The following is a 47,367-nucleotide window of genomic DNA, read 5'->3' on the forward strand; positions in this document are numbered from 1 at the left end:
TGGAAATAATTGGATTGTGAGATCCCCCACTCAAAATCATAAATTAGAAAGAATTGAAGCATTTCTTTCCAATTATGCTTATAAACCTCACCGACATGATACTTATGCTATTGGCAGGACTCTTTCCGGAGTTCAAAACTTTCATTACAAAGGTACATTGCAACATAGCTTGCCAGGCATGACTATGGTTCTACACCCGGATGAAAAGCATGATGGTGAATCAGGAACATTAGATGGCTATCGCTATAGAATGATTTACATCGAACCAGCGATGATCCAAACCATTTTAAAGGGTAAACCTTTGCCTTTTATCAGACATGGCTTAAGTAATGATATTCGCCTGTTTAGGGCAATGGATAGCTTTCTAAATAATATAAATAATTATATGGATACCCTAGAAGAGGAAGATGCTCTATTTGATTTGGCAACTACACTGTGTGAAATTTCAGATACTTCATCTAACCAAAACAAAAAATTTGACTACAAGGCAGCAGAGAGAGCGCGTGAGTGTATTTTGGCGTATCCACATGAAAACTTAAGTTTGTCAGATTTAGAGAAACATGCTGATCGTGACCGCTGGAGCCTTTCTCGTGATTTCCGATTATTATTTGGAACTAGCCCACACCGTTATATGATCATGCGTCGCTTAGAAACAGTTAAGTTCTACCTTGCTCAAGGGGAGTCTATTGTTAATGCTGCTTTAAATGCAGGCTTTTTTGATCAGAGTCATATGACCAGACATTTTATAAAAACATTTGGTTTAACTCCCACTCAATGGAAAATGATAAATATTAAAAGATAGCCGTTCGATTTGAACGGCTAATTTGTCCTACAGCAGATTTATTCCATTAAGAAAATCTTTGAACATAAAAAGCCCTGATAAAATCAAGAGTATACCCATCAGCTTATTTAGCCGATTAAACCAGATAGGATTAGCAATTTTGTTGCCTAATACTTTTCCAACCAGAGCATAGGTGAATGGTGCGCCAACAGCACCAAGTGAAATCAGTAAAGAAACTATCAAGATCATGATTCCTGTGATTTTGGCTGCAGGGTACATAATTGTCGTAACAGGTAGAATGACGAGAATGGCTTTTGGATTTAATAACTGAATAAATAAGCCATTTAAGAATGTTAGATGGCTTTCTTGCTGTTGAGTTGTTTCTACATTCGCCCTAATCATTTTTATAGCCAAGTAGAATGTATAAATTGCACCCGCTAAAGCAATATAATGAATCAATCCATGTGGAATAACAGCTTCACCTATATAGCCAAACAATACGAATAAGATCAACATGGCGAAACCAATGCCTAGGTAAAATCCTATAGTCTTTTTTAATTGACCTGTAAGGCCAGAATTTAGCCCCATAAAATTTACAGGGCCTGGGCTATACATAACGCTTAATGTATAAAGAAATATTTCCACAGAGTTCACTCAATTAGATAGCAATAAACATCAAAGAGAGAACGGTATCGAGTTATAGGCCTTAAAGATTGTACGTTTGTGCTGAACTAATTAAAAATTTCTATTTAACTTATGTTCACCTAAAGTTCACTTCATAAGTGTATAAAGAAACTATGTATTGTATTTTCAATTGCTTATATAAATATTAGTCTTGGTTTAGAATTTTAAAGTTCATGAACTATGAGAAAAAACTAAGATACGATCAAAATTGTAGAACAACAAAATTATTTATACTAATTTACAAGCCACGCTGTTTAAGCGTGTCATTAAAAAATAAATCTTTTAATCTCTCCACACAATCTCCACACAATCTCCACACAACATCAGCAATTCATAAACACTGCTATTTCAAAATAGTAGTATCTAAAACCCCCCCTCTGAAAAAGCATGTCAACACATTATCATTTAATAGGTTCAATACTTATTACAACTGTACTTTTAATCGGCTGTACACAAGCCAAAGATGCTGAACAGTCCCCAACAGAAATGCCACCAGCGGTTGTCAGTACCATCACGGTATTACCGCATTCCATGAATTTAATTGAAAATCTTCCAGGCCGTGTTGTCGCTTACCGTATTGCTGAAATTCGCCCGCAAGTAGGTGGAATTGTTGATAAAGTACTTTTTAAGCAAGGCTCTTATGTGCAAGCAGGTCAACCGCTTTTTAAATTGAATTCTGAAATATTTCAGGCAGATGTAAAAAGCAATCAAGCCACTTTAAACCGTGCACAAGCTGAGGTGACACGTTTGCAGGTGCTGTTAAAACGCTACACTGAATTAGTAAAAGTAAATGCGGTTAGTCAGCAGGAATACAACAATACCGAAGCAGATTATCAAAAAGCAAAAGCCGATGTGGCGCAAATGCAAGCCATGTTAAGCAGACAACAACTTAATCTTAAATATGCGACTGTTACAGCCCCTATCTCGGGAACGATTGGTGAAATCTTAGTGACTGAGGGTGCATTAGTTGGTCAAGGTGATACTAATGCAATGGCCGTAATACAACAGATTAATAAAGTCTATGTTGATGTAAAGCAATCAATTAGTGATTATGAAAAACTACAGGAAGCTTTACAGCAAGGTGACGTGTCAAATACCAAACATACGGTTGAAATCCTAAATAGTCAGGGTAAACCTTATAACGTTACAGGTGAAATCCTATTTTCGGATACTAAAGTTGATCCTGATACGGGTGATGTCACAATCCGTATTTTAGCCAATAATGAAAATCAAAAACTTTTGCCAGGCATGTATGTTCGAGTCAATATGAGCCGAGCTCAAGTTGAAAATGCGCTCCTAGTTCCAGAACAAGCGATTCAACATGATATTAGTGGTAAAGCCAATGTTACGATTGTTAATCAAAAAGGTTTAGCGCAAAGCAAGCCTGTTCAGCTTGGTCAACGTTATCAAAATAACTATGTGATCAAACAAGGGTTACAAGCAGGTGAGAAAGTCATTGTTGAAGGGGCTGATCGTATACAGCCTGAGCAAAAATTAAAAATTAAGCAGTGGCAACCTACAAATATTAAGGAAAATGGAGGACAGCAATAATGTCCCAATTTTTCATTAGGCGTCCTATTTTTGCATGGGTGATTGCTTTATTTATTATTCTGTTGGGTGTACTAAGCATCCCCAAGTTACCTATTGCACGATTCCCAAGTGTTGCGCCACCACAGATTAGTATTACGGCAATCTATCCAGGTGCTACGCCAAAAACATTGAATGATAGTGTTGTGACCTTGATTGAGCGGGAAATGTCAGGTGTCAAAAACTTACTTTATTACAGTTCAAGTTCAGATAGTTCTGGAACAGCAACAATCACCGCAACATTTAAACCAGGTACAGATGTAGAACTTGCACAAATTGATGTGCAAAACAAAATTAAAGCCATTGAGTCACGCTTACCTCAAACAGTGCGACAACAAGGGCTGATGGTCGATGCTGCGTCGTCTGGTTTTTTAATGATGGTGGGCTTAAGTTCACCGAATGGCAAATATAGTGAAATTGATGTCAGTGACTATATGACTCGCTATGTGATTGAAGAATTAAAGCGGGTTGACGGTGTTGGTAAAGTCCAAAATTTTGGTGCTGAAAAAGCCATGCGGATTTGGGTCGATCCAGATCGTTTGGTTTCTTATGGATTGAGTATTCAAGATGTGAATACAGCCATCCAAAACCAAAACTTGCCGATATCACCAGGTCGTATTGGTGATGTTCCTGCTTTGACGGGGCAACAAATTACTATTCCTTTAACTGCTCAAGGTCAATTAGAAACTGTAGAGCAATTCAAGAAAATTAGTTTACGTGCTCAACAAAATGGCGCCAATGTTCGACTGTCGGATGTCGCTCGTGTCGAAATCGGGGCACAGATGTATAACTTTGCGATTTTAGAAAATGGCAAAGCCTCTACAGCTGTGGCGATACAAATGAGTCCTGGTGCCAACGCTGTCAAGACTGCAGAAGGTGTTAAAGCGAAAATTGAACAGTTAGGTTCAGCACTGCCTGATGGTATGAAATTCTCTATACCTTACGACACTGCACCTTTTGTAAAAATCTCGATTGAAAAAGTAATCATGACATTGCTTGAAGCTATGGCATTAGTTTTTATTGTCATGTTTATCTTTTTACACAATGTTCGATACACCTTAATTCCGGCGATTGTTGCACCGATTGCATTGCTTGGCACATTCTCAGTCATGCTGCTTGCTGGTTTTTCGATTAATGTGCTGACCATGTTCGGTATGGTGCTTGCGATCGGGATTATTGTCGATGATGCGATTGTGGTCATTGAGAATGTTGAACGCATTATGGCGACAGAAGGCTTATCTCCAGTTGAAGCCACATCTAAAGCCATGAAGGAAATTACCAATCCGATTATTGGCATCACCTTAGTGTTAGCCGCTGTATTCTTGCCGATGGCATTGGCGTCAGGCTCAGTGGGGATTATCTATCGTCAGTTCACCATTACCATGTCGGTTTCAATTTTATTCTCAGCTTTCCTTGCACTGACATTAACCCCTGCGTTATGTGCAACGATGTTAAAACCGATTGATCAAGACCATCAGAAAAAGGGTGTTTTTGCATCGTTTGATCGCAGTTTTGAGAAGCTGAACAATCGCTATGAACGCAGTTTATTTAAAGTAATTAAACATAAAACCCTCGCAATGTTATGTTTCTTAGGCATTGTCATTGTGCTGATTTTTAGTTTTAAACACGTTCCGACTGCGTTTATGCCAGAAGAAGATCAGGGGTGGTTTATGACTTCGATTCAACTTCCTGCGGATGCAACTCAAGAACGTACCCGTAAAGTCGTTGCTGAGTTTCAAAATTATTTAGACCAAGAAACGGGGATTAAAGACAATATGGCGGTCTTAGGTTTTGGTTTTAGTGGATCTGGTCAGAATACAGCGATGTATTTTACCAATCTATTGCCATTCGAAGAGCGTACTATTACGGCACAAGAAGTCGTGAATAATGCCAATATAGCGATGGCTGAAAGTTCAGAAGGTCAAACCATGTCTGTGTTACCACCAGCAATTGATGAATTGGGTAACTCATCTGGTTTTTCACTGAGATTATTAGATCGTGGCAATATTGGCATGCCTGCTTTAAGAGAAGCACAAGATCAGCTTTTAGCATTAGCAGCACAAAGTAAAATCGTGGCGGAGGTCTATCCTGAAGGTTTGCCAGATGGCAGTTCTGTACAGCTTAAAATTGATAGAGATAAATTGCAGGCATTAGGTGTTAATTTCAGTGATGTGACCGATATTATTTCAACCTCAATGGGTTCGATGTATATCAATGATTTTCCAAATCATGACCGTATGCAGCAAGTCATTGTGCAACTTGATGCCAAATCACGCATGAGTATTGAAGATATTCTTCAGATTAAGGTGAACAGTCAAAGCGGTAAATTGGTTTCAATGTCTGAAATAATTACTCCAATTTGGCAACATTCCCCACAACAATACAATCGTTACAACGGTCGTCCATCATTGAGTATTTCTGGCAGTCCAGCAGCAGGTATATCTTCAGGACAAGCCATGACTGAGATGGAAAATTTGATTGAACAACTTCCGAAAGGTGTGGGTTATGAGTGGACTGGGATTTCTCTAGAAGAAAAACAGTCGGAATCACAAACCTTGTTTTTATTACTGTTGTCGATGTTAGTCGTTTTCCTTGTCTTGGCAGCGCTTTATGAAAGCTGGTCAATTCCATTCTCTGTGATGCTAGTTGTCCCTCTAGGGTTGATTGGCGCCTTTTTAGCAGTAATGTTACGTGGTATGCCAAATGATATTTTCTTTAAGGTCGGCATGATCACGATTATTGGTCTATCTGCAAAGAATGCTATTTTGATTGTTGAGTTTGCAAAAGCACTAAGAGAAGAAGGAATGGGTTTAGTGGAGGCAACCGTTGCAGCCGCTAAATTGCGCTTACGTCCAATCCTAATGACATCTTTGGCATTTACCTGTGGCGTTATTCCTTTAGTCATTGCCAGTGGCGCTAGTTCTGAAACTCAAAAAGCGATTGGTACAGGCGTCTTTGGCGGCATGATCAGCGCAACAATTCTAGCTGTTATTTTTGTACCGATTTTCTTTATTGTCGTCATGAGCATGGTTGAGAAATTCTCGAAACGTAAAGCGGCACATTAAGCATCAAAACTGAGAATAAAAGCTGTGGGTTAACGAGTTTAGCCCACAACAAATCTTTCATTTACATCTTTATTTCAGAATTGATTTAATAAACCATCAATATAGGTTTAATCATGAAAGCTACCAATCTTGATCCGAAACGCTGGTGGATATTGCTCGCTGTCGTGCTTGCATTTCTGCCGATTGTGATTGATATGACTGTACTGCATGTTGCGGTTCCCTCATTAACCCAATCGCTGAGTGCCACAAGTAACCAAGTCTTATGGATTATTGATATTTATCCATTACTTATGGCTGGACTTTTAGTTCCGATGGGAACTTTGGCTGATCGTGTCGGCAATCGTAAGATTCTGCTGATTGGCTTGGTTATATTTGGAATTGCCTCAGTCCTTGCGGCATTTTCCCAAACGGCTTCTATGCTGATTGCCGCACGTGCTTTATTAGCATTAGGCGGTGCCATGATTATGCCCTGTGTATTGGGTATTATTCGCAGAACCTTCGAAGACAGTCGCGAACGTGCCATTGCGCTGGGTATTTGGGGCACAATCGGATCAGCCGGTGCCGCCATTGGACCGCTCATTGGTGGGGGATTGTTAGAATATTTCTGGTGGGGTTCAGTTTTCCTGATTAACGTCCCAATCATGCTGGTTGTCGCACCAATGTGCTATTTCTTATTGTCCCGAAAAGAAGCTATAACCCCTGGACATTGGGCATTTGGTCAAGCGCTATTGCTGATTGTCGGTTTGATTTCGTTTGTATATGCACTAAAAGCAGGCTTAGGCGGTAAACAGTCGTTGTTGATTGTCTTGCCTTTGGTCGTTTTATCTATCGGCTTATTAACCATATTTGTACGCAAACAGCTGAATTCTCCTCAGCCGATGCTAGATCTTTCGCTATTTTCACGTCCTGCTATTTTAGCCGGCATTATTATGGCAATGGTTGCTGCAGGCGCTTTGGCAGGGGTTGAGTTAACTTTGGCAATGGAGCTGCAATATGTCATTCGTTTAACACCGCTGCAAGCCGGTCTTTTTATGGTTCCGATTATGGTTGCGGCCGCTATTGGCGGGCCTATTGCTGGTTTTTTATCCAATAAATTTGGACTCCGTCTGGTTGCGACCATGTCATTAATATTGGCAGCAATTGCGTTGGTCAGTTTGAGTTATTCAGATTTTCATCATCCGGGAATCATCGTTCCCTTTATTTTAGCTTCGATTGGATTAACACTGAGTATTGGTTTAACAGCTTCATCCATTGCGATCATGGGCTCAGTACCTGCAGAAAAGGGCGGTGCGGCAGGTTCACTTGAAAGTACAGGTTATGAACTGGGTACAGGACTAGGTATTACTTTATTTGGTGTTTTCATGGCCTATATATTTGGCAGTCATCTTCAAGTGCCGTCAGATTTAACTGCTGTTTTAGCAGAAAAAGCCAGACTTTCGATTGGTGATACCTATTTAGTGGCGAGCCAGTTACCCGTTGAACAAGGTACAGCATTGATTAACGCAGGTAAAATTGCCTTCAGTTCAGCTCATGTTAATTTATTATTAACAGCAGGGATTATCATCGGGATACTCTCCATTGTGGTATTTTTTATGCTAGCTAAATATCGAGATGAGAATTCATTGTGATGAAATTTATTTGAGGATCATCAAACAGAATGGTTAAGTTCAGACATCAATTTATCTTAAATTTATGGTTTAAATTAAGCCGTATTAATCTGAACTTAACACATTATAAATGAGTTGATGTCTTACGATTTAGTTGAATAGTAAAACAGCTGCCACCTAAGTTTTTGGATTTAGAATAATAAATATGACCTTGGTGTGCTTCAATAATTGCATCAATCACTGCCAAGCCTAATCCAGTACCGCCATCTAGACATGATCTAGAGTCTTCCAGTCGATAGAAGGGTTTGAACAGGTGTTTAAGATGCGATTCATCAATACCAGGACCTTCATCTTCAAACGTCAATACCCAATGTTCTGCTGTGGTTACAGATGTAATATTTATTTTTCCAGCATTCGAATATCTTAGAAAGTTAGAGAACAATGCAATAAAGACCTGTTCCATCCTTCTTATATCAACGCAAACCAATTTATCCGTCAAATTTAAAACAATAGTTAAACCTTTAACATGAAACCGTTCATTAAACATCTGCAGACATTTTTCAATACTATTTTTTAAATTGGTCTTTTCTAGTTCTAATCGTAATTGTTTATTTTCAATAAGTGTCAGTGTCCGTAAATCTTCCACAAGGTAAGATAAGCCTTCGACTTGGTTCAATAAGCTTAGGTGTAAAGCTTTATCGGCAATAAATATACCATCGACAATACCTTGCAAGCGACCTTGTAATATTGTCACAGGTGTTCGTAATTCATGTGCAATTGCAGCATTCCAAACAGTTGAATTCTTAACTGATACTTCAAGTTGGTTTGCCATTTCATTGAAGTTCTCAATAAGAGACTTGATTTCATGTGGAATATCATGATGTGGCTGTTTAATTCTGAGTGCTAAATTGCCTTGTTGAATTTGTTGAATAACATCTGCTAAATCACTAATTGGCTGTGTATAGCGTTTTCCATATTTAAAGGCGAGGATAGTAGAAAGAAAAAAGCCTGTTAATAGCACTAAAAACAGCCAGATAAAGTCAACGGAGGTAACTGAAAATTCATTTGAATTAATAACTTGTGTATTTAGAAAACCTATTTTTATCGCCCAGCTATAAACAAAATAGCCAATCATGAAAGATAACAGCGTAATGCCTAAATTGAATAGGCTCATCATGATAATAAACTGGAAGTTAATTCCAACAGAATTTTTAAAAAAGTTAAATTTCATGATTTTGATCTAAGCGATACCCCACGCCACGGACATTGATTAATAAGCCATTTACATCATTTTCTTCAAGTTTTTTGCGTAATTTGCTGATATGGCTATCTACAGTGCGATCTAAAGCATCACTTTCAGGCATACAGTTTTGGATCAATTCATTACGTGTAAAGACTTTATTCGGTGTTTTTGCCATCAAAAACAGTATCTTATACTCAGTTAACGTAAGGTTGAGCAACTGATTTCTTTGACCATTTGAAATGTAAACTTGATGATGATCTGGATTAATTTCAATATTTCTATAACGAATAATATTAGTTATTTCCATATTTTGGCTTGTACTTCGTCTAAGTACGGCTTGTATTCGTGCAATCACTTCGTTTGGGTTAAATGGCTTAATAATAAAGTCATCAGCACCCATTTTTAGCCCCATGATCTTATTCACTTGATCATCTAAGGCAGTCAGCATAATGACAGGTAAATGACTTGTTTGACGGATGATTTGTAGAATTTCCCAGCCATTTAGTTTGGGTAATTTAATATCAAGGAGAATCAGGTCGATAGAGTTGGCTTTTAGGCACTCTAAAGCTTGTTGTCCATCCAATGCACGGATGACCTGCATGTTTTCATTTTTTATGTATTTTTCAAGAATGTCACCAATATCATAATCATCTTCTACAACGAGAATGACGCTGTTTTCGAAGCTGTGCTGTAGATTTGGATACATATATTTTATCTTAGATGAAGTAGCTATGCATTTTAACATTTAATTGTGTAATGGAGATGATTAGACGAGCAGTCATTTATATTTGTAATTGAGGGGTGACATATAATAAAATTCGTTGCATATCAGTATTAATGAACAAAATGTCAATTATCATTCATTTAACATAATGGTGGTTATACGCAATACACTTGTATATTAATCTAAATATCAACCACTTAATAAAAATAGAAAAATCCAAAAATGACCAAAAAGCCGATTTTGAAACAAGTCGGCTTTTTTTATGAGCGGTTTTGATACTTCTTGCCAATAAATTTGACTAAAAAATAGTCAGTTTTGAGGTTTTTCAAATTTTATCAATACCTCAATGTCCAAAATTATCCACATTTTTTGTGGATAAAATTTAGGCTATTTTGTAAGCCCTGGCTCATACCAATCTCGGCCCTTTGCTGCTATCCGCAATACTGGAAATTTCCTATCATGAAGACATAGAGAGCAGGATGCTCCAGATAAAAAGAATAAGATGAACAACAAGGAACGTGAGATCAGACAGGAGTCAGATCTAAGCGCCAAATATGGAAAAGCCCGACAGGATGTCGGGCTTTTTTATTGCCTATCCTTTCTCATTTGCAAAACAAACATAATGCCCCTAAAATATAGACTATAATCTATATTTTGGTTGTGGTATGTGGACAGTCATTACGACAGATCTATTTAATCAGTGGCTTGAACAGCAAGATGAACCTACACAAGAGAAGGTCCTAGCTGCCCTGGTTGTTCTACAGCAGCAGGGACCGAGTTTAGGCCGTCCTTTAGTAGATACTGTGTATGAGTCTAAATTTACCAATATGAAAGAACTGCGTGTTCAACATCGCGGTAGATCCTTAAGAGCTTTCTTCGCATTTGATCCCTTACGACAGGCTATTGTTCTATGTATTGCTGATAAAGGCGGTAAAAAGCGTTTTTATAAAGACATGCTGGATATTGCAGATGAACAATACCAACTTCATCTCACTACCCTAGGAGATAAATCTAATGGCTAAGACTCTGCAAGAATTGTTAGCTAGCCGCTCTCCAGAGAGCCAAGCCCGTATTCAAAAAATGGCTGATGAATTACTGCTAGAAAATCAGCTTCATCTTATTCGTGAAGAACTCGAAATTTCTCAAAAAGAGCTTGCTGAAACTTTGGGAATAAAACAGCCATCGCTTTCAGCAATAGAAAATCGTGGCAATGATCTTAAGATTTCAACCTTGAAAAAGTATGTTGAGGCAATGGGTGGGAAGCTCCGTATTGATGTAGAGCTTCCAACAGGAAAACATATAGGATTCAACGTTTAACAATAAAAATGGGAGCTATAGGCTCCCATTTTTAGATTCGTATAACGTTGAACCCAACGGTAAATAGTCGTGTGATCAACATTCACACCCCGTTCGGCCAGCATTTCCTGCAGTTCACGATAGCTAATGCCATATTTACAATACCAGCGCACAGCCCAAAGAATGATTTCGCCCTGAAAATGCCGACCATGGAAAGGATTCATATGCTGCACCTTTAGCTAAAACAGTCTTCAGCTTACCATTCGTGGTTATTTGCAACAGTGCCGATTTTTTGAAAAAAGCATAGGTCTAGATAATCAAGCTAGATTTTTTAAAACTCCACATTGGTCAATTGTACATAAACCATCACAAGTACCTCTTAAATCAGATAGTTGTTCAATAAGCTTTTGTTGCTTGATTATATTTTCTCTGATAGCACTGACATGTAAGTCAATTAATTCATTCACATCTGAACAATTTTTCTCAGGTTTGTCTTTATAGGTAAGTAATTGACGAATTTCATTCAAACTCATATTTAAAGTTCGGCAATTCAAAATAAATTTAATTCGCTCAACATAGCCTACATCGTAAAGGCGGTAATTTCCTTCCGTTCTTTCCGGTTCCGGAATTAAACCTTCCTTTTCATAAAACCTAATTGTTAATACTGAACATGAGGTTTTTTTAGAGAGTTCACCAATTTTTAAATGCATTGAGTTAGTATTTCCAAAGATTCTTGACTCTATAGTAACTATAGGGGTTCTAATATTCAAAGTTTATAATTTTTTTAATGGGTATAATTATGAGTGGTTGTGGATGTAGTAAAGAAACACCATGCGAAGATAAGAAATCTCAACAAGAAAATCATCCATCAATTGCAGAAGCAAACAATTCAAAGAATTGTGATAATACGCTTAGCTGTTGTGGTGAAGAGGAAGAAAAAAAATCTTCATCTCCTTGCTGTAACACTTCAAACAGTTGTGAAGATACCGCTCAATCCTGTTATGGTTCTGATCCCAAAGAAAATTTAAGCACTGAAGATATTTTAAAAGATTCGCACTACATGAGTGAATACTTAGTTCCCAAAATGGATTGTTCTGCGGAAGAACAGATGGTTCGTATGGCGCTATCTTCAATTGATGGTGTTCAAAAACTCATCTTTGATTTACCTAACCGTTCTTTAAAGGTTCTACATAATCAAAAAGATGAAAATATAACCACCAAACTTGAAGCTTTGGGTTTTGGTGCAAAGCTTGTGAAGACTGAAACTTATATAAGCAATCAACAGGCTAAGCAAACAAGTACCTACACCATTCCTAAAATGGATTGCTCTGCTGAAGAGCAAATGGTCCGTATGGCTCTTGCAGATATTGAAGCAGTTAAAGGTCTTACTTTTGATCTTCCCAATCGAAAACTGAAAGTCTTCCATAATGAAGGGATTCAGCAAATTACGGCTAAACTCGAAGGACTGGGTTTTGGGGCGAAACTTGATGAAACACAGCTTTCTTCAGGCGATATACCTAATGAACCTGATCCTGTGAGACAAGCTAAAGTACTTAAACTGTTATTAGGTATTAATGCTCTACTTTTCTTTATAGAATTCATCAGCGGTATTATTGCTGCGTCTACGGGATTGATTGCTGATTCTCTAGATATGTTTGCCGATGCAGCCGTTTATGGTATTGCGCTATATGCCGTCGGAAAAGCTGCGAAATATCAAATAAAAGCAGCCCATTTCGCAGGTTGGATTCAGTTATTACTTGCTGTTATCGTGATTGTTGATGTCATTAGACGATTCATGTTTGGAAGCGAGCCAGAATCAACGCTCATGATTGTTATTGGCCTGCTCGCACTTATAGCTAACGTGACATGCTTATATCTTATTTCTGGTCATCGAGAAGATGGCGCACATATGAAAGCCAGTTGGATTTTCTCGGCGAATGACGTTGTCGTAAATATGGGCGTTATATTTGCCGGTGTACTCGTGGCGTGGACGGGATCAGCTTATCCAGACTTAATCATTGGCATACTGGTTTCTTTATTCGTACTTAATGGTGCCCGAAAAATTTTGGCTTTGAAGTAAGGGCACTGTTGCAAATAACCACGAATGGTAAGCTGAAGACTGTTTTAGCTAAAGGTGCAGCATATGAATCCTTTCCATGGTCGGCATTTTCAGGGCGAAATCATTCTTTGGGCTGTGCGCTGGTATTGTAAATATGGCATTAGCTATCGTGAACTGCAGGAAATGCTGGCCGAACGGGGTGTGAATGTTGATCACACGACTATTTACCGTTGGGTTCAACGTTATGCTCCTGAAATAGAAAAACGTTTACGCTGGTATTGGCGTAATCCTACAGATCTGAGCTCGTGGCATATTGATGAAACCTATGTAAAAGTGAATGGACGATGGTCTTATCTGTATCGTGCAGTCGATCAACGTGGCGATACCATTGATTTTTATCTTTCTTCTAGACGTAATACCAAATCAGCATATTGTTTTCTTGGAAAAATTTTAAATAATGTGAAGAAGTGGCAAATTCCACAAATGATCAACACGGATAAAGCACCCACATATGGACGTGCTTTATCACGGTTAAAATGGGAAAGAAAATGTCCACCAGATCTTGAGCACAGGCAGGTTAAGTATAAAAATAACGTGATCGAATGTAATCATGGCAAGCTAAAGCGGATCATCAGGGCCACATTAGGATTCAAATCTATGAAGACTGCTTATGCCACAATTAAAGGTATTGAAGTCATGCGTGCACTACGTAAAGGACAAGCATCGTCATTTTATTATGGTCAGCCTCAGGGTGAAGTGTGTCTAATCAACAGGGTTTTCGGTCTCTAAGCACTTTTTAAAGGGAACATCATCGACTCAAATCTCTATTTGCAACAGTGCCCTATTTTCTTCAGTAACAACCGCATGGCTATGATCATGATGTTCTGACATAAAATATTTTCCTTATTCTATTTATGATGAGCAGAGATATTGGATAACAGCCAATATCTCTGCTGTAAATCGACTAATCTATTGGATTAAGAAACTTTCTTTTCATTTATCCAACGATAAAGCACGGGTAACAGCACCAAAGTTAGTAATGTTGAAGAGATAATCCCGCCAATCACTACGGTTGCCAGTGGCCGTTGAACCTCAGCCCCTGTTCCGGTTGCCAGCGCCATTGGTACAAAACCCAGTGAAGCCACACAAGCTGTCATCAACACTGGTCTTAAGCGCAAAATAGCCCCTTGCCACACGGCTTTATGCACTGGATATTTGTCCCTTAATTCCTTAATAAAGGTCAGCATTACCAGTCCATTGAGGACTGCAACACCAGATAAGGCAATAAAGCCAATTCCAGCTGACATCGATAATGGAATATCCCTTAGCCAAAGGAACAGCACACCACCGGTCAAGGCAAAGGGTACCCCGGTAAAGACCAATAGACTTTCTTTGACATTGTGAAAGACCGCCATCAGTAAAATAAAGATAGTGATTAAAGCCAGTGGAATCACGATTTGCATCCGTGCTTTGGCTGAAGCCAAATTTTCAAACTGACCGCCATATTCTATCCAATAACCACTTGGCAAAGTGTATGCTTTGAGCTGTGTCTGTACATCAGAAACAAAAGACCCTAAATCACGCCCTTCAACATTCGTTGTAACCACAACTCGGCGTTTACCATTTTCTCGACTGACTTGGTTGATTCCTTCAATGGTCGAGACTTGCGCGACATCCGACAATAAAATACTGCCACCATTTGGAAGCTGAATAGGTAACTGGGAAACAGATGCGACACTACGGTCTTGCTCTCCAAGACGGATAACAAAATCAAAACGACGATCGCCTTCTAAAATCTCTCCCACGCTTTGTCCACCAATACTGGTTGCCACAAGGTCTTGAATTGAACGCACACTCAAACCATATTGTGCAGCCAAAGTTTTATTTACCTCGACATTCAGTAATGGCAAACCTGAGGTCTGCTCAACTTTCACGGCACTGCTACCCGATATTTGCTGAATGATTTTGGAGATTTTAGTCGCCTCAGTATTGAGGACATTCATATCATCACCGAAGATTTTCACACCAACATCACTACGCACACCTGAGATCAATTCATTAAATCGGAGTTCAATCGGTTGTGAAAATTCACTATTATTGCCTGGAATCGTGGCTAAATACGTCACCATACGGCCACGTAATTCATCTAAACTTTCTTTAGGATTTGGCCATTCTGAACGAGGCTTTAACATGATATAGCCATCTGAAATATTGGGTGGCATGACATCTGTTGCAACCTCGGCTGTACCCGTTCTGGCAAATACTGCCTTAATTTCAGGGAAACTCTTTAAAAGAAGTTTTTCAGTATTCTCCTGAATACGTAAAGACTCTTCTAAGCCTGTACTTGGTGAACGTAACTGTTGTACCGCAAAGTCTCCTTCACTGAGCTGTGGTGCAAATTCACTGCCGAGTTTGGTACTGATAAATCCCGTAATCACTAATACACACAGTGCAAAAGTCAGCACAACTGCTTTGTATTGATACGAAATATCAAGAGTTTGCTGATATTTAGCTTTTAGCCATAACATCCAACGACTTTCTTTTTCTTGAATATCGCCTTTGACCCACAATGCCACAGCAGCAGGCACAAAGGTGATCGATAAAATAATGGCTGCAACAAGGGCTAGTACCACTGTCAATGCCATCGGATGGAACATTTTTGCTTCCACACCACTTAAAGCAAAAATCGGCAAATACACCACCAAAATAATAAGCTGACCAAAAATAAGAGGACGACGTGCTTGGCGGGCAGCCAGAAAAACTTCCTTAAAGCGTTCACTTTGTGTGAGAGGTCGTTTTAACAGTTGCTGTGTATGGGCTAAACGCCGGATACAGTTTTCGACAATCACCACAGCACCATCGACAATGATGCCGAAATCGAGTGCACCTAAACTCATCAGATTGGCACTGATATTTTTCTGTGCCATCCCGGTTAAGGTAAACAGCATAGAGAGTGGAATGACACAGGCAGTAATCAAGGCAGCACGGATATTCCCTAAAAACAGGAACAGAATGATGATGACCAGGATTGCTCCCTCTACCAAGTTTTTCTGAACGGTTTTAATCGCCTTCTCAACCAAGGTAGTACGGTCGTACACTGTTTCAATCACTACCCCTTTAGGCAAACTATTCTGAATATCTTGAAGCTTGGCATCCACAGCTTTAGAAACAGTCCGGCTATTTCCACCCATCGCCATCATGGCAACCCCTAAAACGGTTTCTTTGCCGTTATAGGTTGCCCCACCGGTTCTTAAATCATGCCCAATAGAGACTTGCGCAATATCACCAACCCGAATTGGGCTGCCATTTGGGCTACCCAGCATGGTGTTCTCAATATCAGAAAGCCCATTGAATGCACCCGGTACACGTACCGTCAGTTGCTGACCATTGTCTTCAATATAACCTGCACCTCGGTTCTCATTATTTTGCGCTAAAGCCTGTTGCAGTTGTTCTAATGAGATATTCAGTTGCTGCATCCGGTTTAAATCGGGAGAGACCACATAGGTTTTTTCAAAACCACCAATACTGTTGACCTCTGCAACTCCCTTAACACGTTGCAGTTGAGGACGCACAATCCAGTCCTGAATCTCACGCAAATCCATCGGCGTGTATGCAGTTCCATCCGGCTTTTTCGCATTCGGATCTGCCTTCAGTACCCATTGATAAATCTCACCGAGACCCGTAGAAACGGGGGACATCGTCGGTGCGATTTGTGCAGGCAACTCAGATTGCGCCTCCTGTATCCGTTGGTTAATCTGCTGACGGGCCCAATAAATATCAGTCCCATCTTTAAAGACAATGGTGACTTGAGAGAGTCCATAACGGGATATGGAACGGGTAAGCTCCAGATCCGGAATGCCAGCCATGGCATTTTCAATGGGATAGGTAATCCGCTGTTCGACTTCAAGCGCAGTAAAACCCTTGGCTTGAGTATTAATCTGGACTTGGGTATTGGTAATATCGGGTACAGCATCAATCGGGAGTTTCTGATAGCTATACACCCCGACCGCAATCCAGGTACAGACAAAGAGCAACACCCAAATCGCATTTTGTATGGAAAACTGAATGATTCGTTCGAATAAACCTTCTGGTTTTGGCAGATCAGAATTAATGTTCATGGCCTGCCTCGTCTTTTTCTAATTCAGATTTCAACAAGAAACTGCCTTGAGCGATATACTTCTGCCCTTCAGTCAGCCCAGAAATCACTTCAAGCCATTGTCCATCACTTGAAGCCTGCCCCAATTGCACTTTCTGTGCTTTTAAGTGGACTTGACCTTTTTGTTCTGAATCTACGATGAAAATACTGTCTTCACCTTCAATACTTTGCAGCGCAGACTTTTGAATCCGAAGGGCTGATTTTGCTGTAGCTTCCGGAATCAACACTCTCACTAGCACATTAGAACGCAACTCAGTAGCTTGCGCATCGAGTTTTGCGCGCACCACCAGACGCCCTGTTTGTACATCTGCCTGAGAGGTTAAGCTTTGTACAGTAGCTTTATAGATTTGATCTGAATCATTCACTTTAAAGTCAATTTTTTGCCCGGCTTGCAGTTGACCTGAGAATTGATTCGGCAAATTAAACTCAAGCCATAAATCTTTCAGCTGTTCAATGACAAAGAGCTGATTAGCCAGTTGCACATTTTCACCGACCACAATATCTTTTTGACTGATCACCCCAGAGATCGGTGCTTTAATCAGAAAACGCCCATTGTTATTGCCACTTGCACCTAATGCATTTAAACGTGCTTGTGAGGACTGGACAGTAATCTGCGCTTGACGGTAGGCATTTTCGGCACGCTGGTAATCCTGTTTGGCAGAAATCCCCTGTGACCAGAGTTGCTGTTCGCGCTGGTAATCTTTACGGGCCAAATCCAGATTCACCTGTGCCATACGCAGATTTGCCTGTTGGTCGATCAGTTCAGGCACGATTAGTACAGCCAGCGTTTGTCCTTTTTGCACGCTCTGTCCTAAAGCCACATTGACCTGCTCGACATGACCACTAAAATTAGGCGATATATGCGCTTGTTGATCGGTATTCACCACCAATTTACCTGGCAGGGTTGTCAGCTTTTCAACCAATCCTGTGGATGCAACAGCAACTTTTAAACCTTGTTCAACCATTTGTTGGCTGGTCAGTTGTATTTCGCCTTCTTCAGCATGTCCTTCTTCAGAACTATCTTCATCAGAATGTTCGGCATTTCCCTCATCATGACCATGCCCCTCAGATTCAGTTTTTTTTGAACTTAACCAAATAACCAGACTGACCAAGACCGTAATCAGAATCAAAATTGCAATCATGAGAGACTGGGATATTTTTCCGTTTTGCTTGGCGTTCATTTTATCGTGCTCCCCCATTGATTAAATTTTGCGATGCTTCGACTGCCTTTTTATTCAGTTGTGTATAGGCATCCGAACGGCTAATTTCTTCATAACTTGTGCCAATACTGAGTGCCTCAGCTGCGAGGGCAGTTTGCCAAGCTTGACGTAGAATTTGTAATTGACCCAATCGAAGATTCTGCAGTTGGGTGGTTGCTTGCTGAACGTCGGTAATGGACAGTTTCCCTGCCTGAAACCCTTGTAAAGTACGGCTCTGAACTTTGGTCGCCAAAGTAACTTGTGCTGTTGTGGCATCGAACTGGCTACGTAAACCTTTGAGCTGATGCATGCTGTTGGCAATATTGAGTATTTGTTGCTTCAGCTCACGCTGCTGCTGTTGGTTCAGCAATATTTGCTGTTGCTGGACCATCGGGATCGCATATTGCTGGCGGTTGAAAATATTCAGTGGAATAGCCACGCCGATTGCCAAAGTCGTATCGTTGCTTTCATTAGGGGTTTTGCTACGTTTCATGCCTACATTTAAAGTCGGATTGGGACGTGCCTGAATTCTTAAATTTTCAATTTGATGATCCGATTGCTGAATGTTCAAGGCATAGAATTTTTCTAGCCACCCTTCAGCAATATACCGTTGCACAGTTTGGAGACTTTGCTCTGGCCAAGGGATAGCGGTTTTATTCAATTGAAGATGTGAAGATGTTTCTCCCCCCCACAAATTAGACAGCTGACGACCGGCAGCTTGTTTATTCAGCATCGCTTGCTGATAAAGTCGTTGGATTTCTAGCGCTTCAATTTGGGTACGCTCAAAATCAACCAGGGCAATACTGCCTGCCTGATAGCGTTTCTGGGCACTGTCCAGATTGGCTTTACTTGTTTTTAACTGTACTGAATAAGCAGACTGCTCAACCTCAGCAAGTGCAAATTGCGACCATGCAAATTTAACAATCAGTTGGCTTTGTGCCTTCCATAATTGCTGTTGCAATTGGATTTGTTGATTCGAGGTATTGGCAATCACCCGGTTCAGCTTACGCTGACCAAATAGATCTAGAGGTTGACTAACGCCAACATTGAATTCCTGTTCTTGACCTGAGCCAAAGCCAGACTGTTCTAAACTTATACTTGGATTCTGCCATAACCGACTTTGCTGAATATTCAATTCAGATATTTGCTGAACTTGTTGCCACAGCTTGTCTTGAGTCTGGTAACTTTGTACTTTTGCTAAAGCGGATTCAAAGCTGGTAACGTTTTCAGCATAGCTATATTGCATAGCCGCTGCACATATACAAGCAACCAAGCTATGACGCAAGAGTATAATTGATTGTGAAGACATGATTTTTCCCACTTATTTAAATAATAAAAGTGGTGGGAATGTTTTAGGCTACCCCACCATGAGCGGGGAAAATTTGGGAGGTGGGCTTTGTTGAAACAGGTCAGGAGCCTGATAGCTGTTTTTCCAATGAAATTGTGGATTCACTTTAACTTCAGAGCTTGGATGAAACACATCTACTTTTTCATTTTGTACAATCAAATGCGTCATCGATGGTAGATGATCTTGATGATCTTCACCGATTTCTAAATCGCTACTGAATGTTTTTATGTTTTCTGACTGTCCATTATGATCGTGTTGACGACTATCGCTGGCACACAAGGTATTTTGGTGATGACCAAAATGATAACTCTGCTGTGATTGAGGCTGTTGTTCATGGACACAAAAGGCCGCCGCCACATTCCAAAAGCTTTGGAACATGAACAATCCAACCAAGACTGTAATCCATGTAGTAGAACGCATCATCATAACAATCGAAAAATTTGTACCAAGTATAAGGCTTAGAGCCACTCCAAGGTCAAGCTTAATAAATTAAATTAAACATTCAATGAACACTGAATAGCCGGCACTTTTGCAAATTTACCTTGTCTCTATAAGCTCACATCAATTTCAGGTAAGAATAACAATAGATAGTGAACCGTACCGGGTTTGTCGGAGACTTTTTATTTAAGTTAGGCCACCTGACCTAACGGGTTAATCTTATCATTGTACATTGCTTCAAACTCAAAAGGCGATACATTGTCAACGGCATTCTAAAATTGACCCCTTTTACCTTACAAATGGCAAAGTAAAATTGCCCCCTGAAATCAGAGAAAGAGCGGTTCAATTACTAATTGAATCTGAAAAAGATTATCCTTCTACTTGGGCAGCAATCACAGCTATTGATCCTAAAATCGGTTGTACTCCTGAAACATTGCGTGTTTGGTATCAAAAATATTTAGATCAACAAAATCCTGTCAAAGTACAACAGATATCTGATCAAGAAAAAATGAAGGGTAATCCCCCCTAAAATACTAGCTCTTTAAAAGAGGCAGTATTATGCTTTTACAACATGGTGTTTAACTTGAGAAACTGAATTTAAAACAATCTACTGTAACTCTTCCAGACAGATATGAAATTAATCCACCCCTAGCCCCTTAAACACAGCATCTACCGGATCTGCATAAAAGCTGGTCTGGAACTTGGTAAACAGTTCCACAGGAATCGTTGGGATATCTGCCGCACTACTCATTGGCAAAGCAACCTTCTTGGCACCCGCATCAAAAGCAACTTGCAGACATTCGGCAATACTTTCCACCGGTGTCACTGAACCACCCAAGCTCATATCACCCAGTACCACCATCTGACTTTGAACCGATCGTCCTAAGAGGCCAGAAGCGAAAGCCACTAAACTTGGCAGAGCAAGATGGCTGAGCGGGCCGGTATTCTGTAATTCCACCACATGTAAATGGAAATCATGTTCCAGCACCTTACTCCCCCCCGAGATCCGGGATGCATTGGCCTTGAAGTAATCAAAAGCAATCTTGACCTGTTCTTTGGCACTACTTGAATTCCATAAGCCAGATGTCGCCAATTTTCCTGAACCTTTAGTGACTTGAAGTTCTAAGCGGTATAAGCCTGGCATGCCCTTATTACTGAGGCCAATGGTATACAGAAAACCTGGTTTAGCAGGACCTTCGGGAATAAGTCCGCCACCCCCCTGCTCTTTGACTGAAACAAAATGCTCTTCTAAGGTGTCATTGTCGATATAGCTGAAATGCACATCATAGAATTCCATCCCTCCAATTTTCTTCAGCTGTTCTTTGACCCGACGGCGCACCTGCAGTGCATATTCCAGGCATTGCCGTACATCTTCTTTGTTAAACTGACCATGTGGGTAGAGCAGCTTCATCAATCCAGAAACCGTCTTGCGAACGGCGATCACATCACGCTGATTCAGGTTATTCCCTAGCTTGAAGTACTTCTCAATGGCATCCGCAAAACTACGCTTACGCATTTCCCGGAAGAATTCAGCAAGATAATCAACGATTAGACCATAACGGTTGGTAAAGAATTCCGGACGCATTTTTGGAATTTCCCAACCCGGGATATAGGCATGAAAGCGATCAAAGAATGCTGAATCGATCATTGCTTCAGGGAACGGCGCCAAGAGATGGCTGGTTTTAACCAGAGATTCCACACTTTGGTTGATATTACCCACAAAAACCATCGAAGCTGAGGCTTCCATCTGTTCACGACCACGGGCAAAAGATCCTGAGGCCATATAGTCTTTCATGATCTGAACGCCATCTTTGTCCTTAAAGGAAATACCGGCAACTTCATCAAAGGCCACCACATCCCACAACCCCACCAGACCAATACGGCGGCTACTCATGTTATAGAACAGATTGGCGACAGTGGTTTGCCCACCTGAAACTAGAATACTATTCGGTGAACACTCTTTGTAAATATGGCTTTTCCCGGTACCGCGTGGTCCAAGTTCACAGACGTTATAGTTATTTTCAACGAACGGAACCATACGCGCTAATAGGTGCCATTGCACGTCCTCTTTTAACGAAGCCGGTTCCATGCCGATCGAACGGATTAAACTCTCGCGCCACTGATCAGTGCTTAATGCTGCTCTGCCACTGAAAAGTTCATCCATATTCATATTCGGCATTTGAATCGGCTTGAGTAAACTCACCCCAAATGGAGAATTGGTTTGTCCTTCTTCAAAATAGTAACTGAGCGTAGCAATGACCCAGATACCACCAACAAGTAATTTTTCATACTCTTTGACGATGCCTGCCGAGATTTCGGCATCTTTAATGCCCAGATTACTAAATGATGCTTCGTATTTGTCTTTACGCTCATTCAGCTTTACGGTCACCCGATCAATGACCTTATAACTGCCACGTTCACGGATCAGGGATTTCACCTTCTCGGCTTCATCAGGTCGTACATAGTTCTCTGCCAGCACGGTCTTTACGTTACGCAGTCCCTGCTCAATGATCTCTGGATCATCCGAGGCACAGTACATCCCCAGTAGGTATTCGAGTACATAGACTGGGACATTGGCCCCTTCTTTGATCAGTTTAGTTAGATCCTTACGTACCACCCGCCCAGCAAAGTGTTCATTCAGCAGCTGATCCAGTTCTTTATCGTTAGCAGATTCCATGTAGGCTACGCTCTATCGTTAATTCGTTATCAGAAGAAGTCATCGGTAAATGCCAAATCAATGGTGACCTTATAGCGTTGCATCTCGATATTCAGGTCTTTGTCCTTCAGTACCAAGAAGTAATCTTTCTTACGGTCAAAATCAGTGCCAGACAATGACAGCCTGACCTGCTTGACCCGATCGGCAACAGAGTCGGTACTGCTATCAAAAGTCAAAGTTTCTTCACTGGAAACTTTGAGATCCCCATCATAAATGGCAATCGATAGGGTTACTGGCATAACCAGCTCACTGACAGCTTCGGTTTGCATCAAATCAAACTTCTGGATGTTACTGACCATCTTCAAGGTAGATTTGGTAGAAATAACACCGACTTTACGCTTGGTTCGTTGTCCAGCCTTTTCACCACGTAGCTGTTTTACCATCAGTACCGGCACCACAATTTCCTGAGGCATGATGCCGCCATGCACGAAACGTGAGCCTCCTACAAAATGGAAACGGTTCGCCCCTTTTGGAATCCAGAAATCAGTCGCAGATAATGTGCCTGCCGTAGCTTGGGTTGAGCCTTTCCAGGCTTCCTTGCTCTCTGGTAAACCATGCCCAATCACATAGCGTTTTTTGCTCTTCAATGTATTGGCAGGTTTTTCAGTCAAGCTTGAACGATCCGCAGATTCCAGTTTACTTTGCTGGAACAGGAAGCCATGGTCGGCTGTAATCAACAGGGTAGAAATATTGAAGTGCATTAAGATTTTGCGGCTGAGTTCGGTCAGCTCTTCAATGGCATGTTCTACCGCCATAAAGGTTTCTGATTCTGTCGAGGCGCTGTCACCGCGTGCATCAATCACGTTGTGATAAACGTAAATCAGCTCATGGTCTTTCAGCGCTTCACGGCCTTCATCACGCGACCAGCCTTTTACCATTTCAGCGGTGACTGCCAGACCATTATAGGCCGCCAGAATTTTGGATCGTGCTGCAGTCCCTTTGCTGGACTGCCCATCTACTAAAACATCATCCCCTGCGGCCTCTTTGTACTCCAAAGTCTGATGCGGCAATAACGAGGCCATGCCAAGTGTGGTGTAACTTGGGACAACGCCCAGCTGTGAAGACAAGGTCGCTTCGGAATAACGCTTTTCATTAATACGATCACGCAGCTCTACCGCAGCTTCATAGCGAAAAGCATCACTGATAATTACCACAATACGGCGTTTCGTTGCAGAACTGAGTAAGGGTCTGACGTGAATATCGTAGAAGTTCTGCTGGTTTGGGATATCTGCCATTTTCCAGACATTCAAGCGTTGCTCAGCTTCAATCCGCTCTCCCCAGTTTCGTGCCAAGTGGTCAATAAACCAGTAGGAATAGCAATTTTCGACTTCTTCATCGAGTTTTTTCAGGATATCGACATGAGCGCGTTGAGAAGCAGCACTGTAGTGGCGGTAGGCCAGATCAAAGCGATACAGCTCCTGCTTGTAGGCTTTATACAAAGCTTCGCTGGAGTCGAAATAAAACCCGGAATCAAACTGCTGTCGCAGGCTGAACAGCTCAATCGCTGCCTGCAACGCTGTATAGACGGTACGGTATTTACGGCGGGTTGCATCGTCCTTATGCTTGGACGCCCAATAGCCATCCAGACGGGTAGAAATAATCGTTCTGAAATGTTCCAGTTCAGCTTTGGCTGCTGCGGGGATATGACTGGCCAAATCAACAATGATCTTTTGTTCAATCACTTCAAAGGTCATGACATCGAGCAGCTGCTCCAGATCAAAAGCCCCGACCTTTTCTTGGATCCGCAGTGCATTGGCCACGCTCTGGGAGAGTGTATCGAAGGTTGGGTAGTATTTAGAACTGTCTCTCCAGCGCGACAAAAAGGCTCTAGCCGTCGCACGGGAGCTGACGGATGACATCACCAGTTCCTGAGCCCATACCGGTACATCGCCCAAGCTTTCACAGAAACCTGTAGTCATCAAACGGATAAAGAACGTACCGAGCTTGAATGGCACTTCCCCATTCAATTCTTCAACCGATGCTGGATAACCAATTTCCGCCTGTAATGCGGTGACTAAAGCTGGCACCAGTTGGAACTTTTCCAGTTCAGCAAAGGAGTCTGGATTGACTTCCAGACTCAGATTCTGCTGTACCATTTCATCTGCCAGTGCCAGAACGATATGCATAAGTTCGGCACTGTCAGCCTTGACCACAGCCGCAATCATGGCCATATCCAGATCCTGTTCATCTGCATCAGACTGGATATAGCGTTTCAATGTACTCAGACGGGCTTTGGCTTTGAGGAACTCTTCACGTTTGGCCAGATGTTCTCTTAAACTTTGTTGTTGTAAACCGAGCTCATTGAAAATAATCGAGAAACGATCGGCATAGAAGCTGCGTGAATACAGCTTGATGTCCAGTAACCAGTCTTTTTCGGTTTCAGGCTCAGGGCTTGGGAAATACAGCAAGTATTTACCCTGCTGATCCTCAAGTTCCAGTTTAAGCTTAATCGCAAGGCTGGATTCTTCTGCCATATTCAGAATCTGGACATCATTTAGCTCTAGGGCTTTGATTTCTTCAGTAAATGACTGTTCTGCATCGTACCAAAAGACAATTCGATGCTGTTCAGTATAAAAGGCTTGTTCCAGGCCTTGTTGAAGTTGACTTAAGTTCATGCAACCACCTCTGCATGATCTAGTGTGGAAGAAAAGCTATTCATTATTTCTCCCCCGTCACAGCTTTCACTTCAGCCAACAAGTCCCCAAACTTGCCATAGTTCACTTTCACCCCATCATCTAGATCCAGTGAAATACGCTGATCGGCATAGTGACGCAGCTTTTCCTCAAAGGTACTGAGTTCAGCTTGTTGCTTATGCAAATCTTGCAGTTTTTTCTCGATACGTTTGATTTCAGCCGCAGAGTCACTACTTTCTTTTGCTGTTTCTAGAGAATTAGCATAAGCAGCCATTTTGGAAATCAGTGGCATGACGTATTCAGTACGCATACGCGCCAAGGTGCTTTCGTTATAGCGGTGCAAATACACCAACGCCTGGAAAGCGCCTTGTTTACCACTGCTAAATAACCAGTAGATCGGACGCTTTTTATAGGTTTGCATGTGGTCTTTATAGAATTTACTAGCAAGATAACGGCGAATGGTGTCTTCAGCGGTTTCACTAGCTTTTTTATCCAAGCTTTCTGCCAACCACAGCATATTAGCGTCTAGTGTGTCTTTACCCCACACTGCAGTTAAGAACTCTTGGATACGGTGTGTAGCATCATCTTCAAACCAGTGCATTTCGGTGAGTGGAATAATACCGTCAGCATCGGCTGGGAATGTCTGATAACGACTAGGATCAAAGTCTTGATTGCCTGCATGGGCATAGATCAAGCCAGGTTCATCTAGGCTATAGCGTCCCATCATGCAACCAAGTGCATAAGAAACTAAACGCTGGCTGTCTTTTTCACGGTCGGCACGGGTTAGGGTGATTTGTTCATCGGGTACATCAGGCGTCAGTTCGTCCTGTAAACCATAAGCATCAATAAATAGCTTATTGTTTTCTTCTTCTAAGCGTTTCATCTCAGCCACGGCGTCAGCATTTTGCTGTTGCCAGGTGTTAAAAGCTTGTTCGAGGTTTAGCTGCCCCGTACGGATAATTGGGTTTTGAGTAAAGTCCCATGAAGTTTCATAGGAGTCCCAATCCGATCTAGATATATCAACCAGAGACTGGATAACTTTATTTATAGGAATTGAATCAAATTTCACTACTGGCAATTTACCAATATGCCCTGCTTCATAATTTAACGTTGGACTTATGATGTTTAAAAGGCTTATAGCTATTTTAGAATTCATAAAACCTAAAAATACATCTAAATGTTCATTCGAAAATAAAGCTTTCCCTCCGCTTCCAAAAATAGAATTCGTCATTTTTCTCATTGAAGGAAGGCTACTTGATATTCCAGACCAAGTAACACCTGTTTTAAAATAAAATTCTGGACTTACTATTCGACCTCCAGCTGCCCCTTTTGTTTTTTCTCTTATATCACGACCATTATTTTTCCAATTTACCACATACACCTCATTACCAGCCCATTTTCTAAAATCTCCCCCTTTAACAAATGGAAACCACATATAGTCACTATCTTGAGTATTAATAATGCTGGTAATACCAAATCCAATTTTTAAATATGAAACCTCAAACCAGAATCTTAAAAATTGATTATTGTCTGTAGTTGATAGGCCACTTTTAGGTTCTGCAACATCATCCACATATTTTCCTAATATAAAAATTTCTCTTACCTTTTCACTCACCCAATAAGCCACAGGACTACCTGGAATTTTCTTAAAGTCATCTTGAATCGTTGAATCAAAGCGATTTAGTCCTGCTTTTAATTCATTTTCTTTTTGATCCTGCTCTGTATCCACTAACCTAAAAAATACGGGCTTGAACCCATTTAGATGTTTACCTTGCATCACAAATGCAGTCGCTTGTACCACCTCTCCTGAGATTTCAGGGAATGCTCTTGCACCTAAATGTGCCATAGTTTGAATCGTGCGATCTTGTAACAGCTTTTCACGCATCGCCTCATAAGAGGATAAGAACATCCAGCTTTGCATAGCGACCATGCTGTTAAAGCCATTGTCCTTACACCATACAAATCCACGCTCAATAAACATGGCAAACAGGTCTGACTTGCTGTCAGGGAATTTTTTCTTCGCAAAATCTTTAAGTGCTGTATTCATGCCCTTACCGCCCATATACGGCGGGTTTGCAATTACTGCATCATATTGTTTAGCCAGTAATATAGCTTGTTGTACTAAAGGCAATAACTCTTGTGCTGACTGCTGTGCAAAAATATCTCCTGATTCTAATGCTGTATTCAGCTTGGTTTCTAAGTCAGGTAGTTTCTTCGCAAATGCTGCAGGAATTTGAATTAAAGAACCAAAGGTCGAAGAGTGTTCAAATAAACCCAGTAACTCTTTTAAATCTGCCTGTGCAATACCGGTATTTGCCAAGTCCTGACTGAATGCGTCTAAACGTTCAGGTTGGCTGTCTTGCAACGCAATAATATTCAGCTTCGGTGGATTGCTAAATAAACGGCGGTCGTCCTCACGCGCTTTCATTAACAATGCAAAACTAGCTAATTGTGCTGCACGGGTATCAATATCAATGCCGTACAGGTTGTTTTCCAGAATCAAACGTGGAATATCTCGGCTGCGGTAGCCACGTTCTAAATAAATCGCTTTTAAGCAATCATAGGCTTCCACCAGAATATGCCCCGAACCACAGGCCGGATCCAACACCGTAATACTTTCTGGGTTTAAGCTATCGCCATCTTCACTGATCCGCACATCAATCAGCTGTTTCAGCTGTGCATTGACTTCATCGGTCTGTTCCGCCGGCTGAATATAGTATTCCCATGCGCTGGCCAGGGTACTTTCCGGCTGTGCCATCATCCATAAACGACCGACACTATTCTGCACCAGATACTTCACAATCCAGTTTGGGGTGAAGAGTTGCGTCGCGGCAGGAATGTCCTCACTCTTGACAACTTTACCAATCACTTGATCTTTCTTTTCAGAAATATAGAACTGATACAACCAGCCAATAATCTGCACATCATTCCAATCTTCTTCTGGAATACTGCTCACCAAATCACGGATCAAAGAATCGGTTTTGGTTAAATTGTCAGGTAATAACAGTTCTGACTCATCAGAAACCTGTTCAAATAGGAGTGGCATCACCTGATTCAACGCATGACATTGAGCCAGTAATAGCTCCCGATACAGCTCTTCGTCTTTATTGCCATCTAGCTTGAGATCAGCCACACGGCTGGCATCTAAATTCGGTAGCTCAATGTCCAGACATTCTTCCAGAATTTGTGGCAAGCCTGCACTGCCATCGGCACTACTGAGTACACGGCGACCATGATCCAGTAAGCCTTTGCATTCCATATAACGAATCGCGCAGAGACGGTTAAACCAGCTGTAAGCGATATAATCAATCGTCTGCTCAAAACTGCTGGTTTGAATGCGTTTGATCAGCTTGTCACGTGGTTTCATGACTGATAGCGGAAAAACCTGATCGCCAATCAGCAGCAAGTCGCCTTTCTGTTCAGCCGGTAAAATGCGGTCTGCGGTGATGCCATATTTGGCGGCCTGCTTGCGCATCGCTGCGATAAAATCATTTCGTGCTTGCGGTGCGTATTTTTTAATATTACTGGTATTCATCTTTAAACCTTTAATCAATGACTGATGCCGATATCCCTAAGCCCTGTTAGCGGATACGCACACGCTTTTTGTCACTCACGATTTTTTTCAATTCAGCTTTGAGTGCGTCTACAAACTGATCCACTGATTCTTCTGTTTCCAGATAGACACTACTGGAGCTTTTGCTGTAAATGCTGGCGACATCGACTTCCACCACCGGTTTCGGTGGCACTACGGCTATCGCAGGCTGTACCGGACTCGCAGCAGGTGCTGATGTAGCTGGGCTGGAGGTGGTTGCAGTGTTGGTTACACTCTCGGCTTTGCGCTGAGCCAGTTGTGCCGCTTTGGCCTGTCGCTGGATTTCCGCCTGAACTTCGCTTTCCAACTCATACAAGGCTTCATCAAAACGCTCGACGGCGGTTTGGGTTTGCAGCATATAAATGGTGGACAGGCTAGTTTCCACTTCAATATCCGCTTTGAGCAATTGCAGCGGACGCAGTAGCTTGTTACTCAGCTCAGCTGTAGCAATGCCGCTGTTCTTGATTTCAGCTTCCAGCTGTTTGATCTTGTCATCCAGCTGCTCTAGCGCCTGACTGCGTTTTTCAGTTAGTAAGCGTTGATTGACACTTTCCACGGTGCGAACCAAATCAGCAACTTTATTTAACAGGCCATAGGGAGATTCAAGGGTGGAAATACGATGTAATTCAGACAGGGCTTTTTTTGCCACATCATCACTGCCCAACGCCTGTTTGTTTTTCTCAAAATGACGTAAGGCCTGTTGCAGTTGCTGCCAGCTCGGCATCTGGTTAGTGAAGAACTCATGAATATCACGATAATCTTCTTCCAGATCCAGATAGTCGTCCTTGTTCTCGACCACGGCCTTAAAGAAATCAAAGCTGTCGCTATTCGCCAGCAGACGTTCCAAAGTCAGAATCGACTTTTCAATCACTTTCTTGCCTGGGAACTGCCCGACATCAGTTTTACTCTTATACGACTTAAAGTTGGCTAACCAGTTTTTAAAATGTTGGGTATAGAATTCAAATAGCTCTTTTTCTGTCGCTGGTCCCATGGCCGAGAATAGGTCTTGGGTGAGTTGGCGTGCCTGTTTCAACACCTGATCATCAGTCTGGCGTTTTTTAATGATCGACACATCACGGCGACGACGGCTGTTTTGTAAAGGCTCAAAGGCCTCTTTCAACTGTAAGCTGCCGCCATTTAACTGCAGAGAAATCCGCCCCATTGCCGCCAGCTGACCTACCAGCAGTAAAATCTCGGCATCTGGCCAGCCATAAGGGCGTTTGGCAAAACGATCTATCACATCCGAGACCAGAATACGCTCTGTACCAGTGGCCCGTAGTGCAATGTACTGCTCTACTTCCTGTAGGGCTTTCGGATTGCTTTGACCGCCATCCAGAGACAATCCGAGTTGCGCCATATCATCAACAGTCAAGACGGCGTTCAGTTCACGCCAGGCATCCTGCTGATAGACCTGCAAATAGCTCAGTTTGGTATAAGTGTTTTCCAGCAGATAACGACAAGCCTCATCCAGCTTGGTGGTTGGACTTGAAGATGAAAGTTGTAGATGTTGACCCAAGGCATAACTTTCCGCGTCCAGCAACATTTCTTCGACCCGGGCACGCAGACGTTTTTTACGCTCCTGATTCTCACGGCCACGGTCTGCCAGAATACGGGTGATATCGGATTGGGTACCATCATCATTTAAGCGGATGAATTTATTGGTTTTCAGCCAGGTGCGCAGTTCATTAAAGAACTGTTTATCGTCTGCCAGTTTAAACAGTACCTGCCCTTCGGCCTCGGCGCTCTTACCAATACAGAAAGCTTCTGTGTAGAGGTTATATTCCGTATCCAGTGGAGAAATGATTTCAACTTTCAAATCGCTCTCATACTTGCCATCCAGGCTATGACCATCCAGAAAACGACCAATCTGATAGTCCATCTTGTTGGCTTGATGGCGGTATTTGTTCTGATCCCTCAGTAAATCTTTAAAGATTAGATTAGCTAACTCTTTATTTTCTTCTGAAGCCGCTAAGTCTGTGGCTTTAATTTTACGGGTAATATCGCGTTCTTCATTGGTCAGGAACAGGAACTCATCACCATTCCTAGTAATCAGGCTCTCTTTTTCCAGACGCAGTAGGCTCTCTTCAATCCGCTTGCGCAATGCCAGCTTATCTTCATCAATTTTCTCAATCGACAAAGTCACCAGGTTATCCAGCGTACCTTTGATGATATCGACATAGCGGATCATGAACAGGGTACGCAGCATCTGCACATCAAAACTATCCAGGGTTTTATTCTGCCCTGCCTGGTCGATGGTACGCTTCACTGCTGTATCCAGAAATCCTTCCACTGAAGTATAGAAGCGGTGGAAAGGAACCAGGGCCCCGACTTCATCTGTAGCAATCGCATTCGCGGCCATCTGGAACGCATCCAACATGGACCGTTCACCATAGGCCAGGTGTGCACCGGTCGCACCGACCTTACGGATTTCTTCAAAAACTTTCTGCACCAGCTGGAAATGGTACGGCGCAAAAGGATAGTTATTGATAAAGCTGTCTGGACCCTCATAGTTCTTGAGTGTTGGGCCTGAACGGTCAAAGGTGATCTGGTTTTTTAAGATATCGCCCTTTTGCTCAAACACTGATCTGAGCAGTGCTTCAGCTTCCGGGGTTTTACGTAATAAACGTTTCTGGATGACTTCATCGGTATTGGAACTGGACAGTGATAACCGGGTTTTAAAACGTCCAGCAATCTTGGAGAAGTCATTGGCTTTGGAAGAAGACATCTCACCTAAAACAGCATCGATGTCTGCCTGCGAGGTGACGATAATCCAAGCGCGGCCTTTACAGATCGTACCCAAGTTTTCAGTAATGGTTTGCAGTGTCAGCATCAAGCGGGTATCGCTGCCAATAAACTGCCCCACTTCATCGACCAAGAACAACATGCGTTGCTGGGGTCCTTTGCTGTCCAGGTATTCTTTCACCCACTGACAGAAGTTTTCCACCGAAACACTAAAGGTCTGCTCAGAATCCTCAAACCATTTATGCGCAGCTTCAGCAGATAAGTTGAGGGCTTGGGAAATTGCGGTTTCGACATCATCCTGATAGAACTGATAGCCGTCACGCTCCTCTAGCCAGGACATGCCGCTAGATTCTTCAAAAGCCTGTTTAAAGCGCTCATACACCCCTTTCTGGCTCAGGTGACGTTCCATATGTGCAATATGTGGATGATCGGCACTAAAACCCTGATATTCGTTAAACACGCGTAAAAACACATTCAGAATCGGATTACCATCATCATTGGAGCTGGCTTTACTGTCGATATTAAATAGGATGACATCGGCATGATGACTAACCGCTTTACCAATATCCGCACGGATAAACGCATCCCGGATTTTGCTTTCATCAAAGAATTCTGCAGCACTGCGTTCGTTACCTTCCGCGTCACGTGCCACTTTATTGGCCAGAATATACGACAAGGTTTTCAGGAAATGTGATTTACCTGAACCAAAGAAGCCCGAAATCCATACGCCGACACGGTTGGCAATCGAAGGATCGCTTAGGTCTGTGCCATAAGACTGGAAAAAGTCCCGAAAATGCTTTTCCAGTTCATTGGTGACCACATACTCATCGAGTTCCTGATAAACCGTAGTATTGTCATTCTGGTCTGCTTTTACGACCCCGTTAATCGCACGATCTAATGGCTTATAAAAAAGTTCTTTAATGTTCATCTCAATCAATTCCCCGGAATTCTTATTTCTATTTGCCGTGTTAAGGCACTAATCTGAATGCTCTGTAGTAATTATTGCTTGGAATTTTTCCAAATAAACTCATCGCTTGACCGTCGTAATAACCTGGGTAAAACAGCACCACTGGCTTATGCCCCAGTAACGAATGCAAACTGTTTAATAAGTGATGGGCACGTAACAGTGGCCAAACCGACCCAACCCCAGTCATCAACACAATATCTTGCGCATTGGTGGCATATTTACTCACCAGATACGGCGCGAACTTATCCATATGCAGTGGGCCCTTTAAGGCTTTGAGCAGCGCTTCATCGCCTTTGGCTTTTTGCATTTGAATGGCTTTATCGATGAAGTTACGCTCAGCCAGATAATCCACCACGGCTTGCAGCAGGTTGATATTCACCACCTTCAGCTGACTGTGTTTTTTCTCCAGCATCCCTTCGAGAAAATGCAAATATTCGCGCACTTTCAACTCATCTTCAGGCGCATAATCAAAAATCCAGAAGCCAATTTCATTGCCCAATCCTTGTCCAGTGAGAAACTCAGTGGAAAGAATTCGCTCTGGAATCTGGTTCAGACGCTCATGTATTGTTTGACTCATTGCTGCCCCTCTACAACTACCGCGTCCATAGCGACACTTCCATAGATCTTTTAATGCGTTGTTTATAATGTTCTTCCAACAGGCTACGCAGCTCTGCTCTGACGATCACGCGCTGCAACTCCAGCTTACGGGTACTTTTTAAGTAACCGGCTTCTGCCAGCATGCGAAACACCACCTGCCCCATTTTTTTCTTGCTGGACTCTTTCCAATCAAAGATATCCGGATCACGTTGTGAGCGTTCATCCAAAAAATCTGACCAGATATAACTGTCCAGGTATTGAGCCTGAGAGATATAGGCCTCTCTCATCACCGTTTCCATAAACTCAAGCAGCAACAGGTTGCGTTCCAATGCGCCACAAAAAGCCACCTGGGTCGCCAGCTCATCATCCCCATCACGTAGTGCTTTCCAGAAATCAGGCTCCAAGCGCTCCAGACGCTTACGAATAGCGGTGGCATTGCGTTGCGCCGAAGCCGCAGTTCTTTTTTGCAGAATATTGTCAATCTGAATGGCCTGATGCCATTGTTCTGGAGTCGCCTCTCGTAATAACAGATCCGCGATCAGCCGGCTTTCACGTACCATCAGTGAGCCACCAATTAGGTCACTGTCATAATGAAATTGTTCTAACATAGCCAATCTCCTATGAAGCTTGATCAAACAGGTAAGATGACAGCTTTTCGATATCTGAGCGTTGTAGTACCAAGGGATATTTCAAGGCATCATCCGCCTCAGCCAGCGTGATCGCGGCCTGATATCGCTGCAAAGTATAGTGAGCCAAGGCTTTTTTCACCGGAATCTGTAATCTGCCATCAGGCATGCCGAAGTCTTTTTCGACCAGCGCTTTTTGAGCTGCATTCAATTTTGGATTCGGGATCAGCGTCAGTACAATTTCTTCATGCCATTGCTGATCCTGAGCAGGGTCTACTGACTCAATCGCCATCACAACAGGTGTGCGATCAATTCTGGAGAGTAAAAAGTCCTTAAACTGCTTGCTCTGATGGCAATAGGCACGGACATGCCAGCGAAAACCGGTATACACCAGGGTGTGTGGGGAAATGATGCGTTCATGCCACTGCGGATTCTGCATCGAGGCATAAATCATTTTTAAAGTACTTTGGTTGCGGCAGGCACGCAAAACTTCCCGAATCACTTCAGGACGTACACTGCGATCAGGTAATTGAACTGCTGTAAGATTCGGTTCTGGCATCGCAATAAGGGCATGCGATTCACTGACCAAGCCCGAGAGCATATTGAGATATTCATTGATATGCGCTGTAGTCAGTACAGGCTGGAAGCTGGCCTTAGGCACATAACCCTTGACGGAGGGGTCATGAATCAAGGCATCGGGGTTATACAGCGTATTGTAACGCTTGATATCCGCAGAAGCCTGCTGTCGACTGAGCCCAAACCAGCTCATCAAACGATTGGTAACCAAACGACCTTCCCAGTAAGCAAGCAACTCGATGGCTCGCATTCGAAGAAGCACTTCATGCTTATCTGTCGTCATATACCAATCAGTCAATAAATAGCAGCTTTAAGATTACCCTACAGCAAATATACAGTAAATATTTTTGACGGTATTTAAAGGTAGTATTGCAATCATCAGATAAAAAATATACTAGTATCCTGATGATAGCCGTCAAAGTACGATCTCTAGCAGATCATGGATCCTGGTATAGCGCGTGAATTGAGCTAAGTTTTAGAATGAGAGAAATATGGGTTTTAGATTTCGTAAAAGTATTAAATTATTCCCGGGTTTTAAAATTAATCTGACCCATAAAGGCATCAGCAGTGCCAGCATTGGCAAACCTGGTGCTTCTCTAAATATTGGGAAAAAAGGTACGCGAACCAGTGTCGGCATTCCAGGTACGGGACTATCTTACTCTAAACACCAACCTTACTCTAAAAAGACCCGTGTTCCACAACCGACATCGCTAGAACACACGGAATATAATCCTCAGAATTTAGAACAACCGAAGGCAAAGATATGGCCTTGGATTATTTTTGGAATATTGTGTTTTATGGTGGGTGCCGTCATTTTTTAGCAAGAACCGCATTGTATTTTAATCAAAAAAAAAATGCCCAGATGGATGAATGGGCAAACTAAGGAATTAATATCCTTCAGAAACTCCAGCGCAATTCTCGCTACTTTCAGTAAGCGACTCTGGCTCAATCATGATAGTCTGACTCAATCGAGTCGAGGTAAATCGATCCATCACAATTGGAGCAGAAATTATGCTTGATCACACTCTTGGTTAATGCTGAAAAGTCTTTGAGTTTTAATTAATAAATAATAGTATCCATGTCTACCCTCAACTTTACTTATTTTCAGATAGCAACCAATCGAGAGCACTCATTTTTACAATACCATTATAATTCGCTTCAGTCCCTATCGTGTCTAATGTAAGCAAATACTTGGGATACGAATCAGAAATTTTCTGTAATGGACGTAACTCTCGGCTGAGTGTCTCCTCATTGAGCGTTTCTAATGCCACCTGATAATAAGTTAAATTCTGTAAAGTATCGACAGCAACAAAATCAATTTCATATTCATCAACCCGCCCTACATAGACCGTATAACCTCGTCTGACAAGCTCAAGATAAATCACATTTTCTAAGATATGACCTTGATCAGCATTAGCATCAGGCAACATAATCCGGCGCAATCCGACATCAACTAAATAGTATTTTTCAGAGGATTGTAATAACTCACGCCCGCGTACTTTAAATTGTGCGGCACTATAAAATAACAAACTGTCCTGTAAGCCCTGAATATAGCGTTTTACTGTTTCAAATGAAATTTTAACCCCACTTGAAACAAAGGTATTTTTAATTTTATTGATGGAAATAGCTGAGCCTGTCACGCTTGCCAAATATCTTGTGACACGCTCGAGAGAGTTAATATCGGCAGTATTCAAACGTGGAATAACATCTTTAAACATTACACTGGCATAGACCGCTTGCAAGTAATCATAAGTTTCCTGCTGGCTAGTCATGGCAAGCGTATAAGGGAAACTACTGCGCGTATACATGGCATACAAATCACGATTTGATAATTGTTGGATGATCGGATTATTTTCAATATGCCACTGTTTAAATTCTTGGAATGAAAGGGGTAAAACATGTTGCTCTATATAGCGTCCTGTAAGTAAAGTCGCAAGTTCTCCACTTAGAAAGAATGCATTTGAGCCTGTAATATATAAATCGATATAATCCCGAACATATAAAGAGTCGACTACTTTCTCAAAATTTGTAACATGTTGAATTTCATCTAAAAAAACATAGTTTTTTTTACTTTTATCAACTTTGGATAATACATAATCATGTAGTTTACGGTAATCGGTGAGTTCTTCAAATTCCATAAATTCGAAGTTGATGGCAATGATGTTTTCGGCTTGTACGCCCTGTGCTTTTAGGTCTTGTTGAAACATCGCCAATAAGGTGGATTTTCCAGAGCGACGCACACCTGAAAGTACTTTAATGACATCACGGTCTTGCCATGTATTCAGAAATTTTAAGTAGCCATCACGTCGAATATTAGCGCTTCTCATTATTTACACTTAGAATCTAAAGTTTTAATAAATTCTATCAAATTTTAGAATGTATATGTAAATATATTTAGTTTTAAGAAAAGTTTAAAGGTTAAGTGAAACATTCAAAGCTGCTGTAGAAGCATGTAAACATGCAGATCTGATCAAAATCCAAATTCTGTCTTTTTGATTATTTTCCATGTCATGTTATTTCATTTATGCTACGAGTTAACTGCTATATAAATTAAGTGAAAAGTAAATGGAACTAAGTTGTTAACTAGAGTGGAACTCATTTTTGTTGTGCTGATGGTCTCAGCCTTAATCCTAATTGCTTATGAAATGCTAAAAGGTTTATTTTAGAGCATCTATACAATTTTTGATCAAAAAAAGCCCACAGAGGGAATCTATGGGCGAAACTAAGGACCTTGACGGTCATTCAGAAACTACAGCTAGTTTCTGGTTGTGATTCTGGACTGAATTAAAAATAACCATATTGGCTGAATGTATCAAAAGTTAAATCATGTGATTAATCATTGATACTTCTGCAAAAATGAGCTCATCGCTCTGTTGATTAATACAGTAATTCACCAAACAAAGCCGCTCTAATCTCTTCCAGGCTCAGATCTGATTTCATCCTATTACAGATGGGATGAACCAGCAGACCATTCTCTAGAACACCTTGCCCACCTACGGCTTTGGCAATCCGATGATCCGATTCAGTAGAATCAAGATAGATCAATCCATCACAAATGAGGCAAAAGTTATGATTACCCACCAGAAAATTGTGCTTAAGCAGACTCTTGGTTAATGCCGAAAAGGCCTTGGGCTTTGACCGAGAAATTGGACTAATCGACTCCACATATCCCACTCTATTGTAAACAAGACATTTTTATCTTTTATATTCAATGGCTTATTTTCCTGCTAATTGGTAATACCATGAAAAATACCATGCTCAGAAAAGGCTTAACAATATTTTGAAAAATTGCCTACTGAGCGCTGCCGCACAGCTCCATAGGCCGCTTTCCTGGCTTTGCTTCCAGATGTATGCTATTCTGCTCCTGCAGCTAATGGATCACCGCAAACAGGTTACTCGCCTGGGGATTCCCTTTCGACCCGAGCATCCGTATGAGACTCATGCTCGATTATTATTATTATAGAAGCCCCCATGAATAAATCGCTCATCATTTTCGGCATCGTCAACATAACCTCGGACAGTTTCTCCGATGGAGGCCGGTATCTGGCGCCAGACGCAGCCATTGCGCAGGCGCGTAAGCTGATGGCCGAGGGGGCAGATGTGATCGACCTCGGTCCGGCATCCAGCAATCCCGACGCCGCGCCTGTTTCGTCCGACACAGAAATCGCGCGTATCGCGCCGGTGCTGGACGCGCTCAAGGCAGATGGCATTCCCGTCTCGCTCGACAGTTATCAACCCGCGACGCAAGCCTATGCCTTGTCGCGTGGTGTGGCCTATCTCAATGATATTCGCGGTTTTCCAGACGCTGCGTTCTATCCGCAATTGGCGAAATCATCTGCCAAACTCGTCGTTATGCATTCGGTGCAAGACGGGCAGGCAGATCGGCGCGAGGCACCCGCTGGCGACATCATGGATCACATTGCGGCGTTCTTTGACGCGCGCATCGCGGCGCTGACGGGTGCCGGTATCAAACGCAACCGCCTTGTCCTTGATCCCGGCATGGGGTTTTTTCTGGGGGCTGCTCCCGAAACCTCGCTCTCGGTGCTGGCGCGGTTCGATGAATTGCGGCTGCGCTTCGATTTGCCGGTGCTTCTGTCTGTTTCGCGCAAATCCTTTCTGCGCGCGCTCACAGGCCGTGGTCCGGGGGATGTCGGGGCCGCGACACTCGCTGCAGAGCTTGCCGCCGCCGCAGGTGGAGCTGACTTCATCCGCACACACGAGCCGCGCCCCTTGCGCGACGGGCTGGCGGTATTGGCGGCGCTGAAAGAAACCGCAAGAATTCGTTAACTGCACATTCGGGATATTTCTCTATATTCGCGGTTCAGCAGGCATGTCCCCTTTGAGGGCGACCCGACGACAGGATAATCGACCTTATGGTGCGCAAATATTTCGGCACAGACGGTATTCGTGGCAAAGCCAACGAAGGCGCGATGACGGCGGAAACCGCCTTGCGCGTCGGCATGGCGGCTGGCCGTGTCTTTCGTCGCGGTGACCACCGCCATCGTGTCGTGATCGGCAAGGATACGCGCCTGTCGGGCTATATGCTTGAACCCGCGCTCACAGCCGGTTTCACCTCGATGGGCATGGACGTATTCCTTTTTGGCCCGCTGCCGACAACGTAATAGGAAGAATAAACGCCCTTTTCACCCAAGTCCAAATTAATTTGCCGATTCCATAATCAGGGTGTATTACAATTCCATAGAGTTTTTCAATCCAGGTGGTTTAGCTGATAACTTAACGATTGATCAGCTTCTTCGTGAAGATTACTCGCCATGGGCGCGCAATAAAAGGATATCTGCCACGTTCAAAGAAGCGCATTTTATTGAAAAATATGGGTCAGGCATCAAACGAATCCAAGAAGGCTTCGCATCCTATGGTCTGCGTCCCCCTGTCTTTGAAAATTTCCAGCACGGTTTTCGAGTTATTGTCTCATCAAAGCTACTTTTCGAATCTAATGAGGGAGTAAGTGAGGGAGTAAATCTACTATTTAATCAGATAAGAACTAATCCAGGAAAGCGTGCACCATTTTTAGTAAACGAGCTATTAGTTCCTGTCAAGATAGTAGAGCGGTGGCTCAAAATCTTAAGAGATGATCATAAAATCGAGTTTCGAGGAGCTCCTAAAAGTGGAGGATACTGGCTAAAATAGAAATCAATGATACTCTTAAGTGGCACCAATCGAACTCCTATTTTAGCATTTAAAAAAGTATCCTCACATCATTTTATTGAACAATACCTAAGGCTGCTCTGGCGGCATTGATATGATTATCGTCGTTGCACTCTACCGCAAAAGCGCCATATGCTAATGGAGCTGCAGCAGCCCTCTCTATAGATTGTTCGTAGAGCCTATCCCATATCGTTCCGCCTTGTTTAGCATACTCCGTTATCAAACTCTTCAGGCTATCCTCTCCAAAAACCGATACGTGACCAGAAAAGTCCAGTGCAGGATCACCCATATGCGCAGTAGACCAATCTATGATACCAGAGGTCTTACCTTCCTTCGAGGTTAAGACATGCCCTGCATAGAGATCGCCATGGATGAAACAAGTGAATTCAGGCCACAAAGGGTCATTGTCCAACCATCTACGGTATCTGTTTTCCAACGGCTCGCTGATACCTATCTCAGATTTCACCAAGTGGATACGGTCAGCTATTTCGGTCCTCAATTCACTTGGAGTCATTATTTTCAAGTTGCTCTTTCTCACATCGTCAGCTGTAATACGATGTAATTCGGCCAATGATTTTGCCAGAGACTCCACATAAGCTATGCTATCGCGATCTATGTTCCAAGAAACCTCATGTGTTATCGCATCGAATGTCAGAGCAGGCGCATCCTCCAGTAAAGGGTAGGCTATTAGGCGCTCCGATACAATTTTCCAATCAGGGACATTGATCGACAGGTTTCTTTTGGCTAAATCCAATATTCTACTTTCATTTTCGATTTGTTCAAGCATATCGCTTCTTCGAGGTATACGGAGTACCCAGTTCTCACCGTTTACTTCCTTTACAAAGGCAACTCTAAAGTCGATGCCCATCTCATTGACGCTCATCTCTTCCGAAATTCTCAGCCCATGCTCTAGGGCTAATGTTTGCATATCTTCGATTGTCATTTCTATACTGTTTTCTTTTATTAAATTGGTACCAGTTCCCCCGACAGGACATTCTGAATGTCATATACAGGTGTAACACTTTACCCATATTCTTTTCGTATGGATAACACTTCCCATCAGGGAACAAAAATCTGATACATGAATTAATTGTGAGACAGTAGACCTACTGTCGCATTGAAGCCATCTCGGCGACTATTTGATTAGGAAAACCAAGGCTTTGCCATCATAGCCTTATCATAGAAGTATAACATAGTTGTAAAGATAGAAAATTATTTTTTATTCATCCATGATGTTATTATTTTATAATAACATCATCTAAACATGTCCTGTCGCTCTTTTGTGCTGTGATATTTCATACCTATTAACTGCTTTCGTTTGAATTATACGACGTTCTACTCACAATAGGGCAAGGGTTACTCATTCCGTAGGATGCGGTTCACGTATAGGAAGAATAAACGCCCTTTTCACCCAAGTCCAACAGCTTTGGACCGCAGTTGACTCTTTCGACACCCCTGCGATGCAACCCAATCCGGCTGACGGGGAGCCAGCAACGCTGAAAATTTACCCTCCTCTTTCCCACTAGCGGCTCCTTTTCCGACAACCAGCACGGCGGATCCCTGCCGCGGCGCTGTGAACGCAGCATTTTGATTGGTATCGTTGGCCTTCAGGCTCGTCAGTCAAACAGACCCAGGAGCAGCTCAGCCGGTGGCGCCCGGCTTTCGGGTAACGCCCTGGTCCCGCTGGTTTCGGCTTTGTGCTTCAGGTGATCAAGGATCTGCTTGATCACTATAGGGTCTTCAATGCAGGCGATGACTTTCATGGCGCCGCCGCAGCCGCTGCAGGTCTCGATGTCGATATTGAAAACACGCTTGAGCCGTTGCGCCCATGTCATCGACGCTCGCCGTTGTGCTGGTGTTGCCGGTTCATCAGCCACCCTGACCTTGTTGCCCCTGCCCCGTTTTGCCGGCGTGACCAACGCCCGGTGCCGACTGTTGGGTGCGAACACCCCGTGGAAGCGGGTTAGGTTGACTCTGGGCTTCGGTACCAGGGCGGCCAGCCTTGCAATGAAATCCAATGGTTCGAAAATGACGTGCGTGGTGCCGTCCCGGTACGGCGTCTTGAGCTGGTAGCGCACGTTGCCGCCTCGTGTTAACGACAGCCGCTTCTCGGATACCGCCGGGCGGCTGATGTACCGGCACAGCCGTTCGAGCTTCTTGCGTTCATCGGCCCTGGCCGCCACGCCGGCGTGCAGGCTGAACCCGGCTACCTTGCCAATCCCGTCACCGAACGGATCACCACTGGTCGGCAGAGTTTGCAAAGTGAACACCTTTCGCCCCGCCTGTGAACCGACAGCGATACGGTAAGTGATCGAGTGCCCCAGCAGGGGTGTCATCGGGTCGTCATCCACCGCATCCGAGGCCAGATAGCTGTTTTCGACATCCCGTTCCAGCAGGCCTTGCCGTTCCAGATAGCGACCCACCCGGTGGGCGATGGTGTGCGTCAGCTGGGTGAGCTCTGGGCTGGTCGGCGCCTTGACCCAGCGGAAACGCGCTGAGCCGTGGGATTGCTCGACATACACACCGTCGAGAAACAGCATGTGGAAGTGAACATTCAGATTGAGCGCCGATCCAAAACGCTGGATCAGGGTGACCGCGCCCGTCTTGGCCACTTGGTGGGTATGGCCCGCTTTCTTGACCAGGTGCGTGGCAATGACGCGGTAAACGATGCCCAGCACCCACCCCATGATCTCGGGCCGGCTGGCAAACAGGAAACGCAGCTGAAACGGGAAGCTCAACACCCACTGACGCATGGGTTGTTCAGGCAGTACTTCATCAACCAGCAAGGCGGCACTTTCGGCCATCCGCCGCGCCCCACAGCTCGGGCAGAAACCGCGACGCTTACAGCTGAAAGCGACCAGGTGCTCGGCGTGGCAAGACTCGCAGCGAACCCGTAGAAAGCCATGCTCCAGCCGCCCGCATTGGAGAAATTCTTCAAATTCCCGTTGCACATAGCCCGGCAATTCCTTTCCCTGCTCTGCCATAAGCGCAGCGAATGCCGGGTAATACTCGTCAACGATCTGATAGAGAAGGGTTTGCTCGGGTCGGTGGCTCTGGTAACGACCAGTATCCCGATCCCGGCTGGCCGTCCTGGCCGCCACATGAGGCATGTTCCGCGTCCTTGCAATACTGTGTTTACATACAGTCTATCGCTTAGCGGAAAGTTCTTTTACCCTCAGCCGAAATGCCTGCCGTTGCTAGACATTGCCAGCCAGTGCCCGTCACTCCCACTCAAATGTTAATAGGCCGCCTCTATGAAGGGGGCTGTTTTCGGGGTCGATTTCCAGGGGTTCATTGACACTTGAGGGGCGGGCTATGCCTTCCCTCTTGGCGTCCAATCCGCCCCTTGGGGCGTCAAATCAAGTCCGCTTTGTTCGGGCTGGGGTTGAAGTTGAAGCTGGGAATCTCCCCCGGCTTATGGCTGGCTGATGGTACTGGTTTGGGTGTCGCTGGGGTGGCTTTCTTGGGGGCCGGTTGGGAGGATGCCGGCGGTCTTGCGGTGGCCTTTTCAGGCTCGCCTGGCGACCGAATCAGACTGTTCACATAGCTGATAAAAGCATCATATCCGAAGCTGATTTTCCCTTCATCGTGCAGCGTTTTCCAGATGGCTTTTACCGGCCAGCCATCGGTCAAAGCCTCTTTTATGTCGTCGCGCTGGGCCAGGAAAGCCGCCCGATTCTGTCCTGAACGGGTGGGCTTTTGGGTCTGCATTTGCGCTGCAATGCGCTCTGTAAGCCGTTTAGTCATGCCGATTCTACCGCCTTTTATATGTCGATTTATCCGCGATTTAATGCCGATTCTATCGCTATTAAAGCGATTGTAAGGCGACTAAAGCCAGATTGCACGCCTTATGCGTGGAATCGGCTTGTGTTTGTCGATAAAACGGGTTATAGCCGGTAAATGGTAGTGATGTTAAAGTGGTGGTGAAGCGGGCAGGATGTGTGAAGTAGGCCCACCATGCAAGCATGGTGTTCCTCTTCACTTCCCCTTATTCGCACCTGCGGCGCTCAACGGGAATCCTGCCCTGCGGGGCCATCGGCGGACGCCGGAATAAGAGAACCAGGAGGACGCCAAAGATGGAGGCGACAGAGCAGAAGGTAACGAGAAAAAGCAGCACGCCGATCAAGGTGTATTGCCTGCCGGAAGAGCGGGCCGCCATTGAGGCCAACGCACAAGCGGCTGGCTTGAGTACGTCTGCTTTTTTGCTGGCCGTGGGGCAGGGTTACGCCGTCCAGGGCGTGACCGATTACGAGAACGTGCGCGAGCTGGTGCGGGTCAATGGCGACCTGGGCCGCCTCGGTGGTCTGCTGAAATTGTGGCTGACCGACGATGCCCGAACGGCCCGGTTCAGCGCTGAAACTGTCTTGGGCCTGCTGGCCCGGATTGAGGCCAACCAGGACGAAATGAGCCGATTGATGGAATCTATTGTGCGACCCAGGGCAGCATCATGATTGCCAAGCATGTTGCCATGCGTTCCCTGGGCAAATCAGACTTTGCCGACCTGGCTAAATACATCACCGACGCACAGAGCAAAGACCACCGGCTGGGCCATGTTCAGGTCACGAATTGCGAGGCGCATTCAGTGCGCGATGCCATCACCGAAGTGCTGGCCACCCAGCACATGAACACCAGGGCCAAGGGCGATAAGACCTATCACCTGATTGTCAGTTTTCGCGCCGGCGAGAATCCCGATGCCGACACCTTGAAGGCGATAGAGGAACGGATTTGCCAAGGGCTAGGGTTTGGTGAGCATCAGCGTATCAGCGCCGTGCATAACGACACCGACAACCTGCACATCCACATTGCCATCAACAAGATTCACCCGACCAGGCACACGATGCACGAACCGTACTATCCGCACCTGGCGCTGGCCGACTTGTGCGAGACGCTGGAACGGGACTATGGCCTGGAGGCAGACAATCACCGGCCGCAGCAGCGCGGGGCGGCATCGAGGGCCGCCGACATGGAGCGCCATGCCGGCGTGGAAAGTCTGGTGGGCTGGATCAAGCGCGAATGCCTGGACGACATTAAAGCCGCGCAGTCCTGGACGGAGCTGCACCAGGTCATGCGTGATAACGGCCTGGAGATTACGCCAAGGGGTAACGGGTTGGTGATCCGGGCCGATGACGGCACGATGGTCAAGCCCAGCACCCTGTCCCGCGATCTGTCCAAGCCTGCCCTGGAAAAGCGGCTGGGAGCCTTTGAGGCGTCACCGGATCAGCAGGAGAAGCCGCCCAGGCGGCAGTATCAAAAGAAGCCGGTACGGTCACGCGCTGACACCACCGAGCTTTATGCCAGGTACAAAGTTTTTTATCGCCAACTTATCAATGATAAATAAAAGTCACATCTATGTCAAAATCACTTATAACCGCACTCATTGTTGTCGCGCTTGATGCGATTGGTTTGGGATTAATCATGCCGGTGGTTCCGGCTTTATTAAATGAATTTGTACCGGCAGAGCAAACAGCATTTCACTATGGTGTTTTTTTATCGCTTTATGCGTTTATGCAGGTCTTTTGCGCGCCCGTTTTAGGGCGGTTATCTGACCGCTATGGACGGCGGATTATTTTGCTGGTTTCATTTTTAGGTGCCACGATTGATTATAGCATAATGGCGGCAGCGCCTGTTTTATGGGTGCTTTATATCGGCCGGATTATCTCAGGTGTTACCGGAGCAACTGGTGCAATCGCGGCATCAATTATCGCTGATACAACTAAACAGGAAGAACGTGCGCGTTGGTTTGGTTTTATGGGGGCGTGTTTTGGTGCAGGTATGATTGCAGGGCCTGCTATTGGCGGTGTTCTTGGTGATATATCTGTGCATGCGCCCTTTGTGGCAGGGGCTCTTCTCAATGCAATTGCCTTTTGTTTGGTGGCTTTCTTGTTGCCCAAAACGCCGTCACAACCGCCTGAAGGACAGCCAGCCAAAATCAATTTGTTTGAAGGCTTTCGCTTCAATTTTGCAGTTCAGGGACTTGCCAGCTTTTTTGCGTTGTTTTTTCTTATGCAGCTGATTGGGCAGGCGCCCGCCGCTTTGTGGGTGATTTATGGCGAACAGCGCTTGAATTGGGATATTGGCACAGCAGGTGTGTCGCTGGCCGTTTTTGGTGCAGCACATACATTCGTACAAGCTGTTTTAACCGGCACTCTTTCAAAGCGACTGGGTGACCGCGGTGTGTTGCTGCTTGGAATGGGCGCTGATATGTGCGGGTTTTTATTGCTGGCTTTTATCACGCAAAGCTGGATGGCGGTATTCTCAGGAACGGGTCCTATACCAGGAGCAATTCAAGAATTGCAACAGCAGATTTTTACTGAATGGTTACCAACTTCAGGTTTTGAATATGCTGAATTGCCAGATATCGAATTATATTTAGATGCTAATCCTCAGAATGCACAGTTCCAAATATGGCTCCCGATTCGTGCAAAATAAAAAAGTTGTGGCAAGTTTTTTGCCACAACTTTTTTTGAATAAAATGACTCTTAGTATTTTATAACTGACAATCAGCATATTAGATACTATAGTTGTTGTTGGCCTTTTAATTTGTTATAATCATATTGAGAGTAATTAGGAAAAAAGGAGCGTGGACAGATGACTAGAACGTGGTTTATTACTGGTGGAAGTAAAGGAATTGGTTTTGAGACAGTAAAATTAGTATTAGAAAATGGCGACCAAGTCATTTCTTTTTCTAGAACAGAAGGAAAACTCAGCAGGTTAAAAACAGAATATGGATCTTCTTTGCTGATCTGTTTAGGCGATATTGAAGAACGAGACATGGTAGTAGCCGCTGCTGCTAAGGGAGCAGAAAAATTTAATGGCATCGATATTGCTTTGAGTAATGCGGGAATGATGCTTGGAGGAATGATTGAGGAGACAACAGAAGAAGAGGCGCGTCAGATAATGAATGTAAACTTTTTCGGTTCTCTTTGGACGGCTCAAGCGGTTTCTCCTTTTTTGCGAGACAAATCAGGTCGTTTTATCCAAATGAGTAGTATCGGGGGCATCATGTCTTGGATGACTTCAGGTCTATACAGTGCTAGTAAATTTGCGGTAGAAGGATTGACGGAAGCTTTAGCACAGGAACTGGCTCCTTTTGGTGTTCATGTGACTATTGTTGAACCAGGAGGTTATTGGACAGATCTTTACAAGAAACTGCATAATAGTAAACGCTTGCCGGATTATCAAGAACTGCATCAACAAATGGATGCCTTCGCAAAAGAACAGGAGGGTCAGGCGACAGATAGTGACCCTATATTAGCAGCAAAGACAATCTTAAAACTTGCGGCATTGCCTGAACCACCACTACGTCTAATATTAAGTGATTCTCTTTTTGATGGGGTGATCGAAGCAACGGAAAATAAAATCGCCGGGTGGAAAGCAGAGGAGAGCCTCAGTCGGGAATCAGAAAAATTGATTCCAATGCCTGAAGGGTATTTAGCTGATAAGTAGATGACGACAGGAAAGTGACAATAAAAAATGAAAGAAATCATTGAAGAAATTCAAGCATACAAACCTTTTACACAGCAAGAAGCAAATGATCAAAAACTTTTTCTAAAACAAATACAATT

General features: G+C 43.5%; 33 protein-coding genes and 6 pseudogenes (1 of these 39 cut by a window edge). 18 read left to right on the plus strand and 21 right to left on the minus strand.

Going from position 1 to position 47,367, the window contains the following annotated elements:
- Positions 1–802, plus strand: partial view of an AraC family transcriptional regulator gene (locus tag G0029_RS17465; RefSeq protein WP_032073151.1) — the 3' portion only. It extends 17 nt beyond the left edge of the window; only the last 802 of its 819 coding nucleotides appear in the window; the start codon falls outside the window, past its left edge; it ends in the stop codon at positions 800–802.
- Positions 803–829: 27 nt separating this feature from the next.
- On the opposite strand, the gene G0029_RS17470 is transcribed toward G0029_RS17465, so the two are convergent.
- Positions 830–1,426, minus strand: a complete 597-nt coding sequence (locus tag G0029_RS17470; protein WP_074163998.1) for a LysE family translocator — start codon at positions 1,424–1,426, stop codon at positions 830–832.
- 426 nt (positions 1,427–1,852) lie between these two features.
- Between G0029_RS17470 and G0029_RS17475 the strand changes: the two genes are divergently transcribed.
- From G0029_RS17475 to G0029_RS17485, 3 genes are all read left to right on the plus strand, one after another.
- Entirely contained in the window at positions 1,853–3,016 is a 1,164-nt protein-coding gene (locus G0029_RS17475; RefSeq protein WP_032073150.1) for an efflux RND transporter periplasmic adaptor subunit, read from the plus strand.
- Complete coding sequence (locus G0029_RS17480; protein ID WP_032073149.1) at positions 3,016–6,117, plus strand: multidrug efflux RND transporter permease subunit; 3,102 nt, start codon at positions 3,016–3,018, stop codon at positions 6,115–6,117. Before G0029_RS17475 ends, G0029_RS17480 begins: the two co-directional genes overlap by 1 nt.
- 113 nt (positions 6,118–6,230) lie before the next feature.
- Entirely contained in the window at positions 6,231–7,745 is a 1,515-nt protein-coding gene (locus G0029_RS17485; RefSeq protein ID WP_032073148.1) for an MFS transporter, read from the plus strand.
- Positions 7,746–7,848: 103 nt separating this feature from the next.
- On the opposite strand, the gene adeS is transcribed toward G0029_RS17485, so the two are convergent.
- Entirely contained in the window at positions 7,849–8,955 is a 1,107-nt protein-coding gene (gene adeS, locus G0029_RS17490) for a two-component sensor histidine kinase AdeS (protein WP_032073131.1), read from the minus strand.
- Complete coding sequence (gene adeR / locus G0029_RS17495) at positions 8,945–9,673, minus strand: efflux system response regulator transcription factor AdeR (RefSeq protein WP_032073130.1); 729 nt, start codon at positions 9,671–9,673, stop codon at positions 8,945–8,947. Before adeR ends, adeS begins: the two co-directional genes overlap by 11 nt.
- A gap of 683 nt (positions 9,674–10,356) precedes the next feature.
- Here adeR and G0029_RS17500 point away from each other — a divergent pair.
- Together G0029_RS17500 and G0029_RS17505 are read left to right on the plus strand one after the other, a co-directional pair.
- Positions 10,357–10,713: a type II toxin-antitoxin system RelE/ParE family toxin gene (locus G0029_RS17500; RefSeq protein WP_115736331.1), complete on the plus strand. Its 357-nt coding sequence runs from the start codon at positions 10,357–10,359 to the stop codon at positions 10,711–10,713.
- Positions 10,706–11,008 carry a helix-turn-helix domain-containing protein gene (locus G0029_RS17505; protein ID WP_005237493.1) on the plus strand — a complete coding sequence of 101 codons (303 nt, stop codon included), beginning with the start codon at positions 10,706–10,708 and terminating at the stop codon, positions 11,006–11,008. The genes G0029_RS17500 and G0029_RS17505 overlap by 8 nt, the downstream gene beginning before the upstream one ends.
- A gap of 41 nt (positions 11,009–11,049) precedes the next feature.
- On the opposite strand, the pseudogene G0029_RS17510 reads toward G0029_RS17505, so the two are convergent.
- Positions 11,050–11,211, minus strand: a pseudogene (locus tag G0029_RS17510) (IS6 family transposase); the annotation flags it as partial.
- 93 nt (positions 11,212–11,304) lie between these two features.
- On the minus strand, positions 11,305–11,697 hold the full coding sequence (gene cadR, locus G0029_RS17515; RefSeq protein ID WP_000550240.1) for a Cd(II)/Pb(II)-responsive transcriptional regulator: 393 nt from the start codon (positions 11,695–11,697) through the stop codon (positions 11,305–11,307).
- Positions 11,698–11,786: 89 nt separating this feature from the next.
- On the opposite strand from cadR, the gene G0029_RS17520 reads away from it, so the two are divergent.
- Together G0029_RS17520 and G0029_RS17525 are read left to right on the plus strand one after the other, a co-directional pair.
- Positions 11,787–13,067 (plus strand): cation transporter, encoded by a 1,281-nt coding sequence (locus tag G0029_RS17520; protein WP_005237495.1) that lies wholly within the window; start codon positions 11,787–11,789, stop codon positions 13,065–13,067.
- 63 nt (positions 13,068–13,130) lie between these two features.
- Entirely contained in the window at positions 13,131–13,835 is a 705-nt protein-coding gene (locus G0029_RS17525; RefSeq protein WP_180114875.1) for an IS6 family transposase, read from the plus strand.
- A gap of 188 nt (positions 13,836–14,023) precedes the next feature.
- Here G0029_RS17525 and G0029_RS17530 read toward each other — a convergent pair whose 3' ends face one another.
- From G0029_RS17530 to G0029_RS17545, 4 genes are read right to left on the minus strand one after another with little or no spacing between them, the layout of a single operon-like run.
- On the minus strand, positions 14,024–17,164 hold the full coding sequence (locus G0029_RS17530) for an efflux RND transporter permease subunit (RefSeq protein ID WP_016658776.1): 3,141 nt from the start codon (positions 17,162–17,164) through the stop codon (positions 14,024–14,026).
- A complete protein-coding gene (locus G0029_RS17535; RefSeq protein WP_016658777.1) occupies positions 17,154–18,383 on the minus strand; it encodes an efflux RND transporter periplasmic adaptor subunit in 1,230 nt (409 codons plus the stop codon). Before G0029_RS17535 ends, G0029_RS17530 begins: the two co-directional genes overlap by 11 nt.
- A 1-nt stretch (position 18,384) precedes the next feature.
- Positions 18,385–19,710, minus strand: a complete 1,326-nt coding sequence (locus G0029_RS17540; RefSeq protein ID WP_035269736.1) for a TolC family protein — start codon at positions 19,708–19,710, stop codon at positions 18,385–18,387.
- Between the two features lie 48 nt (positions 19,711–19,758).
- Positions 19,759–20,175 carry a cation efflux protein, CzcI-like gene (locus G0029_RS17545; RefSeq protein WP_227591950.1) on the minus strand — a complete coding sequence of 139 codons (417 nt, stop codon included), beginning with the start codon at positions 20,173–20,175 and terminating at the stop codon, positions 19,759–19,761.
- 289 nt (positions 20,176–20,464) lie between these two features.
- Between G0029_RS17545 and G0029_RS17550 the strand changes: the two are divergent.
- Positions 20,465–20,701 (plus strand): annotated as a pseudogene (locus tag G0029_RS17550) (hypothetical protein); the annotation flags it as partial.
- Between the two features lie 123 nt (positions 20,702–20,824).
- Here G0029_RS17550 and brxL read toward each other — a convergent pair.
- From brxL to G0029_RS17585, 7 genes are read right to left on the minus strand one after another with little or no spacing between them, the layout of a single operon-like run.
- On the minus strand, positions 20,825–22,864 hold the full coding sequence (brxL, locus tag G0029_RS17555) for a protease Lon-related BREX system protein BrxL (protein WP_180109698.1): 2,040 nt from the start codon (positions 22,862–22,864) through the stop codon (positions 20,825–20,827).
- A 29-nt stretch (positions 22,865–22,893) separates the two neighbouring features.
- Positions 22,894–25,518 (minus strand): BREX-1 system phosphatase PglZ type A, encoded by a 2,625-nt coding sequence (gene pglZ / locus G0029_RS17560; protein ID WP_180109697.1) that lies wholly within the window; start codon positions 25,516–25,518, stop codon positions 22,894–22,896.
- Between the two features lie 43 nt (positions 25,519–25,561).
- Positions 25,562–29,071, minus strand: a complete 3,510-nt coding sequence (gene pglX / locus G0029_RS17565) for a BREX-1 system adenine-specific DNA-methyltransferase PglX (RefSeq protein WP_180025628.1) — start codon at positions 29,069–29,071, stop codon at positions 25,562–25,564.
- Between the two features lie 46 nt (positions 29,072–29,117).
- A complete protein-coding gene (gene brxC, locus G0029_RS17570; protein WP_180025627.1) occupies positions 29,118–32,798 on the minus strand; it encodes a BREX system P-loop protein BrxC in 3,681 nt (1,226 codons plus the stop codon).
- Between the two features lie 40 nt (positions 32,799–32,838).
- Positions 32,839–33,414 carry a DUF1788 domain-containing protein gene (locus tag G0029_RS17575; protein ID WP_005403808.1) on the minus strand — a complete coding sequence of 192 codons (576 nt, stop codon included), beginning with the start codon at positions 33,412–33,414 and terminating at the stop codon, positions 32,839–32,841.
- Positions 33,415–33,430: 16 nt separating this feature from the next.
- Positions 33,431–34,042, minus strand: a complete 612-nt coding sequence (locus G0029_RS17580) for a DUF1819 family protein (RefSeq protein ID WP_180025626.1) — start codon at positions 34,040–34,042, stop codon at positions 33,431–33,433.
- A 10-nt stretch (positions 34,043–34,052) separates the two neighbouring features.
- Positions 34,053–34,919, minus strand: coding sequence for a WYL domain-containing protein (locus G0029_RS17585; protein WP_160255371.1), 867 nt, complete (start codon positions 34,917–34,919; stop codon positions 34,053–34,055).
- Between the two features lie 208 nt (positions 34,920–35,127).
- Between G0029_RS17585 and G0029_RS17590 the strand changes: the two genes are divergently transcribed.
- Positions 35,128–35,457: a DUF4236 domain-containing protein gene (locus G0029_RS17590; protein WP_005403805.1), complete on the plus strand. Its 330-nt coding sequence runs from the start codon at positions 35,128–35,130 to the stop codon at positions 35,455–35,457.
- 273 nt (positions 35,458–35,730) lie between these two features.
- On the opposite strand, the gene G0029_RS17595 is transcribed toward G0029_RS17590, so the two are convergent.
- Entirely contained in the window at positions 35,731–36,963 is a 1,233-nt protein-coding gene (locus G0029_RS17595; RefSeq protein WP_160255372.1) for an ATP-binding protein, read from the minus strand.
- A 550-nt stretch (positions 36,964–37,513) separates the two neighbouring features.
- A pseudogene (locus G0029_RS17600) lies at positions 37,514–37,825 on the minus strand (HNH endonuclease signature motif containing protein); the annotation flags it as partial.
- 282 nt (positions 37,826–38,107) lie between these two features.
- Between G0029_RS17600 and sul2 the strand changes: the two are divergent.
- The 3 genes and pseudogenes from sul2 (at position 38,108) to G0029_RS17615 (ending at position 39,784) form a co-directional block, all read left to right on the plus strand.
- Positions 38,108–38,923, plus strand: coding sequence for a sulfonamide-resistant dihydropteroate synthase Sul2 (gene sul2, locus G0029_RS17605; RefSeq protein ID WP_001043260.1), 816 nt, complete (start codon positions 38,108–38,110; stop codon positions 38,921–38,923).
- Between the two features lie 86 nt (positions 38,924–39,009).
- Positions 39,010–39,252 (plus strand): annotated as a pseudogene (glmM, locus tag G0029_RS17610) (phosphoglucosamine mutase); the annotation flags it as partial.
- Positions 39,253–39,319: 67 nt separating this feature from the next.
- Complete coding sequence (locus tag G0029_RS17615; RefSeq protein ID WP_071830580.1) at positions 39,320–39,784, plus strand: ATP-binding protein; 465 nt, start codon at positions 39,320–39,322, stop codon at positions 39,782–39,784.
- A 73-nt stretch (positions 39,785–39,857) separates the two neighbouring features.
- Here G0029_RS17615 and mph read toward each other — a convergent pair whose 3' ends face one another.
- The 3 genes from mph to G0029_RS17635 all read right to left on the minus strand — a co-directional run bounded on the left by mph (position 39,858) and on the right by G0029_RS17635 (position 43,549).
- Positions 39,858–40,745, minus strand: coding sequence for an Mph(E)/Mph(G) family macrolide 2'-phosphotransferase (mph, locus tag G0029_RS17620; RefSeq protein ID WP_071830579.1), 888 nt, complete (start codon positions 40,743–40,745; stop codon positions 39,858–39,860).
- Positions 40,746–41,418: 673 nt separating this feature from the next.
- Positions 41,419–42,912, minus strand: coding sequence for an IS91-like element ISVsa3 family transposase (locus G0029_RS17630; RefSeq protein ID WP_015344975.1), 1,494 nt, complete (start codon positions 42,910–42,912; stop codon positions 41,419–41,421).
- A 244-nt stretch (positions 42,913–43,156) separates the two neighbouring features.
- Positions 43,157–43,549 (minus strand): TraK family protein, encoded by a 393-nt coding sequence (locus G0029_RS17635; protein WP_052928019.1) that lies wholly within the window; start codon positions 43,547–43,549, stop codon positions 43,157–43,159.
- Positions 43,550–43,878: 329 nt separating this feature from the next.
- Here G0029_RS17635 and traJ point away from each other — a divergent pair, with 329 nt between their 5' ends.
- The 5 genes and pseudogenes from traJ to G0029_RS17655 all read left to right on the plus strand — a co-directional run bounded on the left by traJ (position 43,879) and on the right by G0029_RS17655 (position 47,248).
- Positions 43,879–44,253, plus strand: coding sequence for a conjugal transfer transcriptional regulator TraJ (gene traJ, locus G0029_RS17640; protein WP_033472343.1), 375 nt, complete (start codon positions 43,879–43,881; stop codon positions 44,251–44,253).
- Positions 44,250–45,125, plus strand: a pseudogene (traI, locus tag G0029_RS17645) (TraI/MobA(P) family conjugative relaxase); the annotation flags it as partial. The gene traJ and the pseudogene traI, both read left to right, overlap by 4 nt.
- A gap of 26 nt (positions 45,126–45,151) precedes the next feature.
- Positions 45,152–46,054: pseudogene (locus G0029_RS17650) on the plus strand (TCR/Tet family MFS transporter); the annotation flags it as partial.
- Complete coding sequence (locus G0029_RS18465; protein ID WP_233735431.1) at positions 46,046–46,231, plus strand: GyrI-like domain-containing protein; 186 nt, start codon at positions 46,046–46,048, stop codon at positions 46,229–46,231. The pseudogene G0029_RS17650 and the gene G0029_RS18465, both read left to right, overlap by 9 nt.
- A gap of 159 nt (positions 46,232–46,390) precedes the next feature.
- Positions 46,391–47,248, plus strand: coding sequence for an SDR family NAD(P)-dependent oxidoreductase (locus tag G0029_RS17655; protein WP_120366351.1), 858 nt, complete (start codon positions 46,391–46,393; stop codon positions 47,246–47,248).
- Positions 47,249–47,367 lie beyond the last annotated feature (119 nt).

The organism is Acinetobacter sp. YH12138 (genome assembly GCF_015218525.1).
Lineage (GTDB): Bacteria > Pseudomonadota > Gammaproteobacteria > Pseudomonadales > Moraxellaceae > Acinetobacter > Acinetobacter amyesii.

Coding starts and splice junctions, on each gene's coding strand:
- G0029_RS17475 (WP_032073150.1), top strand. CDS start 1,853: ATGTCAACACATTATCATTTAATAGGTTCAATACTTATTACAACTGTA.
- G0029_RS17480 (WP_032073149.1), top strand. CDS start 3,016: ATGTCCCAATTTTTCATTAGGCGTCCTATTTTTGCATGGGTGATTGCT.
- G0029_RS17485 (WP_032073148.1), top strand. CDS start 6,231: ATGAAAGCTACCAATCTTGATCCGAAACGCTGGTGGATATTGCTCGCT.
- adeS (WP_032073131.1), bottom strand. CDS start 8,955: ATGAAATTTAACTTTTTTAAAAATTCTGTTGGAATTAACTTCCAGTTT.
- adeR (WP_032073130.1), bottom strand. CDS start 9,673: ATGTATCCAAATCTACAGCACAGCTTCGAAAACAGCGTCATTCTCGTT.
- G0029_RS17500 (WP_115736331.1), top strand. CDS start 10,357: ATGTGGACAGTCATTACGACAGATCTATTTAATCAGTGGCTTGAACAG.
- G0029_RS17505 (WP_005237493.1), top strand. CDS start 10,706: ATGGCTAAGACTCTGCAAGAATTGTTAGCTAGCCGCTCTCCAGAGAGC.
- cadR (WP_000550240.1), bottom strand. CDS start 11,697: ATGCATTTAAAAATTGGTGAACTCTCTAAAAAAACCTCATGTTCAGTA.
- G0029_RS17520 (WP_005237495.1), top strand. CDS start 11,787: ATGAGTGGTTGTGGATGTAGTAAAGAAACACCATGCGAAGATAAGAAA.
- G0029_RS17525 (WP_180114875.1), top strand. CDS start 13,131: ATGAATCCTTTCCATGGTCGGCATTTTCAGGGCGAAATCATTCTTTGG.
- G0029_RS17530 (WP_016658776.1), bottom strand. CDS start 17,164: ATGAACATTAATTCTGATCTGCCAAAACCAGAAGGTTTATTCGAACGA.
- G0029_RS17535 (WP_016658777.1), bottom strand. CDS start 18,383: ATGAACGCCAAGCAAAACGGAAAAATATCCCAGTCTCTCATGATTGCA.
- G0029_RS17540 (WP_035269736.1), bottom strand. CDS start 19,710: ATGTCTTCACAATCAATTATACTCTTGCGTCATAGCTTGGTTGCTTGT.
- G0029_RS17545 (WP_227591950.1), bottom strand. CDS start 20,175: ATGATGATGCGTTCTACTACATGGATTACAGTCTTGGTTGGATTGTTC.
- brxL (WP_180109698.1), bottom strand. CDS start 22,864: ATGGAATCTGCTAACGATAAAGAACTGGATCAGCTGCTGAATGAACAC.
- pglZ (WP_180109697.1), bottom strand. CDS start 25,518: ATGAACTTAAGTCAACTTCAACAAGGCCTGGAACAAGCCTTTTATACT.
- pglX (WP_180025628.1), bottom strand. CDS start 29,071: ATGAATACCAGTAATATTAAAAAATACGCACCGCAAGCACGAAATGAT.
- brxC (WP_180025627.1), bottom strand. CDS start 32,798: ATGAACATTAAAGAACTTTTTTATAAGCCATTAGATCGTGCGATTAAC.
- G0029_RS17575 (WP_005403808.1), bottom strand. CDS start 33,414: ATGAGTCAAACAATACATGAGCGTCTGAACCAGATTCCAGAGCGAATT.
- G0029_RS17580 (WP_180025626.1), bottom strand. CDS start 34,042: ATGTTAGAACAATTTCATTATGACAGTGACCTAATTGGTGGCTCACTG.
- G0029_RS17585 (WP_160255371.1), bottom strand. CDS start 34,919: ATGACGACAGATAAGCATGAAGTGCTTCTTCGAATGCGAGCCATCGAG.
- G0029_RS17590 (WP_005403805.1), top strand. CDS start 35,128: ATGGGTTTTAGATTTCGTAAAAGTATTAAATTATTCCCGGGTTTTAAA.
- G0029_RS17595 (WP_160255372.1), bottom strand. CDS start 36,963: ATGAGAAGCGCTAATATTCGACGTGATGGCTACTTAAAATTTCTGAAT.
- sul2 (WP_001043260.1), top strand. CDS start 38,108: ATGAATAAATCGCTCATCATTTTCGGCATCGTCAACATAACCTCGGAC.
- mph (WP_071830579.1), bottom strand. CDS start 40,745: ATGACAATCGAAGATATGCAAACATTAGCCCTAGAGCATGGGCTGAGA.
- G0029_RS17630 (WP_015344975.1), bottom strand. CDS start 42,912: ATGCCTCATGTGGCGGCCAGGACGGCCAGCCGGGATCGGGATACTGGT.
- G0029_RS17635 (WP_052928019.1), bottom strand. CDS start 43,549: ATGACTAAACGGCTTACAGAGCGCATTGCAGCGCAAATGCAGACCCAA.
- traJ (WP_033472343.1), top strand. CDS start 43,879: ATGGAGGCGACAGAGCAGAAGGTAACGAGAAAAAGCAGCACGCCGATC.
- G0029_RS18465 (WP_233735431.1), top strand. CDS start 46,046: ATGGCGGTATTCTCAGGAACGGGTCCTATACCAGGAGCAATTCAAGAA.
- G0029_RS17655 (WP_120366351.1), top strand. CDS start 46,391: ATGACTAGAACGTGGTTTATTACTGGTGGAAGTAAAGGAATTGGTTTT.